Source organism: Bradyrhizobium sp. ARR65 (assembly GCF_000472385.1).
Classification (GTDB): Bacteria; Pseudomonadota; Alphaproteobacteria; order Rhizobiales; family Xanthobacteraceae; genus Bradyrhizobium.
Genome location: NZ_AWZU01000042.1, coordinates 1 through 55991, shown reverse-complemented (window position 1 = coordinate 55991; position 55991 = coordinate 1). Strand labels below are relative to the sequence as shown.

Sequence of the window (55991 nt, the reverse complement as noted above, 5' to 3'; positions counted from 1 at the left end):
GATCGGCATTGTCGGCCCGTAGCGTCAGCCGATACTCGGCGCGCGAGGTGAACATCCGGTATGGCTCGGTGATCCCCCGGGTCACGAGATCGTCGATCATCACTCCGAGATAGCCGTCCGCGCGGTCGAACACGATTGGCATCGCTCCGCTCGCCGCCAACGCGGCATTCAGGCCCGCGACGATCCCCTGAGCAGCAGCTTCTTCGTAGCCGGTGGTGCCGTTGATCTGCCCGGCCAGGAACAGTGCCGAAAGCCGCTTGGTCTCCAGCGTCGGATTGAGCTCCCGCGGATCGATATGGTCGTATTCGATCGCATAGCCCGGCCGGATCATGCGCGTCCGCTCCAGGCCCGGAATGCTCGCGATGATCGCGAGCTGAACTTCTTCCGGTAGCGAAGTCGAAATGCCATTAGGATAGACCGTCGTATCGTCCAGGCCTTCCGGCTCCAGAAAAATCTGGTGCCCATCGCGATCGCCAAAGCGCACGATCTTGTCTTCGACCGAGGGACAGTAGCGCGGGCCGGTGCTTTTGATCTGTCCCGAATACATCGGGGACCGATGCACATTGGCCCGGATCACCTCATGGGTCGCTGGCGTAGTCCGGGTGATGCCGCACTGGATCTGCGGCGTGGTGATGCGATCGGTCATCGCCGAAAACGGCTCGGGCGGATCATCGCCCGGCTGCATCTCGACCGCAGCCCAGTCAATTGTCGTGCCGTCGAGCCGCGGCGGCGTACCGGTTTTCAGACGGCCCAGCGTGAAGCCCGCTTGTTCGAATGATTTTGAAAGCCCCATCGCCGGCGCCTCGCCGACACGCCCGGCCGGCCAATTCTTCTCGCCGAGATGGATCAGGCCCCGCAAAAATGTACCTGTCGTGATCACCACCGCGCCGGCCGTCAGGACGCGCCCATCGGCGAGCCGAATGCCCGTCACGCGGTCACCCAAGAGGATCAGTTCATCCGCCTCCCCCTCGATCACCCTCAGATTGGACGTCTCCCGGATCGCGGCCTGCATGGCTGCGGCATAGAGCTTGCGATCAGCCTGCGCTCGGGGTCCGCGAACCGCCGGGCCCTTGCGACGGTTCAGGACGCGGAACTGAATCCCGGCGGCATCGGCGACCCGCCCCATCAGGCCGTCCAAGGCGTCGACCTCGCGGACCAGGTGTCCTTTGCCGAGCCCACCGATCGCGGGATTGCAGGACATGGCGCCGATGGTTGCGAAGCGGTGGGTCACAAGGGCGGACGCCGCGCCCATGCGCGCGGCAGCAGCCGCGGCTTCACAGCCGGCATGGCCGCCGCCGATAACGATGACGTCGAATGAGTCTGAGCTCGCAATCATGGCGGGGACTTCTACCGCGGGACGACAAAAGCCGGAAGATATTTCGCCTGCACGCCGGGGGACCGCTGCGCGAGGTGTTTCACGTGAAACGATCGCAGCGCGCTCCTGCGTTCCCGCCGCCGTTTCACGTGAAACAAAACGAGAGAAACCTTCCGTTAACCACTCTGCCGAAATTTCATTTGCCAATGCAGAATTCGCGAAAGATCACGTCCAGAATATCCTCGACGTCGACGCGACCGAGGAGCTTCCCCAAACAGTAAGAAGCCCGCCTCAGTTCCTCCGCTGCAAGCTCCTCACCTTCCCCGATCACAGCCAGACAGCGCTGCAACGAGGCCGCGGTCTCGCGAAGCAAAGCGCGCTGTCGCTCCCTGGTGATCAGAGCGGACTCCCCGCCGCCAAAGAAGCGCTCGGCAAACGTGATCAGCCCTACCATCAGCTCGGAAACCCCCTCGCCCGTGGTCGCGGAAATTCTGAAATTGGGCTCTCCGGCTGACTCCGAGACGTCGCTGCTGTCCCTATCCACGCCTTTGATATCCTCCGCTCGACCGAGGTCGATCTTGTTGCGCACCAGCCAAACCGGCGCCGAGCTTTCTCGCGTAGGCACCGCGTCGTGACTGTCCGTGAGCCACAGCACCAAGTTCGCTTCCGCAGCCCGCGCCTGCGCTCGTCTCACACCTTCCTGCTCCACCGGATCTTCGGTCTCGCGGATGCCGGCGGTGTCAATCACCGTGACCGGGTAGCCATCGAGATCGAGCTGAACCTCGATGACGTCCCGCGTGGTGCCGGCATGGGGAGAGACAATCGCGACCTCGCGCCGGGCGAGCAGGTTCATCAAGGTCGACTTGCCCACATTGGGAGGGCCGGCAATCGCGACCACCAGCCCTTCCCGCAGCCGCTCGCTCTTGCCCTGCGCTGCGAGTACGCTCTGAATCTCATCGAGCAGCGACTGCACTTTCGCAAGCGCCGGCGCGATCAGCTCCGCCGAAACATCGCCTTCGTCGGAAAAGTCGATCCCGGCTTCGATCAACGCCGAGGCTTCGATGATCCGCGCCCGCCAATCGCGCGCTTTGTCTCCGAGCAACCCGCGCAACTGGCGCAGTGCCTGACGACGCTGACGATCGGTGTCGGCGTGGATGAGATCGTCGAGACCTTCAGCCTCCGTCAGATCAAGCTTGCCATTCTCGAAGGCGCGCCGGGTGAATTCGCCAGGTTCGGCGGGACGCACATGCTCGATCGCCGAGAGCGCATCGAACAAAGCCGTGAGCACCGCCCGTCCACCATGAACGTGAAATTCGGCGACATCCTCGCCGGTCGCGCTTGCCGGCGCCGGAAACCAAAGCACCACGGCATCGTCCAGGGGACGCGACGCCGCACCTCGCAATAGCACTCTCGTCGCGACCCGCGGTCGCGGAATTTTGCCCGCAAGCCTTGCAAGAGCAGGTCCGGCTTGTCCGCCAGACACCCGGACGACCGCGATCGCGCTCGGCGGCCTGCCGGAGGATAGAGCAAAGATGGTCTGATCGTGCGGATGCATCGCTCCCCTGTTTGAGCCGCGATCCGTCCAAAGGCAACGTTATTGCATCAGCATGACCGCCACGATTCGCTGTGGACCGGCGATACTGCGGTTTCAAAGCGCAACGTAGCCGCAGCAAGTGCTGCAACTTTGCGGCAGTTCGATCTACTTGCTGCATTGCAGCATAAGATCCAACCAAATAAAATAAAGAAGGGCGCCCGTTTGCCCGAGCGCCCTCTCTCAACCCTAGTTGCGACTTCTCAGGTATTCATCGACTCAAAGAACTCGGCGTTGTTCTTGGTGTTGCGCAGCTTGTCGAGCAGGAAGTCGATCGCATCCATCGTGCCCATCGGGTTGAGGATCCGGCGCAGCACATACATCTTCTTCAGGACCTGCGAATCTGTGATCAGCTCCTCCTTGCGGGTGCCCGAGCGCGAAATATCGATCGCCGGGAAGGTCCGCTTGTCCGAAACCTTGCGGTCGAGGATCAGTTCCGAGTTACCGGTGCCCTTGAACTCTTCGAAGATCACTTCGTCCATACGGCTGCCGGTATCCACCAGGGCGGTCGCGATGATGGTGAGCGAACCACCCTCCTCAATATTGCGCGCCGCGCCGAAGAAACGCTTTGGCCGCTGCAGCGCGTTGGCGTCGACACCGCCGGTCAGCACCTTGCCGGATGACGGCACCACCGTGTTGTAGGCGCGACCCAAGCGGGTAATTGAGTCCAGGAGGATCACGACGTCGCGGCCATGTTCGACCAGCCGCTTGGCCTTCTCGATCACCATCTCGGCGACCTGGACGTGGCGGGCTGCCGGCTCGTCGAAAGTCGAGGAAACGACCTCTCCTTTCACCGAGCGCTGCATGTCGGTGACTTCCTCCGGCCGCTCGTCGATCAGAAGCACGATCAGATAGCACTCGGGGTGGTTATGCGTGATCGAGTGCGCGATGTTCTGCATCAGCACTGTCTTGCCGGTGCGCGGCGGTGCGACGATCAAGGCGCGCTGGCCCTTGCCGATCGGCGCGACGATATCGATCACCCGCGCGGAAAGATCTTTCCTGGTGGGGTCGTCAATCTCCATCCGGAACCGCTGGTTGGGGAACAGCGGCGTCAGATTGTCGAAATTGACCTTGTGCTTGGATTTTTCCGGGTCCTCGAAATTGAGGGTGTTGACCTTGAGCAGCGCGAAATAGCGCTCGCCTTCCTTCGGGCTGCGGATATGGCCTTCGATGGTGTCGCCTGTGCGCAGTCCGAAACGACGAATCTGGGACGGCGAAACATAGATGTCGTCCGGCCCCGGCAAATAATTGGCGTCGGGTGAGCGGAGGAACCCGAATCCGTCGGACAAGACCTCGACGACGCCCTCGCCGATGATGTCGATTTCCTGGATCGCGAGCTGCTTGAGAATGGCGAACATCAGCTCCTGCTTGCGCATGGTGCTGGCATTTTCGACCCCGTTTTCTTCCGCGAACGAGACCAGCTCGGCCGGCGATTTCGATTTGAGGTCCTGGAGTTTGATTTCCCGCATTGGGGTAGTCCTGTGGAGTATTTTTACGGAGGGGAGTGCAAGGGGCTTCGAGAAAAGCGGACGCCAAGAGCAAAGGTCCGCAGGTCTGTAGCTGAGGAAAGCGCCGGTTAGGCTTCAAACCTGATGCGGCGGCCGGCCTAGACCGGGACGCGACCGCATCCGCCTGCGTTGGGTGGGATAAGCACAATATAGAAAATCGGCCGGCGTTCCGCAAGCAGGCGAGATGATCGAATGATGCGCCGACCTGCCCATCAAAACGGCTTCACGACCACCAGGATGACGATGAAGATCATCAGCACGGTCGGCACTTCATTGATAATACGATAGAATTTTTGGCTGCGGGTATTCCGGTCGGCCTCGAAATCCCTGCGCCAGCGCGAGAAGAAGCCGTGCACAGACGACATGACCAAAACCAGCAGCAACTTTGCGTGAAACCAACCCGATAGATACCAATGTCCGGCCCAGACCAGATAAAGGCCAGCAAGCCAAGTGACGATCATGGCCGGATTGATGATCGCCCGCATCAACCGCCGTTCCATCACCTTGAAGGTTTCGGACTGCTTGGACCCCTTCTCGGCCTCACAATGATAGACGAACAGCCGCGGCAGATAGAGCATGCCCGCCATCCATGAGATGACGGCAATGACGTGGAGCGCCTTGATCCACTCATACATCGAACACCTCGCTCTTTCACCGCTGCATCAACTGGCCCGCGACCTTGCCGCAAGCGCCTGCCCGTCTGGGAGTGAGACATATCCGCAAGCACGGCGCCCCTAAACCAAAAAATTTTAGAATCTTAAGGTTTGAGTCTTAGGTGACGGTGGATTGGACTCACGCAACGCCATTCCGCAATTCCCGGAGGTTTGTTCACATCCCTCAACATTCTCGAGCCGACCGGCGCACGGCGGGATAATTGCACTGGCATCAGGCGTTTGCTGCCCCTTGTCGGCACCTTATGCAGAGACAAGTCCACATAACCCCACTATCATTGCGCCGATCAAGGCGACTTGTCCTTTGGCAAGGCGATGTGAAGAACAATTCGGGTTGTCCGCTGCTTGCGAAGGCGCAGCACTTGACTCGGATAACCTCCACAGCGATCCACAGAAGTTAAGAGAGCGCAGTGCCCACCACAGGCAACTACTTCCATCTTCATCTGGTGTCCGACTCGACCGGTGAAACCCTGATCACGGTGGCGCGCGCGGTCGCCGCGCAATACGCCAATGTGACGCCGGTGGAACACGTCTATCCGTTGGTGCGTAGTCAGAAGCAGCTCGATCGGGTGCTGGACGAGATCGAGGAATCGCCCGGCATCGTCCTCTTCACGCTTCTGGAGAAGGATCTGGTCAGCCGGCTGGAATCCAAGTGCAAGGAAATCAATGTTCCGAGCCTGTCGATCATCGGTCCTGTGATGCAGTTGTTCGAGGCCTATCTCGGCGCCGCGACCGCCGGCCGGGTCGGCGCCCAGCACGTGCTGAATGCCGAATATTTCAAGCGCATCGACGCCCTCAACTACACCATGATGCATGACGACGGCCAGCACGTCGAAGGATTGGAGGAGGCCGACGTTGTCCTCGTCGGCGTATCCCGCACGTCCAAAACGCCGACCTCGATCTATCTCGCCAATCGCGGCATCCGCACCGCCAATGTCCCGCTGGTTCCGGGCATCCCGATCCCGCACCAGCTCGAGACGCTGACAAAACCGTTGGTGGTGAGTTTGCATGCGACGCCTGAGCGGCTGATCCAGGTGCGGCAAAACCGTCTGCTCAGCATGGGCGCGGGTCCGAGCAGCGAGGACTATATCGATCGGCAGGCCGTGACCGACGAGGTAGCCTATGCCCGCAAGCTGAGCGCAAGGTTCAACTGGCCGCAGCTCGACGTGACGCGCCGATCGATCGAGGAAACGGCGGCCGCGGTGCTCAAGCTGTACTCTGATCGGCACCGGCAGCGGCTTGCGGAGTGAGGCCGGCGATGACAATTTGGCGTGGGACCACTCCCCTCATCCTTGCTTCGCAAAGCCACGCCCGGCAGGCGCTGCTCGGCAACACGGGAATCGAGTTCGAGGCGATTCCTGCCAATATCGACGAACGTGCGGTTCAGCAAAGCGCAGCACTTGCCGGGCCCGGCGAGATCGCTGCGTTTCTGGCGCGCGAGAAGGCGCTCGCGGTCTCGATGTTCGAAGTGGACAGATATGTGATCGGCGCCGATCAAACGCTAGCAGTCGGGGAGACGCTCTTCACCAAGCCCGCCGGTCGCCTTGAGGCCGCCGAGCAATTGCACGCGCTGGCCGGCCGCGTTCACGAACTGCACTCTGCCGTGGCCCTCGCGCGCGCGGGCAAGATATTGTTCGAGACCATAGCCGTGGCGCGGATGACGATGCGGCCGCTCAGTAAAGCTGAGATTGCCGCTTATCTCGATGAGGCTGGTGACGGAGTAACCTCAAGCGTCGGCGCCTATCAGCTCGAGGGCCTTGGCGTGCATCTGTTCGAGCGCATCGAAGGCGATCACTTCACCATTCTCGGCTTGCCGCTTCTGCCGCTGCTCAATTTTCTGCGCAGCCAGCATTTGCTCGCGCTATGAGAGCCCCCGATATCACGCGAAAGAGCGTTTGATGCTGATCCTGGGGTTGACCGGCTCGATCGGAATGGGGAAATCCACCACCGCAAAGCTATTCGCGGAGGCCGGTGTTCCCGTGTACGACGCCGATGCCACCGTGCACAAAGTCTATGAGGGCGAGGCGGCGCCGGCGATCGAGGCGGCTTTTCCGGGCACGACAGTCGATGGCAAGGTCGACCGCGCGCGGCTTTCCGCCAAGGTGGTGCATGATCCTGCGGCGATGAAGCGGCTGGAAGAGATCGTGCATCCGATGCTGCGTAGCCATCACCAGAAATTCCTTGATGACGCCGAGCGCGCCGGCGCACCGGTCGCCGTTGTGGATGTGCCGCTGCTGTTTGAGACGGGCGGCGAGAAGCGCGTCGATGCCGTGGTGGTGGTGACGACCTCGCCCGAAATCCAGCGTCGGCGGATTCTGGCGCGGGAGAATATGACCGAGGAGAAGCTGGACTCCATTCTGGCGCGGCAGATGCCCGACGCCGAGAAGCGCAGGCGCGCGGACTTCGTCGTGGATACCTCGCATGGACTTGATCCGGTCCGCGCGCAGATTCGGGACATTCTGGCCGAGGTTGTTAAAATGCCGCGACGGCGCTGCTGATTCGGCGCTATCCTCCGGTCCGATCCATGCGTGAAATCGTCCTCGATACCGAAACCACCGGACTTGATCCCCTGCGCGGCGACCGCCTGGTTGAAATTGGCTGCGTCGAGATTTTCAACCGTATGCCGACCGGCCAGACCTTCCACCGGCACATCAATCCGGAGCGTGTGGTCTCGGCCGAAGCGGTGGCGGTGCATGGCCTCACCAACGAGTTCCTGGCGGACAAGCCGCTGTTTGCCGAGGTAGTGGAGGAGTTCCTGGCGTTCATCGGTGATGCGCCGCTGGTCATCCACAACGCTTCTTTCGACATCGGCTTCATCAATGCCGAGCTCGACCGGCTGAAATTGCCGGCGATCCAGCGCGAACGCTTGGTGGACACGCTGCTTCTGGCGCGGCGCAAACATCCGGGCGTGTCGAACCGGTTGGACGACCTCTGCTCGCGCTATGCGATCGACAACTCCCACCGCACCAAGCACGGTGCGCTGCTGGATGCCGAGCTTCTGGCAGAAGTTTACGTCGATCTGATCGGGGCGCGGCAGTCATCGTTGATCCTGGCCACCGATACTCGCGAGATCCGCGTCAGCGGGACCGCCGATACGCAGCGGCGGCAACGCCTGGTGCCGCTCGCGCCGCGTGTCAGCGACGCCGATCGCGAAGCACACCGCGCCTTCATCGCGACGTTAGGCGACAAGGCGATCTGGAACGATTTCCTGCCGGCCATAGCAGAGACAGCGCCGGCTGCGGCCGCGAGTTAGAACAGCCTCGCGTGGATGGGATTGGATTGCGCTGTGGCCGCAATCAAGGTCCACCTCTCCCGCGGGGAGAGGTGACACTGGATCGACCGCGCCTTTAGCTCGGCTTGACCTGAGCCGCCTGGGCGGCCGCGGCCTGGCGTTCCATGTTCTGGCGGTACAGCCCGACGAAATCCACGGGATCGAGCATCAGCGGCGGGAAACCGCCATCGCGCACGGACGTGGCGATGATTTCGCGCGCGAACGGGAACAACAGCCGCGGACATTCGATCATGATCAGCGGATGCAGGTTTTCCGGCGGCACATTCACGATCCGGAACACGCCAGCATAGATCAGCTCGAAGGAGAACATCACCTTGCCGGCGGTCTCCGCCTTGCCCTCGACCGAAAGCGTCACCTCGTATTCGTTCTCGGCGAGGTTGTTGGCGCCGACGTTGATCTGGATGTTGATCTGCGGCGGGGTCGGCTGCGGCGTCAGCGACGACGGCGCATTCGGATTCTCGAAGGACAGGTCCTTGGTGTATTGCGCCAGCACGTTGAGCTGGGGCGGAGCGCCCGCTGCGGAAGGGGCACCGTTGCCGTTGGTCATGAAAGTCTCTCCTGGCGCAAAAAAGCCTTCTGTTGGAGCGAGTGGCTAACATAGCCGTGCCTCTCTCCACAAGGATGCCGCCCACAAAGGCCGCTCATTAGCCCTAAGTCGTGGCATGCGTCGGAAGAGCCGGACAGCCGCACAAACCTGTGTCCTAAATGATTGAAGATACGCGATTTCCGGCCAAGGATCGGGTTTCCCCTCGGCCGCAAAACGCGCTACAATTCGCCTCACCGAACGCGCATTGGCCGGGCAAGATTTCGTGCCTACATCGTCTGACTTGAAACAATGATGTAGTGTTAAGCCGTTCCATCAAAGGGAACGCTTCCATGGCCGGCCCCCCGCCGGCATGGGACCGAGGAAAGCGACGTGGATATTTATACCATCATCTTCCTGGCGTTGGCCGTGTTCATTTTCCTGCGGCTGCGCAACGTGCTGGGGCAGCGCACCGGCAGCGAACGGCCGCCGTTCGACCGCGCCGCGCGTAATCCCCTGCCGGGGACGCCCGATAGCGGCGTGGTTCCGATGCCGGGGAAGGTCATCGATCAACCCCCGCCGATTCCGACAGCGGAGGTCACGCCGCCGACCGATCGCTGGAAGGGGCTGACCGAACCGGGCACGACGCTCGCGCAGGGGCTGGATGCCATTGCCGCGCAGGACTCCTCGTTCGATCCCAAGCATTTCCTGTCGGGCGCCCGCAGCGCCTACGAGATGATCGTGCTCGCCTTCGCCAACGGCGATCGCCGCGCGCTGCGCGATCTCTTGTCGCCGGAGGTCTACGACAGCTTCGAGACGGTCATCAAGGACCGCGAGAAGCACGAGCAAAAGACCGAGACTCGCTTCGTTTCGATCGACAAGGCAGAGCTGGTCGGCGCCGAGCTGCGCGACCGGGTCGCGCAACTCACGGTCCGCTTTGTTTCGCAGATGATCTCGGTCACGCGCGACAAGGCCGGCACGATTGTCGACGGCAATCCGGACAAGGTCGCCGATATCACCGATATCTGGACCTTTGCCCGCGACACCACATCACGCGATCCAAACTGGAAGCTGGTTGGCACGGGAAGCGCTCACTGACCCGAACAGGTTCAAGCGATACGCCGCGGCGTTCTGCATCACCGCGGCGGCCTTGTCGCTGATACCGCTTGCCGCGTGGGCAGCCCGTAGCTGGCGGGCGCGTCACGCCCCCGCGCCCACCGTTCGCCACCTGCCCTATCCGCGGCTGGATTTTCCGTTGGAGATCGCCGGCAGCCAATATGTTCCCCTGAACTGGGCCGAGATAGCCGGCTGGAACGAGGACGATCATCTCGCCGCCTACAAGGCCTTTCGTAGGAGTTGCAAGCCGATTGCGGCTCTGCATTCGACTCTTGCGGATGATAAGGCTTTGGGGAGTTCGCTTCGGGATCCCTGCCGGCTTGCCCGCGAGACGGAGATTTCCGATCCTGCCACCGCACGGCTGTTCTTCGAGCGGCATTTCATCCCGCTGCAGATCTCCCGGCTCGGCGAGGACAATGGTTTCGTCACCGGTTATTACGAGCCGGTGCTCGAGGGCTCGCGGACGCAGAGCGATATCTACAACGTGCCGGTCTATCGCCGCCCCTCCAACCTGTTCGTCCGCGGTTATGCGCAGGACGCTCCCAACCTGCCCAACAAGGGTCCTGTCTACCGCAAGATCGGCCGCCGCAAGCTCGTGCCCTATTACGATCGCGCCCAGATCGAGGACGGGGCTATCGCCGGCCGCGGGCTGGAGATCTGCTGGCTCAAGAATCAGACCGATCTCCTGTTCGCGCAGATCCAGGGGTCGGCGCGGATTCATCTTGAGAACGGCTCGACCATCCGAATCAATTATGACGCCCATAACGGTTATCCCTACACGGCTGTCGGCCGTGTCCTGATCGACCGCGGCATCATTCCTAGGGAACAGATGTCGATGCAGAAGATCAGGGAATGGATGGAACAGAATCCTGAGGCGGCGAACGACGTGAGGCGGCAGAACCGGTCCTACGTTTTCTTCCGCGAAGTGCAGCTTTCCGACAAGGACGAGCCGGTCGGCGCGCAAGGCGTGCCGCTGACGCCGGGCCGGTCGATTGCGGTCGACAGCGCGCTGCATGTGTACGGCACGCCCTTCTTCATCGAGGGCGAGCTGCCGATCGAATCCGCGCAGGCCAAGACGCCGTTTCATCGGCTGATGATCGCGCAGGACACCGGCTCGGCGATCGTGGGTCCCGCCCGCGCCGATCTCTACTTCGGCGCCGGCGCCGAAGCCGGCAAGGTCTCTGGCCGCCTGCGGCACAACATGCACTTCGTGATGCTGGTGCCGAAGGGTCTCGATCCGGTCGCGCGCGGCCGCAAGATGCCGTTGCCCGACCCACGACCGTCCGAGCAGATCGCGAAATTGTTTCCGCAAAATAATGCGGCGAAGAATGAGCCGAACGGACCGGCAAAGGAGCAGGTCAAAGAACAAGCCAAGGATCAGATCAAGGAACAGACGCAGGATCAAAAGGCCATCGCGCCTGTGGCGCCTTCGACCGTCGCGCAGGCGACCGGCGCCGCTCCGCAAGTCGTGCCGCTGCCCGCGCCGCGGCCGCAAGAGGCTCCGGCTGCCGAGCGGCCGCATCAGTTCAGGCGTTCTCATCGCCAATGAAACGTCCGGGCTCTTTTTCCATTGCGGATCTATCCGCACCCCGCCGCAGGCGCGCCTTGAGCGAAGAGGAGCGCGCGCTATGGGAGAGCGTCGCAAGCCAGGTCAAGCCGTTGCGGAAGAAATCCCGCCCGGCGAAGCCCCAACCTGCCGAGCTTCCGCCGGCGCCCACCACCATTCGTCCGAAGGCACTGGCTAAAGCGCCGCCCTCTGTTGCCATCGCCAAACCCAGCAAGAGGCCGCCGGTGCCACCGCTGGCCCCGCTCGGCCGTCGCGAACGGTCGAGGCTGTCGCGGGGCATGAGTGAAATCGATGCTCGGCTCGACCTGCACGGGATGACGCAAAGCCGCGCCCATCGCGCGCTGCTGGGATTTCTCCAGCGCGCGCATCATGAGGGACTGACCTTTGTGCTGGTGATCACGGGCAAGGGCACCGCGGCCGGCGGCGAGTCCGAACGTGGCGTGCTACGCCGCCAGGTGCCGCATTGGCTGAGCCTGCCGGAATTTCGCGCGCTCGTGGTAGGATTCGAGCAGGCGCATATCGGCCATGGCGGCGAGGGCGCGCTTTACGTGCGCGTCAGGCGCGCACGGGCGTAAGATAGTCCCGTCGCCGGGACCATCGATACATCAGCAGACTACAGAATGAACCGGCTGAGATCGGCGTTCTTGGCGAGATCGCCGACATGCTTCTTCACGTAGTCGGCGTCGACCTGCACCGTCTCGCCATTGCGGTCCGGCGCGGTGAAGGAAATCTCGTCCAGTACGCGCTCCATCACCGTCTGCAGGCGGCGCGCGCCGATGTTTTCCACGGTGGAATTGACGGCGACCGCGACGTCGGCGAGCGCATCGATCGCGCCATCGGTGATGTCGAGCGTCACGCCTTCGGTCTTCATCAGCGCCACGTATTGCTTGATCAACGACGCTTCCGGCTCGGTCAGGATGCGCCGCATGTCGTCGCGCGTCAGCGCCTGCAGCTCGACCCGGATCGGCAGGCGGCCCTGCAACTCCGGCAACAGATCCGAGGGCTTTGCGATGTGGAACGCGCCGGAGGCAATGAACAAGATGTGGTCGGTTTTCACCGCGCCATGCTTGGTCGATACCGTGGTACCTTCGATCAGGGGCAACAGATCGCGCTGCACGCCTTCGCGCGAGACGTCGCCGCCGACGCGGTTGTCGCGCACGCAGATCTTGTCGATCTCGTCGAGGAAGACGATGCCGTTGTTCTCGACGGCGGTGATCGCCTCCTGCACGAGCTGATCGTTGTCGAGCAGCTTGTCGGATTCCTCGTTGACGAGAATATCGTGCGAGCCGGCGACCGTCAGCCGTCGCGTTTTGGTGCGGCCGCCGAGCTTGCCGAAGATATCGCCGATGGAGATCGCGCCCATCTGCGCGCCCGGCATGCCCGGAATTTCGAACATCGGAAACCCACCCGAGGATTGCGTCTCGATCTCGATTTCCTTGTCGTTGAGCTCGCCGGCGCGCAGCTTGCGGCGGAAGGAATCGCGTGTCGCGGCACTCGAATTGGCGCCGACCAGTGCATCGAGAACCCGCTCTTCGGCGGCGAGCTGGGCACGGGCGTGAACGTCCTTGCGCTTGCGCTCGCGCACCTGAGCAATTGCGACTTCGACGAGGTCTCGGACGATCTGCTCGACGTCGCGGCCGACATAGCCGACCTCGGTGAATTTGGTGGCCTCGACTTTGATGAAGGGTGCGCTCGCAAGCTTCGCCAGGCGGCGTGCGATCTCGGTCTTGCCGACGCCGGTCGGCCCGATCATCAGGATGTTCTTCGGCAGGACCTCTTCGCGCAGGCCGTTATCGAGCTGCTGCCTGCGCCAGCGGTTGCGGAGCGCGATGGAAACCGCGCGCTTGGCGTCGGCCTGGCCGACGATGAAACGATCCAGTTCGGAGACGATTTCACGAGGAGAGAAGTCTGTCATGGGGCTCTAGCTAGGATGGGAATGGGACCGGAACAAGCCGCTTCAATCGTGAACCATAGGTAATGCAGGGCCCATCCGGGATCTTGCAGTCTGGGAGCGTAGCATCGGCGCGGCTAGCCGCTTTGCAGCGTCTCGATGGTCACGTTGCGGTTGGTAAAGACGCAGATGTCCGCGGCGATATCCAGCGACCGGCGCACGATGGCCTCGGCATCCTTTTCCGAATCGACCAATGCCCGGGCCGCGGCCAGGGCATAGTTGCCGCCAGAGCCGATCGCCATCACGCCGGCCTCGGGCTCCAGCACGTCACCGGTGCCGGTCAGCACCAGGGAGACGTCCTTGTCGGCGACGATCATCATCGCCTCCAACCGCCGCAAGTAACGGTCGGTGCGCCAATCCTTGGCGAGCTCAACGGCGGCGCGGGTGAGCTGCCCCGGATATTGCTCGAGCTTGTTCTCCAGCCGCTCGAACAGGGTGAAAGCATCTGCGGTCGCGCCGGCAAAGCCGCCGATGACGTCGCCCTTGCCGAGCCTGCGGACCTTCTTGGCGTTGGACTTGATGACGGTCTGGCCGATCGAGACCTGGCCGTCGCCGCCGATCACGACCTTACCGCCCTTGCGTACGGTTACGATGGTCGTGCCGTGCCAGACCAGCGGCTCATTGGGTGATGATTGCATGGGATACCTCATTGGGCCCTGATTTAGGCGTTGGCGGGCTCCCTTACAATCAGGGGCCGGTCACCATAGGCGGAAGTTCAGCTCTGGTCGGCCCATCCCGAGAGTGGCGAAGGGGCCATCCGCCTGTTAAAAGGGCCGCGCTTTTGAACCCAGGAAATCCCCTTTTCATGCGCAGCGCCACCATCAAGCGTAAGACCAAGGAAACCGACATCGAGGTGAGTGTAAACCTCGACGGCACCGGCGCGTCCAGCGTCTCGACGGGCATCGGTTTCTTCGACCATATGCTGGATCTGCTGGCGCGCCATTCCCGCATCGATGTCAGCGTGAAGGCGGTGGGCGACCTTCATATCGACCACCACCACACGACCGAGGACGTCGGCATTGCGCTCGGCCAGGCCGTGAAGCAGGCGCTCGGCGGCATGGCCGGGATCACCCGCTATGCCTCGGTGCACATGCCGATGGACGAGACGCTGTCGCGCGTGGCGATCGACATTTCGGGGCGGCCGTTCCTGGTGTTCAAGGTGGCGTTTCCGCGCGACAAGATCGGCGCCTTCGATACCGAACTGGTGCGCGAGTGGTTCAACGCTTTTGCCATGAATGCGGGCGTGACTTTGCATGTCGAGACCCTATATGGCGAGAACAGCCATCATATCGCCGAATCCTGCTTCAAGGGTCTGGCGAGGGCGCTAAGGACGGCCGTTGCGATCGACCCGCGCGCTGCGGGCGAAGTGCCGTCCACCAAGGGTCAGCTCGGCGGCTGACCGCGTTTGGTCGGCTGATCGGAGAGATGCGATGCCGGTCTATACAGTTCATGCTCCCACGGCGAACGGAGCCGATCTCCGCGCCACCGATCAGTTCGTCTTCGTGCGCGACGGCTTCCATTTCTGGGCGGCGCTGTTCGCGCCGCTCTGGCTGATTTGGCATCGGCTGTGGCTGGCGCTTGTCGGCTGGGTGATCGTGGTCGTCGCGCTCGACCTGGCACTGCGACGATTGGGCGCGGGATCCGCGGCGATCTTCTTGGCCGATCTCATCCTGGCCATCTTGATGGGTTTCGAAGCCGGGAGTTTGCGGCGCTGGACTTTGTTGCGGCATCATTGGCGGCAGCTCGACGTCGTCGTGGCCGATGATGAAGAAGCGGCCGAACGGCGCTTTTTCGACCGCTGGGCCGCCAAGCAGCGCGGCATCGTCAACGACCAGCAGGCGGTTGATCGCGGCGCGCCGCCGCCGACGCGCGACGTTCCCGGTCAATCATTCTCAAAGTCGCCCTCGCTGCCGGGGAGCGGCATTATCGGATTGTTCCCGGAGCCGGGAGGACAACGATGAGCGTTGTCGCCATCATCGATTACGGCTCAGGCAATCTGCACTCGGCCGCCAAGGCTTTTGAGCGCGCCGCCAGAAGCGCCGAACACCCCGATCGAATCGTGGTCACCCGCGATCCCGACACTGTGTATCGGGCCGACCGCATCGTGCTGCCCGGCGTCGGTGCATTCGCTGATTGCCGCCGCGGGCTGGATGCGCTGGACGGCATGCTTGAAGCGCTGACCGAAGCGGTGCGCCAGAAAGCGCGGCCGTTCTTCGGTATCTGCGTCGGCATGCAATTGATGGCGACGCGCGGCAAGGAACATGTCGTCACCGACGGTTTCAACTGGATCGACGGCGACGTAGAAAAGATTTCGCCGCGCGACGAAGCCTTAAAGATTCCCCACATGGGCTGGAACACGCTCGATCTGGCGCATGAGCATCCGGTGCTGGAGCGCCTGCCGCTGGGGCCGAAGGGCCGCCATGCCTATTTCGTGCACTCCTATCACCTCAACGCCGCCAATGAGGCGGACGTGCTGGCGCGCGCCGATTACGGCGGGCCGGTCACGGCGATCGTGGCCAAGGACACCGCGATCGGCACCCAGTTTCATCCGGAGAAGAGCCAGCGCTTTGGCCTCGCTCTGATCTCCAATTTCCTGAAGTGGAAGCCGTGATCCTCTTCCCCGCGATAGACCTGAAGAACGGCCAGTGCGTGCGGCTCGAGCAGGGCGACATGGCCCGCGCCACGGTCTTCAACCTCGATCCCGAGGCGCAGGCGCGCAGCTTTGGCACGCAGGGGTTCGAATATCTGCACGTCGTCGATCTCGATGGTGCGTTTGCCGGCAAGCCGATGAACGCCCATGCGGTCGAGGCGATGCTGAAGGCGATCACGATCCCGGTGCAGCTCGGTGGCGGCATCCGCGATCTCGCGACGGTCGAGGCCTGGCTCGGTAAGGGGATTTCGCGGGTGATCATCGGGACCGCGGCGGTGCGCGATCCCGAACTGGTCAAGAGCGCTGCGAAAAAACATCCCGGCCGGGTCGCGGTCGGGCTCGATGCGCGCGACGGCAAGGTCGCCGTCGAAGGCTGGGCGGAGACTTCACAGGTCACCGCATTGGAGATCGCGCAACGCTTCGAGGACGCCGGCGTCGCCGCCATCATCTTCACCGATATCTCCCGCGACGGGCTGCTGAAAGGTCTCAATCTCGATGCGACCATTGCGCTCGCCGAGCGTATCTCGATCCCCGTCATCGCCTCGGGTGGTCTCGCCTCGATCGAGGATGTGAAGGCCCTGCTGTCGCCGCGCGCGAAGAAACTGGCCGGGGCGATCGCGGGCCGCGCGCTCTACGATGGGCGTCTTGATCCTGCCACGGCGCTGGCGCTGATTCGCGATGCGCGCGGCAGGGCTTGAGGGGGTTTTCGATGTTCAAGGTGCGCGTCATTCCCTGCCTCGATGTCAAGGATGGACGAGTGGTCAAGGGCGTCAACTTTGTCGACCTGCGCGATGCCGGCGATCCCGTGGAAGCGGCCATCGCCTACGACGCCGCCGGCGCCGACGAGCTTTGCTTCCTCGACATCACGGCGACTCACGAGAACCGCGGCATCATGCTGGACGTGGTCCGGCGCACTGCGGAGGCCTGCTTCATGCCGCTGACGGTTGGCGGCGGGGTTCGCACCATCGAGGATATCAAGACCCTGCTGCGCTCAGGGGCGGACAAGGTCTCGATCAACTCGGCCGCGGTGGCCAGGCGCGAATTCGTGAGGGAAGGCGCGGAAAAGTTCGGCGAGCAGTGCATCGTGGTGGCGATCGACGCCAAGCGCGTCAAGCGTCCGGGCGGTTCGGAACGCTGGGAGATCTTTACCCATGGCGGGCGCAATTCGACCGGGATCGACGCGATCGAATACGCCCAGGAGGTGGTTTCGCTGGGTGCCGGCGAAATCCTCTTAACCTCGATGGACCGCGACGGTACCCGACAGGGCTTTGACATCCCGCTGACGCGGGCGATCGCCGACAGCGTTCCCGTGCCTGTGATCGCCTCTGGCGGGGTGGGCAACCTGGATCACCTGGTGGAGGGTATCCGCGAAGGACACGCGACGGCTGTGCTGGCGGCTTCGATCTTCCATTTCGGGGAATTTACCATCCGAGAGGCGAAGGACCACATGGTCCGCGCCGGGCTGCCGATGCGGCTGGATCCCTGACGACTCCACGTCACAAAAGTGCTACATCAGCGCGCGGAGAACGGCGCTTGCCGGGTGAGGCGCGCCTTTGAGTTACGGTGATGTCGCGTTTTACCATTCATGACCTGGCCGCCACCATCGATGCCCGCGCCGCATCGGGGGGAGAGGCGTCCTATACCAAGAAGCTGCTCGACAAGGGCGCCGAGCACTGCGCCAAGAAGCTCGGCGAGGAGGCGGTCGAGACTGTGATCGCCGCGATCGAAAACAACCGCGCGCACCTCATCGCCGAAAGCGCCGATCTTATTTACCACCTGCTGGTGCTGTTGAAATCGCGTGGCCTCAAGCTTGAGGACGTCGAAGCCGCACTCGCGCAGCGAACGTCAATGTCCGGATTGGAAGAGAAAGCGTCGCGCAAGCGCGACTAGGAACGAGAGGCGGCCTCATGGACATACGCGCCCCCGACCAGAGATATAATCCATATCGCATTTTCACGCGCGAACAGTGGGCGGAGCTGCGCAACGACACGCCGATGACGCTGGAGCCCGGCGAGTTCGACAAGCTGCGTTCGATGCACGACCGCCTCGACGTCAAGGAGGTCGAGGAGATCTATCTTCCGCTATCGCGCCTGCTCTCGATCTATGTCGACGCCACCCAGAGGCTCTATTACGCGCAGCGGCAATTCTTGGGGATTCGGGACCGCAAGGTGCCCTACATCATCGGCGTGGCCGGATCGGTCGCAGTCGGTAAGTCCACCACCGCGCGCGTGCTGCAGGCGATGCTGGCGCGCTGGTCGCCGCGGCCGAAGGTCGAAATGGTGACGACGGACGGATTTCTCTATCCCAAGGCTGTGCTCGAGCAGCAGGGCTTGATGCAGAAGAAGGGTTTTCCCGAGAGCTACGATCTGCCGCTCTTGCTGTCATTCCTAAGCGACATCAAGTCCGGGCGAGCCAAGGTGCGCGCGCCCGTCTATTCGCATTTGACCTACGACATCGTGCCGAACGAATGGACCGAGGTCGACCGGCCGGACATCCTCATCGTCGAGGGCGTCAATGTGCTGCAGACCGGTCCCTTGCCGCGCGACGGCAAGGCCGTGCCCGTCGTCTCGGACTTCTTCGATTTCTCGGTTTATATCGACGCCGACGAGCCTGTGCTGCGGCAATGGTTTGTGAGGCGTTTCCTGGCGCTGCGCGATACCGCTTTCCACGATCCCAGGTCCTATTTCCATCGCTACGCGCTGCTCTCGGACGAGGAAGCCACCGCCACCGCCATAGCGATCTGGGAGCGCACCAACCTTGCCAATCTCGAAGACAACATCCTGCCGACGCGGCCGCGCGCGACCTTGATCCTGAAGAAGGGCGCCGACCACGTCGTGGAGACGGTGGCCTTGCGGCGGCTGTAACCGTCATTACGAGGAGCGGAGCGAGGAAGCAATCCAGACTGCATCCGCGGAGAGCGTCTGGATTGTTTCGGGCGAGCGTTCGCGCGGCCCGGTGGCTCGCACTGACGGGAGAGAACAGCCTCTACGCCACCACATGCCGTGCCGCTACCAATCCGCTCAAAGCTTCCTCCAGCTTTTCGCGATCGAGCGGCTTGATCAAGAAACCATCCATTCCCGACTCGAAACAGGCATAGCGATCTTCCACCAGCGTATTGGCGGTGAGCGCCAGGATCGCCGTGCGCGGCCCCGCCTGCCCGGCTTCATGGGTGCGGATGCGCTTGGCTGCGCCGATGCCATCGAGCTTCGGCATCTGGATGTCCATCAGCACGAGGTCGTAAGGCGTGCCGGCTGATTTCGCAGCCAGCCAGGATTCCAGTGCCGCTTCGCCGTCGGTGGCGATCACAGCCCGATGTCCAAGCTTCGCGAGCAGCGACCGCATCAGAAGCGCGTTGATCTCGTTGTCTTCGGCAACCAGAATCGACAGACTTTTGGTCGCATTCTCCTGGGTCGGTGTTACCCCGTCGGCGACTTCGGCCAGACCGTCGGCGCCGAGCGCGGGTGCCGTAACCTCGGGCGGCAGCATCAGACGCGCGGCAAGGGAGGCAGCCCGCAGCGGTTTGACAAGATAACCCGTGAAGGCGCTGGACATGCTTTCGTGCCGCGTTGCCGGGGTGACCATCAGCAGCCGGAGCATGGCGTGACGCCGCGCGGCCTCGCCCAGTGCTTCGATCGCGTCGGTGCCGAGCGCGTGGTCGATCAACACCGCGTGCCAGGAGCGTTCGGGCAACAATGCCTGCGCCACGTCCGGATCTGAAACCAGGCAAGTCCGGCCGCCCCAACGCTGCAGCCGCCGCGATACCAGCGAGGCCTCGATGCCTTGCGCAGTGACCAGCATGATCGACCGCCCCGCAAGCTCAGGCGCGGCGAAGGCCGGCTGCGCGGCGGCCTCGGCGGCCGGCAGCGGCAGCGAGACCTCGAAGGTCGAGCCAGCCCCCAGCTGGCTCTGAAGCGTGACTCGACCGCCCATGCGTTTGACGATGCGTTCGGAAATGCTCAATCCGAGTCCGGTGCCGCCGAAATGTCTGGCGATCTGGTCATCGGCCTGCTCGAACTCGCGGAAGATCCGCTCCCGCGCTTCCGGCGCGATGCCGATGCCGGTGTCGCGCACGATGAAGCTGATTTCATTCGACCAGGTCCCCGGCTCTGCGACCAAGGTCACCCCGCCGTTTGCGGTGAACTTGATGGCGTTGCCGGCGAGGTTGAGCAGCACCTGCCGCAAGCGCGCCGCGTCGCCAACCACTTGCGTCGGCAAGCGCTCGTCGACGTAAGCTGCGATCTCGAGCTGCTTTGCCTGCGCACGCGGCGCCAACAGTTCGGTGATCTCTTCGACCAGGGCGGTCAGGGCGAAGGGGCGTTGTTCGAGATCGATCTTGCCGGCCTCGATCTTGGAGAAATCGAGCAGCTCCTCGATCAGCAACAGCAGCGCCTCGCCCGACGTCTTCACCGCCTTCGCATAGGTCATCTGTTCCGGGGTCAGCGGCGTGTCGAGCAGCAGGCCGCTCATGCCGATGATGCCATTGAGCGGCGTGCGGATCTCGTGACTGGCCATCGCGAGAAAACGCGACTTGGCGCGGTTGGCCGCGTCCGCCTGGTCGCGGGCCTCGGCGAGCGCGCGTTCGGTCTCGGTGCGGTCGGTGACGTCACGGCCGACGCATTGCAGCTCCGCCGGCCGGCCGGCATCGGCGCGGACGAGGCCTTCGCGCCAGGCGATCCATTTCGGACCCAAGGGCGTTGCGATCTTCTGATCATGAGTTCGCGTGCCGTTCGGCTCAAGTGCGCTGTCGCCCTGTTCGAGAACCGGGAGCGCAAAACGGCTGCCGATCAGCTCCTCGCGCAGTCGGCTCGCAAGTTCGCAGAAGGCGTCATTGGCGAAGGTGATGCATCCGCCCGCATCGCGCATCACGATCAGGTCGCCCTGCTGTTCGAACAGATTGCGGGCGCGCTCCTCGGCTTCCTGCAATTCCCAATTGCGGTCGGCCAGTCCTTCATTGTGCAGAGCGATCTTGCGGAGCTTCTTGCGCAGCCAGCGCAACCTGATGCTCAGCGTCGCGAGTGCAACGCAGGCGATCGCAAACAGAAAGCTCGCGCCGATCGCAAAGGCGTGCGCGTCATAATATTTCGATCGGCTGCCGTCGATGAATCCGTAAGCGCCGCCGAAGACGGCGGAAAAGATCATGAAGGAGCGAACGGAAGAGATGAGCCAACGATGCCGCCGCGCGAAACGGCGCAAGCGCAATTTGATCCGGAAAGGTCTTTCCATCGCCGACCACCTTCAGCTCGTGCTGCGCGCACGCACGCTGCCCCGCGCACGAACGATGCCGGGCCGACGCTTGCAAAGTCTTTGAAGCGCGCCCACTTGGCGCAAGCACGATGCGAACAGGGTTGATGAAGGGTTAAGGACGACTTCAGAGCGCGGCGGCAAGGCGCGGGCGTTCCCCGTGCGCGCCGACGATCAGCGCGGCGGCCTCGCGAAGCGAGAAGTGCCTGGATCTGACGAAGATGCGATAATCGGCCGCGCCGCCATGCGAAATGTAGATCACGGGAGCGGAGGCCGAGGGCTGCGCGGACAGCGCGACAAATTGCGTCGCGTTTGCTTTGCAGGTGTTCTCCTCGGCGTCATCGATATCGTCGATCACGGCGAAGTCCGCGTTGGCCGCGCTGTCGGTGACGCCGACCCGCACGGTTGCAAGCGAGGGATCGTCGGTGAAGCTGACATGGAGGTCGGCGTGCCAGGGAGCGGATCCGATCTCGAGCGTCGTCGCACCGACCGCGATGCAGGGACGCGGACGCTCGAATGCTTGAACGCCGGCCAGGATTGCACCCGCGACCAAAGGAACCGCCGAGACCAGAATCGTGAAACGCAACTTGAAACGCAACATCAGGGCACTCACTCGACCAAGGCCGCAAAAGGCGCGCGGCTTATGGTTGGCGGAGCGTAAAGAAAACTCGTTACCGGCTGGTTGATGCGCAACGTGATCCCTGAACGTCGCTCACGCGGCGTGCCTGACGTCCTCGGCCAATGCCCGATAGGACAGGGCTTCGGCGAGATGCAGCCGGCCGATCTTGTCAGCGCCGTCGAGATCGGCGAGCGTTCGCGCAACCCGGAGCACGCGGTGATAGCCGCGCGCGGACAGGCGCATGGTTTCGGCGGCATCGCGCAGCAGTTTTTGTCCTTGCGCGTCGGTCTGCGCGACCTCTTCCAGTAACGAGGCCGGCGCCTCCGCATTGGTGCGGACCTGCGGCAGTCCGGCCGCCGCATAGCGGGCGCGCTGGATGTCGCGCGCGGCCGCGACGCGGGCGGCGACTTCGGCCGAGCCTTCCGCCGGCGGCGGAAGAATCAGGTCGGCCGCGGTCACCGCCGGCACCTCGATGCGCAGGTCGATGCGGTCCATCAACGGCCCCGAAATGCGCATCTGATAATCGGCGGTGCAGTGGTCGATCTGCGCGCGCTTGCAGGAATAGCCGGGCTCGAAGGCACGGCCGCAGCGGCACGGGTTCATCGCGGCAACGAGCATGAAACGCGCAGGATAGGTCACGCGGTGATTGGCGCGGGAGACCGAGACCTCGCCGTTTTCCAGCGGCTGGCGCAGCGAATCCAATACGCGCGGGTCGAACTCCGGCAGCTCATCCAGGAACAGCACGCCCTGATGGGCGAGCGAGATCTCGCCGGGCCTCGCGCGCACTCCGCCGCCGGTCAGCGCGGCCATGCTGGCGGAATGATGGGGGCTGCGGAAGGGCCGTCGCGAGGTCAGCGCCCCGCCCTGGATTTCGCCGGCGACCGAGGCGATCATCGACACTTCCAAGAGTTCAGAGGGCGTCAGCGGCGGCAGGATCGAGGGAAGCCGCGCCGCCAGCATCGATTTGCCGGCGCCGGGCGCGCCGATCATCAGGAGGTGGTGGCCTCCGGCCGCCGCGATCTCGAGCGCACGCTTGGCGCTTTCTTGTCCCTTGATGTCCCGAAGATCGAGCGAGGAGGCCTGCTCTTCATGGATTTTGGGCTGCGGGCGCGACAGGACCTGGGTGCCCTTGAAGTGGTTGGCGATTTGAATCAGGGAATTCGCGGCGATGATCTGGATGTCCGGGCTGGCCCAGGCCGCCTCCGCGCCGCAAGCGGCGGGACAAATCAGCCCTTCCTCGCGCGCGTTGGCGCCGATTGCAGCCGGCAGCACGCCCGCGACCGCGGCGATCGACCCGTCCAACCCGAGCTCGCCAAGCACGGTGAAGCCGTTCAAGGCATCCGGCGGGATCGCCCCGATTGCCGCCATCAGGCCGAGCGCGATCGGCAGGTCGTAATGGCTGCCTTCCTTCGGCAGATCGGCAGGCGCGAGATTGACGGTGATTCGCCGCGCCGGCAGCGCGAGGCCCGAAGCGATCAGGGCCGAGCGCACCCGCTCGCGCGCCTCCGAGACCGCCTTGTCGGGCAGGCCAACGATCGTGAACGCCGGAAGGCCCGGCGCGACCTGCACCTGCACATCGACCGCACGGGCCTCAATGCCCTCAAAGGCAACCGTTGAAACGCGCTGGACCATGCCGCCCCGCCCCGCCGCGACTCTTCTTCGCAATTCAAGGTAGCGGAAAACCGCTCCCCTGGCAAGAACATTACGGGAACGATGAGGCCCTGCGCCGGGGAAGAAGCCCCGCCCAGGCGAAGCCGGGCGGACGGGACGGCGGCGTACGCCGCCCCGTATAGCATCCCGTTCAAAGCAGCATCTGCATCGGCTGCGGGAGGTAGTGGAAGCCCTCGCCGCTTTTCACGACATGACCGAGGCCCGGCCATGGGTAATGGTAGGACATGACCATGATCTTGTTGGCCGCCAGCATGTCCAGCATCCTCACCCGGCTTTCCGCCGCCTGCTTCGGGTCCGTGTCATAGGAAAATTCCATGCGCGGCCTTTCCATCAGCAGGATCTGGTGGTGGGTGAGATCGCCGAGGAACGCGAACGACTTGTCGCCCGACGAGATCATGAAAATGTGGTGGCCGACAGTGTGTCCCGGTGCGGCGAGTGCCTGGATGCCCGGCAAGAATTCCTGGCCGTCCCTATAGAACACCAGGCGGTCGCGCACGGGCAGCAGGTTCTTGCGCGCATGCACGACGAACTCCTTGAGCGGCCCGCTCATCCGGCCTTCGTCGGTCCAGTAGTCGAAATCGCTTTGCGCGATGTAGTACTGGGCGTTCGGGAACAGCACCTTGCCGCTCCCATCGACCACGCCGCCGATGTGATCGATATGGGCGTGCGTGAACACGACAGCGTCGATGTCCTCCGGCTTGATGCCGGCCTCCGCCATGCTCTTCTGCTGCCGCCCCGTGGTCGGACCAAAGGTCCTGGCCGTTCCCATGCCGGTGTCGAACAGCACGAGCTTGTCGCCCGTGTTCACGACCGGCGAGTTCTGCTCGAGCACGATGTTGTCGGGGTTGAGGAAATTGTCCGTGAGCATCTTCTTGATTTCATCGTCGGACGCGCCGGTGAAGGTGCCTTTGGGATTACCGAGTGGCAGCGGCCCATCCGACACCACCGTCACCTCGGCATCGCCAAGCATGAAGCGATGGAAATAGGGCGACTGGGTGCCGAGTTTGGGTTCGCGCGCCAATGCATTGCCGGAGAACAGGGTCGTTGCGCCAAGGCCGGCGGTGAGTGCGAACAAGGATCGCCGTGAAACAGGATATGTCATGCGTCTTCCTCCACATTCCTATTTGTGACGTCATCGAGCGACGACGTCGTATCCGGACGGGCCTACCCGTCCAGATTGTGGAGGCTGAGACCGCTTTGGGGCCTTTGGAGGGCGCTCGCTTTGAAAGCGGCAAGATCAGGTTTTTGTGCTTGCGCGCTTTGCCTCGATGACGTCCCAGATCTTGGCGGCGATATCCGGACCACCAAGCCGCGAGATGGCGCGAATGCCCGTCGGCGATGTCACGTTGATCTCGGTGAGATAGCCGTCGATCACGTCGATGCCGACGAAGATGAGGCCGCGCTCCCGGAGCGCCGGTCCAATGGTCGCGCAGATTTCCCGTTCGCGCTTGGTGAGATCGGTCGCCGTTGCCGCCCCGCCGCGCACCATGTTGGAGCGCAAATCATCCGCGGCCGGAACCCGGTTGACGGCGCCTGCAAATTCGCCGTCGACCAGAATGATGCGCTTGTCGCCTTTCTTCACCTCGGGCAGGAAACGCTGGATCACCCAGGGCTCCTTGAACGTCACCGAGAACATGTCGTAGAGCGAGCCGAAATTCATGTCCTGCGGCATGACGCGGAACACCGCGGCTCCGCCATAGCCGTGCAACGGTTTCATGACGACCGGGCCATGGGTGTCGCGGAACGCGTTGATCTCGTCGAGGTCGCGCGAGATCAGCGTCGGCGGCATCAATTGCGGGAAATCCATCACGAACAGCTTTTCCGGCGCATTGCGCACGGCCACGGGATCGTTGACCACCAGTGTCCTGGGCTGCAGTCGCTCGAGGAAATGCGTTGAGGTGATATAGGCGAGATCGAACGGCGGGTCCTGCCTGAGGAGGATCACGTCAAACGCGTTAAGCGGCTCGCGCCGGGGCTCGCCAAGGGTGAAGTGATTGCCGGGCTCGTCACGTACGGTGAGGACCTGGACGGGGGCGACCAGCTCATCGCCCAACAGCGACAGCTTGTCGGGGGTGTAATACGAAAGCCCATGACCGCGCTTTTGCGCCTCCAGCAGCAATGCGAAGGTCGAATCGCCACGGATATTGATGCGCGCGATGGGATCCATCTGGACGGCGACGTTCAATTTCATTGGCGGGGTCCGTGAGCTCGAGAGGAGGATGTCTTTTAGGGGCTGGCGTCGAATGCTGCTAGCACATGGCGCGGCAAATGCCGCGGCGCAATCAGCATGGCATCAAAGCGCAGCTCCAATTCCGCATGCTCGGGATGCGCCACTAGCCAGGCTTGCGCGGCATCGATGATACGGGCCTGTTGACGTGGCGTCACCGCGAACGCCGCGTCATCGAGCGTGGCGCGGGCCTTGACCTCGACAAAGGCGAGCAGATTGCGTCGCTTCGCGACGATGTCGATCTCGCCATGGGGCGTGCGAAAGCGCTTGGCGAGGATGCGATAGCCCTTGGCCATCAGATACGCTGCCGCACGGCTTTCCGCCGACAGCCCAGTGCGAAACGCGGCCACGCGCGCGGGCGAGGCCGGTCTGGCGGCTATGTCCGCCGGTGGCGGGCCGTCACGTTTGGTCATGGTCCGTCTTCACGCTTTTGGCGAGCTCCAGCGCGCGGGCATAGACCTCGCGGCGCGGCCGGCCCGATACTTCCACCGCTTGCGCCACCGCATCTTTCAAACTGGAATGGGCAAGCGCGTCGCGGAGGAGCTCGTCCACCGCTTCGGCGCTCATGGCTTGCGCAGCCACATCCGGCGGCCCGATCACCAGCACGAACTCGCCGCGCGTCTCGAGCTGGTCCGCTCCCGCTGCCAGCTCCGCAAGCGGCGCGCGGGTCACCTGTTCGTGCAGCTTGGTCAGTTCGCGGCAGATCGCCGCTTCGCGTGCACCCATGATCCCGGCGAGATCGGCAATCGTCTCCTGCACGCGATGACCTGATTCGAACACCACAAGCGTCGCGTCGATGCGGGCGAGTTCCGCCAGCCGCGCGCGGCGCGCGGCCTGCTTCGGCGGCAAAAAGCCGGTAAAGAAAAACCGGTCGGTAGGCAGCGCCGCCAGCGAGAGCGCCGTCAGGATTGAGGAGGGCCCTGGTATCGCGGTGACGGCATAGCCGGCCGCGCAGACCTCCCGAACCAGCTTGAAGCCCGGATCGGAGATCAGGGGCGTGCCGGCATCCGAGACCAGCGCGACCGCTTCGCCCTCGCGAAGTCGTTCCAGGAGTTTCGGCCGGGCGCTTGCCGCGTTGTGCTCATGGTAGGGCGTGAGCTCCGCCGAAATAGAGTAACGTTCCAGGAGCCTGTGGGTGATGCGGGTATCCTCGCAGGCGATCAGGTCCACGCCGGCCAGGGTTTCCAAGGCGCGCAGGGTAATGTCGCCGAGATTGCCGATCGGGGTTGCCACGAGATAAAGGCCGGCGGGCGGCTTGGGCGCCGACAAAACATGCCCCCCGATGGAAAACTCGCGATGTCCCCCGCCAGCTTGCGTATTTATCGGAGCCGTTTTTGCGCGCATAATGCCGAGCTTAAAGGGGAGATGGTCTTGGCGCCACACTCGTGAGTGCTGCCCCATGCACGATGTAAAGCGGTGACAAGAGGCTGCAAACGGCAAGTTGCGGCGGCGCGGCAGTGCCATAATCCTTTGGTTCTGGTAAACCATTCGCTGACAATATGCCTTACTCCATGCCCTACTCCGTCCTCCTGATCCTTTTGGAGGAAGGTCTGGCCGCCCCCGGGCTCGGCCAAGCTAAGAGATCTAATGGTGGACCCGCTTAATCCCTGGTCTTTGTTTTCGGGTCCGCACGTCCCGCGGGTCACCCGGCGGGCGGCGCTAGGCCTCGTCCTCGGCGCTCCCGTGCTCAGCGCCTGCACCGGCGCGCAGCAAAGCCTGAATCAGTTTTCCAATTCCTTCGGTTCCCAGCCCGCACCTGCCCCTGGCGGGCCGCCCCAGCAGCCGATGACGGCCGGCAACGGTCAGGTCAAGGTCGGCCTGATCCTGCCGCTCTCGGCGGCGGGCAACGCCGGGGTGGCGGCGCAATCGATGAAGAATGCCGCCGAAATGGCGCTGGCCGAGTTCCAGAATCCCAATATCCAGCTTCTGATCAAGGATGATGCCGGTACTGCGCAAGGAGCGGCCCAAGGTGCGCAACAGGCGCTGGACGAGGGCGCCGAGATCGTTCTCGGGCCGCTCTTTGCCGCTTCGGTTCCCGCGACGGCGCAGGTGACGCGCGCGCGCAACATCCCGGTGATCGCGTTCTCCACGGACTCCAGCATCGCCGGCCGCGGCGTTTATCTCCTGAGTTTTCTGCCGGAGTCCGACGTCAATCGCATCGTCGAATATGCCTCCTCGATTGGAAAGAGCTCCTTTGCCGCACTTCTGCCGGACAACGCCTACGGCAATGTGGTGGAAGCCGCATTCAAGCAGGCGGTCGGTAAACGCGGGGCCCGGGTGGCCGTGTTCGAAAGATATGGCGCCGACCGTGCAACGCCCGCACGCACGGTGGCGCAAGCGCTCGGCCAGGCCGACGCGCTTTTGCTCGCCGATGACGGTGATTCGGTGGTCGCGACGGCCGATGCGCTGACCGCGGCGGGCGCGAATTTGCGCAACATTCAGTTGCTCGGCACCGGGTTGTGGGACAATCCGCGCGTTTACGCCAGCGCTTCGCTGCAAGGAGGCCTGTTCGCGGCGCCCGATCCGTCCGGTTTCCGCGCCTTCTCCGGGCGCTACCGCACCCGATTCGGCTCCGAGCCCGTGCGGACCGCGACGCTAGCCTATGATTCGGTGGCACTCGTCGCGGCGCTGGCCAGGACGCAAGGGGGGCCGCGCTTCTCGTCGGAGGTGTTGACCAATCCCTCCGGCTTTGCCGGCATTGACGGTCTATTCCGCTTCCGCGCCGACGGTACCAATGAACGCGGCCTGGCCGTGATGCGCGTGGGCTCCGGCAGCAGCGTACCGGTCGCAGGATCGCCGAAGAGCTTTGGCGCTTAGGAAAAGATTACGCCGCGAGATCCGCCACCACGGCATCAAGCACGGGAAAGCCGGCCTGCGTGACGCGCAGCCGCCCATCGATTCCGACCGCGATCGCCCCCTCTTCGCGCAGCAGCGCGATGCGGCGCGGATCAAGCGGCCGGCCGGCCAGCGCGGCGTAGCGCCTGGGATCGATGCCTTCCGCAAGCCGCAGTCCCATCAGCAAGAACTCGTCGGCGCGTTCCTCGCTGTTCAGGCAATCGTCGATCACGACGCCATGGCCGTTTGCTTCGACGCGCATCAGCCAGGCCTCGGGGCGCTTTTCCGTCGCGGTCGCGTGCCTCGTGCCGTTGATATCGAGCCTGCCATGCGCGCCGGGGCCGATGCCGGCATATTCCTGGCCGCGCCAGTAAACCAGGTTGTGGCGGCATTCCGCGCCTTTGCGCGCGTGATTGGAAATTTCATACGCCGGCAGGTCGTGCCGCGCGCAGACCTCCTGCGTCACATCATAAAGCGCGCGTGCCGTCGATTCGCCCGGCGTCTTCAGTTTGCCGGCGGCGTGCAGGCCAAAGAAGGGCGTGCCCTCCTCGATCGTCAGTTGATAGAGCGACAGATGTTCCGCGGCCTCCGTGATCGCAAGCTGCAATTCCTCGGCCCACATCGCAGGTGTCTGTTCCGGCCGCGCGTAGATCAGGTCGAAGGAGTAACGCTCGAACGACTTGCGTGCGATGGCGACGGCATCCAGCGCCTCCCGCGCATTATGCAGCCGTCCGAGCGCTTTCAATGAGGTGTCGTCGAGGGCCTGCACGCCGAGCGAGACGCGATTGACGCCGGCACTTCGATAACCGGCAAAGCGCGTCGCTTCCACGCTGGTGGGATTGGCTTCCAGCGTCACCTCGACGTCGCGCGCGAGGTGCCAGGATTTACCGATCGCGTCCAGGATTGCGCCGACCGTCTGCGGCTGCATCAGCGAGGGCGTGCCGCCGCCGAGAAAGATCGAGGTGACGGTGCGGCCGGGGATGCGCTGAGCCGTGGTTTCCAATTCGCGCACAAAGGCGCGCGCAAAGCGCGCTTCATCGATCGCCGCGTGCCGCACATGGCTGTTGAAGTCGCAATAGGGACATTTGGAAAGGCAGAACGGCCAATGCACATACACGCCGAAGGCGGTCGGCGTCTGCGTGCCCTGCCCTACCCTAGCGCGCATCAAGGCAAATCTCCGCAAGCTTGACGAAGGCACGGGCGCGGTGCGACAGGCCCAGTCCCAACGGCGGCAGCCCGTGCTTTTCGACGCTGGTCATCTCGCCGAAGGTGCGATCGAAACCATCGGGCATGAACATCGGATCATAGCCGAAGCCGGCCGTGCCGCGCGGCGGCCAGACCAAGGTGCCGTCGGCGCGCGCCTCGACTTCCTCAATATGGCCGTCAGGCCAGGCAACGCAAAGCGCTGAGACGAAATGTGCGCGCCGCGTGTCGGGCGTGGTGGCGCCGCGCTCCTGCAACAGCCGTTCGATCTGCGCCATCGCCGTGTTGAAATCCTTATTCGGCCCGGCCCAGCGCGCGGAGAAGATGCCGGGCGCGCCGCCGAGCGCATCCACCGCAAGTCCGGAGTCGTCGGCGAAAGCGGGTAATTGCGCGGCCTTCGCCGCGGCGACTGCCTTGATCCGGGCATTGGCCGAGAACGTATCGCCGGTTTCGTCCGGCTCGGACAGCCCAAGCTCACCCGCCGAGACCGCCTCGACCCCATGCGGCGCCAAGAGCTCACGCATCTCGGCGAGCTTGCCGGGATTGTGGGTTGCGATGACGAGCTTGCCTTTGATCTGCCGATGCATGAGTTCTTTAAGCCACCGCCATCTTCTGCAGATCGACCAGCCGTGCCACGCCTTTGCGCGCGAGCGCCATCAGCGCGAGAAACTCGCTTTCCGAAAACGGCGTCTTTTCCGCGGTGCCCTGCACCTCGATGATGCGGCCGTCCCCGGTCATGACGAAATTGGCGTCGGTCTCCGCTTCGGAGTCCTCGGCGTAGTCGAGATCGAGCACGGGCGTGCCGTTATAGATGCCGCAGGAAATCGCCGCGACATTGTCGCGCAGCACGCCTGATTTCACCATGTTGCGCGCCTTCATCCAGTTGATGCAATCGGCGAGCGCGACCCAGGCGCCGGTGATCGATGCTGTCCGGGTGCCGCCGTCGGCCTGCAGCACGTCGCAATCGACCGTAATCTGACGTTCGCCCAAGGCTTCCAGATCGACGGTGGCGCGGAGCGAGCGGCCGATCAGGCGCTGGATCTCGACGGTGCGGCCGTTCTGTTTCCCGGCGGATGCCTCGCGGCGGGTCCGCTCCAGCGTCGCGCGCGGCAGCATGCCATATTCGGCGGTGACCCAGCCGCGGCCCTGGCCTTTCAGCCAGGGCGGCAGACGGTCTTCCAGGGTTGCCGTCACCAGCACGTGGGTGTCGCCGAATTTCACGAGGCATGAGCCCTCGGCATATTTGACAACGCCGCGTTCCAGGGTCACGGCGCGTAGTTCATCCGGGGCACGGCGGCTCGGCCGCATGGGAATCCTCCAAAGTCCGGCAAAGAAGGGTGACTCGCGGGAGCTTGTAGGAGGGGGACGGCAGGGCGGCAAGCCCTTAACTCGCCCGATCTCCCGCTTGTCAGAGGGCCCACAGACGAACAAATTATGGGCATGATCCGGAAACCGGACAGATCCTGCTCACGCAGAGACCGGAGCGCGGCCCTGCTCCAGGCCGCTTGATGGAGTGACGATTGGCCCAACACGATCCCATCCACCTGATGATGCCGCCTGCGGGGCTTGCGCAGCTCAATGAGCGGTCGCGGGAGATTTTTCGCCAAATTGTCGAAAGCTATCTCGCGACCGGGGAACCCGTCGGTTCGCGCAATGTCTCGCGGCTCATCGCCGTGCCGCTGTCGCCGGCCTCGGTGCGCAACGTCATGGCGGACCTGGAACAGCTCGGCCTGATCTACGCGCCGCATACCTCGGCCGGGCGCTTGCCGACGGAGCTCGGCTTGCGGTTCTTCGTCGACGCCTTGATGCAGATCGGCGATCTCACCGAGGACGAGCGGCAATCGATCCAGAGCCAGCTCGCGGCGGTCGGGCGCGCCCAATCCGTGGAGGCCGCGCTTGGCGAAGCCCTGACGCGTCTGTCAGGGCTGACGCGGGCCGCTGCCGTGGTGTTGACGCCGAAATCCAATGCGCGGCTGAAGCACATCGAGTTCGTGCGGCTCGAGCCGGAGCGCGCATTGGTCATTCTGGTCGGTGAGGATGGCCAGGTCGAGAACCGCGTGCTGACGCTGCCGCCGGGCGTGCCCTCTTCCGCGCTGACCGAAGCCTCCAACTTTCTCAATGCGCGGATCCGCGGCCGCACGCTCGCCGAAGCCCGGCTCGAGCTTGAGACCGCGCTGGCGCAAGCCCGTGCCGAGCTCGATCAGCTCACGCAGAAAGTGATTGCCGCGGGCCTTGCGAGCTGGTCCGGCGGCGAGAGCGACGATCGCCATTTGATCGTGCGCGGGCATGCCAACCTGCTCGACGATCTGCATGCGCTGGAAGACCTCGAGCGGGTCCGCCTCCTGTTCGACGATCTTGAGACCAAGCGCGGCGTGATCGATCTGCTCGGGCGCGCGGAGAGCGCCGAGGGCGTGCGCATCTTCATCGGATCGGAGAACAAGTTGTTCTCGCTGTCGGGCTCCTCCACCATCGTCGCGCCCTATCGCGATGCTGCCGGTCATATCGTCGGCGTGCTCGGCGTGATCGGGCCGACCCGGCTCAATTACGCGCGCGTGATTCCGACCGTGGACTATGCGGCGCGCATTGTCAGCCGGATCCTGGGCGGCTGACGCGAAGGGATCACGAGCGCTTGATTTTCGTCCCCCAAAGCACGATATCCCGCGCGGACCCCAAAGCCCTCAAGTCAACCCGAGCGATTTCTCGAAAAGGCCGTCTATGTCCGATTCCGAGTTTAAGAACGATCCGGCAAACCCGGCGCAGCCCAACGAGCCCGTGGTCTCGAAGCCCTACGTCATGCCCGACGATCCTGAACCGGCCTCGGCCGAGGCCCTGGCCAAAGAGGCTGCGGACGCGCGCGACAAGATGTTGCGCACGCTGGCCGAAATGGAGAACCTGCGCAAGCGGACGGCCCGGGAAGTCGCCGATGCGCGGATGTACGGCATCACGGGTTTCGCACGCGATGTTCTCGATATCGCCGATAATCTGCAGCGCGCACTTGACGCGGTCCCGGCCGAAGCACGCGCCAATGCCGATCCCGGGCTCAAGGCGTTGATCGAAGGCGTCGAGCTGACCGAACGGTCGCTGCACAACACGCTGGAAAAATACGGCGTGAAGCGGCTGGATCCGGCAGGCAGCAAGTTCGATCCGAACTTCCACCAGGCCATGTACGAGGTTCCCGATCCCTCGGTTCCCGCAGGTACCGTGGTGCAGGTGGTACAGTCCGGCTACACGATCGGCGAGCGCGTGCTGCGGCCGGCGCTGGTCGGTGTGTCCAAGGGCGGTGCCAAGCAGCCGGCGGCAACGGCCGCCAACGGCAACGAGCCGAGCAGCGCAGCCTGATCGGCGGTTTGAGTAAGTATTGGGGCGTGAGCACTGCCTCACGCTGAAGCGAACGGTCATCTATGCACCGTCACCCTTGAGGCGCCTTCGCGTAGCGGAGGCATCGAAGGGCGACGGCCCGGTTTTCGCAGCAGCGGGGCCCTTCATCCTTCGAGGATCGCCCTGTTTCGCACGGCGAGCGCCTTCAGGATGACGGTGATGGATAGGTACTCGCTTCGATCTGCCTGGCGCAGATCTCCTAGCTCTTCGGCTGGATGCCGTCGCGCACGGCACGGAAGCGCGGAAAGGCCGCCGACCATTGATCACGCGGCGCGCTGCCGACGATGCGCAGCGAGGTCGGCCCGCCAAAGCGCAGCCATTGCACAACGGTAACCGGGGTATTGTCCTTGCCGCTGGTCGCATCGATCCGCGTTTCATAGGCCGGCATGCCGTCGATCCGTATCGGTTCGGCAACCGTGACCTTCGCGTCGCGGACGCCGGGGATTTGGGTCGCCGCCTGCTGCGCGAAGCGGGCACGGTCATCCGGCTCCTGCGGAGTCGCGCCGATGACGCCGATGATCATGAACGGCGCGGGCTCAAAGCCGGTGGCTTCGTCGCCATCTGCAAGGACAATGGCGGCGCCCGGCGCCAGCGTTCTGACGTTCTTGAAACTGGCGAGATCGTTGAGCTTGAACGGCAGCAAGCCGAGTTGCTCTTCGACGGGCACCTCCTTGCGGATGGTCGCTGAAGCGAACATCTGGCGAACAGCATCGTCGGAATAGATCTTGGCGGCATTCTCCGGGACCTGGACGGCGACATAGCCGGAGAAGGTGCCGCCCGGCAGGATCATCGAATAGCGCCGCACGGTCGTCGCACCGTCCCTGGCGGTTTCGGCCGTATAGTAAGCCGTGCCGACCGTTGTCTCGATGCTTTCGGGCTTGATGCTGCCTGTGCCCGCCGGGTTGGCGGTGAACGCGTTCTTGACCTCGCCATAAGCTGCTGCCGGCAGCTCAGCCACCAGCACCTTGACGCTGTGGTCTTCCGATTCAAATCCGGAAAAGGTCTTTGAGGGAGCGAGACCGACCAGCGGCGTCAATCCGACCCGCAGGCCCTTGGGGAAGGTGGCGTCGGCAGCGAGAGCGGGCCGCATCGCCGCCACAAGCAAGGCGAGAGCGGTCAGGAGTCGAAGAGGCTTCATGAAGGACCTTTTTGGGTTGCATTGAGGCCGTTCGATGGTCGGCCCGCGCGGCCCCTCGCGGCGTCAGGGGCCTCTCAATCCAATTTGGGGGCTTTTAGCGGTTTTGACCCGCCGGCAACAGGGTGCGTGATGTCGCCCGCCCGGTCGCGCCTCCCCGCGCCAGTCGTTTTGTTAACGAGAAGGTCGGGGGCGCGGGCCGATATTATCTTTCAATTGGAAGGGCTTTTCATGGGCCAAGGTTGCGGTCCGGTCCTTGCGGGCCTATGGGCCCCTCCTATATGAGGCTCACCGTCGCAATATCGCGAGTATTTGATCTAGAGGGGGTTCGGATCAGGGCGCCGTCAGGGCTCAGCCAACCTGCCGCAAACGGAAGGATAAGAGACCATGGGAAAGGTCATTGGGATCGATCTCGGCACCACCAATTCCTGTGTTGCCGTAATGGATGGCAAAAACGCCAGGGTCATCGAGAACGCAGAGGGCATGCGGACGACACCGTCGATCGTCGCCTTTACCGATGACGGCGAGCGCCTCGTCGGTCAGCCGGCCAAGCGCCAGGCGGTGACCAATCCCGAGCGCACGTTCTTCGCAGTCAAGCGGCTGATCGGCCGCCGCTATGACGACCCGATGGTCGAGAAGGACAAGAAGCTCGTCCCCTACAAGATCGTCAAGGCATCCAACGGCGACGCCTGGGTCGAAGCCGATGGCAAGACCTATTCGCCCTCGCAGATCTCTGCCTTCATCCTGCAGAAGATGAAGGAGACCGCGGAGGCCCATCTCGGCCAGAAAGTCGATCAGGCCGTCATTACCGTTCCCGCTTACTTCAATGACGCCCAGCGTCAAGCGACCAAGGACGCCGGCAAGATCGCAGGGCTCGAGGTGCTGCGCATCATCAACGAGCCGACCGCGGCTGCGCTCGCCTACGGCCTCGACAAATCGAAATCGGGCACCATCGCCGTGTATGACCTCGGCGGCGGCACCTTCGATATTTCGATTCTGGAGATCGGCGACGGCGTGTTCGAGGTGAAGTCGACCAACGGCGACACCTTCCTGGGCGGCGAAGATTTCGACATGCGGCTGGTCAACTACCTGGCCGACGAGTTCCAGAAGGAGCAGGGCATCAACCTGCGCAACGACAAGCTCGCGCTGCAGCGCCTGAAAGAGGCTGCTGAGAAGGCGAAGATCGAGCTGTCCTCGACCACCCAGACTGAAATCAACCTGCCCTTCATCACCGCGGATCAATCCGGTCCGAAGCATCTGACCATGAAGCTGACCCGCGCCAAGTTCGAGGCGTTGGTCGACGATCTCATCCAGAAGACCATCGAGCCCTGCCGCAAGGCGCTGAAGGATGCCGGCGTGACCGCCGGTGAAATCGGCGAGGTGGTGCTGGTCGGCGGCATGACCCGCATGCCGAAGGTTCAGGAAGTCGTTAAGCAGCTCTTCGGCAAGGAGCCGCACAAGGGCGTCAACCCCGACGAGGTCGTCGCCGTTGGTGCCGCGATCCAGGCCGGCGTGCTGCAGGGCGACGTCAAGGACGTGCTGTTGCTCGATGTGACCCCGCTGTCGCTCGGCATCGAGACGCTGGGCGGCGTGTTCACCCGGATCATCGACCGCAACACCACGATCCCGACCAAGAAGAGCCAGGTGTTCTCGACCGCCGAGGATAATCAGAACGCGGTGACCATCCGCGTCTTCCAGGGCGAGCGCGAGATGGCGGCCGACAACAAGATGCTCGGCCAGTTCGACTTGATGGGCATTCCGCCGGCCCCGCGCGGCATGCCGCAGATCGAGGTGACGTTCGACATCGACGCCAACGGCATCGTCAACGTCTCGGCCAAGGATAAGGCGACCGGCAAGGAGCAGCAGATCCGCATCCAGGCCTCCGGCGGCCTGTCGGAAGCCGACATCGAGAAGATGGTCAAGGAAGCCGAGGTCAATGCGGCCGCGGACAAGAAGCGCCGCGAGGCGGTCGACGCCAAGAACCATGCCGATGCGCTGGTGCATTCCACCGAGAAGGCGCTGGCCGAGCACGGCTCGAAAATCGCAGAAGGCGAGCGGCGCGCGATCGAGGATGCGGTCAGCGACCTGAAGGAAGCCCTGAAGGGCGACGACGCCGAGGCGATCAAGGCCAAGACCAACACGCTGGCCCAGGTCTCGATGAAGCTTGGCGAGGCCATGTACAAGCAGCAGGCCGAAGGCGATGCCGCCAAGGCTGCGGCGAAGGACGACGTCGTCGACGCGGAGTTTACCGAGGTTGACGACGACAAGAAGAAGTCCGCTTAAAGCCCGCGAGGGTTGTCATGCGGGCGCGTGGAATCCTCCACTCCGCAAGCGCCTCCCCCGACGAGGGGGAGGCCGCCCTCGGGCGACTCGCCTTCGAAAGGTTTGGCGGGTACGCAAGCCCCGCCTGTTACCATCGGTCAACGTCAGTCAATTATGTTGAACCCGTCACCTTCCCTGTGAGGGGCAAGGGTATGGGTGCCGTTGCGCGGCGATTTCGCGCGCTACGATAACCGCGATTGGCTCAGCAGAGTTCAGCAATGTCTACCAAGCGCTGCTACTATGAAACCCTCGGGGTCGAACGTGACGCCGACGATTCCAAGTTGAAGGCGGCGTTTCGCAAGCTTGCCATGAAATGGCATCCCGACCGCAATCCGGGCGATGCCACCAGCGAGATCCGCTTCAAGGAAATCAACGAGGCCTACGAGGTCCTCAAGGACAGCGACAAACGCGCGGCCTATGACCGCTACGGTCACGCCGCATTTGAGAATGGTGGCGGGTTCAATGGCGCCGGTGCGGGCTTCGGCGCGGGCTTTGCGTCGTCCTTCTCCGATATTTTCGAGGACCTGTTCGGCATGGCCGGACAGCGCAGGAGCGGCGGCCGCGAGCGCGGCGCGGATCTGCGCTACAACATGGAAATCACGCTCGAGGAAGCTTTTCAGGGCAAGACGGCGCAGATCGAGATTCCGGTCTCCGTCACCTGCGAGGCCTGCTCGGGCACCGGTGCCAAGGCCGGCACCAAGCCGAAGACCTGCGGCATGTGCGGCGGGGCGGGGCGAGTGCGTCAGGCACAGGGCTTCTTCACCTTGGAGCGGACCTGTCCGGGCTGTCAGGGCCGTGGCCAGATGATCGAAGACGCCTGCCCTTCCTGTTCGGGCTCGGGCCGGGTCGCGCGCGAGCGAACGCTCTCGGTCAACATCCCGCAGGGCGTCGAAGACGGTACGCGGATCAGGCTTGCGGGCGAAGGCGAGGCCGGTGTTCGCGGCGGCCCGCCCGGCGACCTCTACATTTTCCTCTCCCTGGCCTCGCACCCGTTCTTCCAGCGCGATGGCGCCGATCTGCATTGTCGCGTGCCGATCTCGATGGTGACTGCGGCATTGGGCGGTGAGTTCGAGGTGCCGACCATCGACAAGGGCAAGACCAAGGTGAAGATCCCTGCGGGGACTCAATCCGGCCGACGTTTCCGCATTGCGTCAAAGGGCATGCCGGTGCTGCGCTCGCGCCAGATGGGCGACATGTACGTCCAGGTCATGGTCGAGACGCCGCAGAACCTCACCAAGAAGCAGCAGGAGTTGCTGGCCGAGTTCGAAAAGCTGTCGTCCGGTGCGACGCAGCCGGAAGCCGCGGGCTTCTTCGCCAAGGTCAAGGATTTCTTCGGCAATCGGGCAACCGGCTAGCTGCCATGCGTCGGGCCGTTTGGTTTTCGCACGCGGCGCGCCGCAAAAACATCAGCGAACGCATGCTGTTATCGCCAAATCGCGCTGGGCGCCGAGGGCCGGCCCGGCGGCGGTTCGGCTTGACCGCCTCGTCGGCTACCTATACGTCTTTGTGACTGTTTTCTGACATCCGCCGCGATGCCGCGGTCCCGTCTGGTTAGTGGATATGCCCTCGCAATCATCCGTGCGTACGTTGAAAAAGCCTCGTCTCGACGACGAGGTTCGTTTTCTGCGTTCGTGGATTGAGAAGCCGCTCCATGTCGGTGCCGTGATGCCATCGGGTCGGCCGCTTGCCCGCACCATGGCACAATATGTCGATCGCAATTCCAACGGCCCGGTGATCGAGCTTGGACCGGGTACGGGCGCGATCACCAGCGCGCTGATCGACCATGGCATCGATCCGAGGCGTCTGGTGCTGGTCGAATATAATCCGGGCTTCTGTGCGCTTTTGCGCGACCGCTATCCGCAGGCCAAAGTGGTGCAGGGCGACGCTTACCGGCTGCGCGACACGCTCTGGAACGTACTGAGCCAGCCAGCGACGGCGATCGTCTCCAGCCTGCCGCTGGTGACCAAACCGATGCTGACGCGGCTCCGCCTCATTCGCGACGCGTTCACGGCGCTGGCGCCGGGCGCGCCCTTCGTCCAGTACACCTATTCGGTGGTGCCGCCGATCCCCAAATCGCTGCCTGGCGTGTCAACCGAAGCCTCCGAGCGGATCTGGATGAATCTTCCGCCGGCGCGCGTGTGGGTGTATCGCAAGCGTTAAATCGGCCCGGCGCATTCGTCGGGTGCAACGACGGCGAATGCATTATCGGTCATGGCCGCACTGAAAATCCTGGTGATCCCCGCTTCGCTGCGCACCGGCTCGCATAATGCGAAGCTCGCTGCGCAGGCGGCCTACGAGTTCGCGCAAGCGGGGGTCGATGTCACGCGGCTGTCGCTGGCCGATTATCCGCTGCCGATCTATGACGGCGACCTGCAGGCGAAATCCGGCGTGCCGAAGAATGCGGTCAATCTCAAGCGCATGGTGGCCGCCCATCACGGCATTCTGCTCGTCACCCCCGAATATAACTCCTCGGTGCCGCCGCTATTGAAGAACACGATCGACTGGGTAAGCCGGGTGCAGGATCCCCATGAGGCGCGCGGTCAGGTGTTTCGGATGCGTCCGTTTGCGGTCGCTGCCGCTTCGGAGGGCCGACTCGGCGGAACGCGGGCGCTGGCAGCCTTGCGGCTGATTCTCTCGGCATTGCAGGCCACCGTGATTCCAAACCAGCTCGCGCTTTCGTTCGCGGATCAGGCCTATGACGATATGGACAGATTGAAGAATCCGGCCGATATCGAGGGGCTGAAAGCGTTGGTGAGGCAGTTGATCGATGTTTCCCAGCGCATGATGTGAGGTGAGAATGCCGTCCCAGATTGCTCCGCGCGACCGGTTGATCGTGGCACTCGACCTGCCCGGCCTGGAGCCGGCGGAAGCGATGGTGGCGCGGCTCGGCGATAGCGTCACCTTCTACAAGGTCGGCTATCAGCTTGCCTTCGCCGGCGGCCTGCCGCTGGTGCGCAAGCTCGCGGACAAGGGCAAGAAGGTTTTCATCGATCTCAAGCTGCACGACATCGGCAACACGGTTGCGCGCGGCGTCGAAAGCATCGCGAAGCTCGGCGCAACCTTTCTCACGGTGCACGCCTATCCGCAAACCATGAAAGCGGCACTCGAAGGTCGCGCCGACTCCAGCCTGAAGATTTTGGCAGTCACCGTTCTCACCTCTTATGACGATAACGATCTCAATGCTGCCGGCTACCGGCTCGGCGTCGCCGATCTCGTGGCCACGCGTGCGCGGCAGGCGCAGGAGATCGGCATCGACGGGCTGGTCTGCTCGCCCGAGGAGGCGGCGTCCTTGCGCAACGTTGTCGGCGATCGGCTGAACCTGGTTACACCGGGGATCAGGCCAGCGGGTGCGGCCAGCGGCGATCAGAAGCGCATCATGACGCCGGCGCGTGCGATTGCCGCGGGCGCCGATTATCTCGTGGTGGGGCGTCCCGTTCTCGAAGCGGCCGATCCCAAAGCGGCGGCCGAGGCCATCGTGGCCGAGATCGCGCCTGTTGTAGCTGGGTAAAGGAAGGAACAACGAACATGGCGAAGGGCTATTGGATTGGACGCGTCGACGTTCACAACGAAGAGGGCTACAAGGCTTACGCGGCAGCCAACCCGGCCATCTTCAATAAATTCGGCGGCCGTTACGTAGTGCGCGGCGGCAAATTTACAGGCGTCGAAGGTCAAAGCCGCTCACGCAACGTGGTGATCGAATTTCCGGACTACGAGACGGCGCTCGCCTGCTATCGCTCGCCGGAATATCAGGACAACATCAAGGTGCGGCAGCCGCACTCGATCGCCGATCTCATCATCATCGAGGGCTACGACGGTCCGCAGCCATAAAGCGCTGTGTGAGATTCGCCGGGCACCGGCGGCGGCTTATTTCGTTGTCCCTGGCACGGGCTGGCAGGGTTCAGTCCGGTCAGCTTGGCGCACGCGGCGTGCGCGCCGGTCGGTTGCTGGAACGGTCCGGCCCGGCTACAAGGGGCGGCGAAGAGGAAGAACCATGGCCGACATGCGATTGATTGTTGCAGGCGCCGGCGGCCGCATGGGCCGCGCGCTGACGCGGGTGATTTCGGAAACACCGGGCGCGGTGCTGACCGGTGCGCTGGAGGCGCCCGGCTCGGAACTCCTGGGCAAGGATGCCGGCGTTCTCGCCGGCCTGCCCGCCAACGGCGTCCAACTGTCGGCCGATCTCTGGACGTTGTCGGCCAATGCCGACGGCATTCTCGATTTCACCGTGCCAAGGGCAACCATCGCCAATGTCGCGATCGCCGCCGAGCGCGGCCTGGTGCATGTCATCGGCACGACCGGCCTGTCGTCGTCCGACGAAGCCGTGATCAACAGCGTCACTTCGCGCGCCGTCGTGGTCAAGTCGGGCAACATGAGCCTTGGCGTCAACCTGCTCGCCGCGCTGGTCAAGCGCGTGGCGCAGTCGCTGGACGAAAGCTACGACATCGAGATCCTGGAAATGCACCACAAGGGCAAGATCGACGCGCCCTCGGGTACCGCGCTGATGCTGGGCGAAGCCGCAGCCGCCGGCCGCGGCATCAAGCTGGAAGATCATTCGGCGCGGGGCCGCGACGGCGTCACAGGCTCAAGGCGCAGCGGTGATATCGGGTTTGCGTCCCTGCGCGGCGGCACCGCCGCCGGCGATCACAGCGTGATCTTTGCCGGTCCATTTGAGCGTCTGATCCTCTCGCACCACGCCGAAGACCGCGTTCTCTTTGCTCATGGTGCGCTGAAGGCGGCGCTTTGGGCGCACGGCAAGAAGCCCGGGCTCTACAGCATGGCCGACGTGCTTGGCTTGGGCGACATCTAGATCTCGAACAACTCCGGAAATCAGAACAATGAGCGAGCGACTTCTTGTGCTGGTGCGCCACGGCCAGAGCGAATGGAATTTGAAGAATCTGTTCACGGGTTGGAAGGATCCGGGCCTGACGCCGCAAGGCATCGAGGAGGCAAAGGATGCCGGCCGCAAGCTGAAGGCGCAGGGCCTGCAATTCGACATCGCTTTCACCTCGGTGTTGAAGCGCGCGCAGCACACGCTGGATATCCTTCTCGACGAGCTCGGGCAGACGGGGCTTCCGACCAAGACAAATCTCGCGCTTAACGAGCGCGACTATGGCGACCTCGCCGGTCTCAACAAGGACGACGCCCGCAAGCGTTGGGGCGAAGAGCAGGTCCACATCTGGCGGCGTTCCTACGATGTGTCGCCGCCCGGCGGCGAAAGCCTGAAAGATACGCTGGCGCGCGCCCTGCCCTATTATGTGCAGGAGATCCTGCCCTGCGTGCTGCGCGGTGAACGCACCCTGGTGTCCGCGCACGGCAACTCGCTGCGTGCGTTGATCATGGTGCTGGAACGATTGACGCCGGAAAGCATTTTAAAGCGCGAACTCGCGACCGGCGTGCCGATCATCTATCGCCTGAATGCGGACGCAACGGTGGCGTCAAAGCTTGATCTGGCGGCGTGAGCGGCGAGCTCGCGATCTCCATTCTCGATGCGCCGATCGCGGAGAGCGCGATCGATCAGCTCGCCACCGTGCTCGTCGATTGCGTCACTGGCGGTGCCAGCGTCAGCTTCATGGCGCCGTTCTCGCAAGAGCACGGGCTTGGATTCTTCCGCAAGGTCGCGGCGTCCGTCGCTGCGGGCGATACGGTGCTGCTTGCGGCAAGACTCGACGGCCGCATCGTCGGCACGGTCCAGCTCGGGCTGGATACGCCGCCGAACCAGCCGCACCGCGCCGACGTAAAGAAAATGCTGGTGCATCGCTCCGTGCGCGGCCGCGGCATCGGCGCGGCCTTGATGGCGGAGGTCGAACAGGAGGCAAGGCGGCGGGGACGCTGGCTGCTCGTGCTCGACACCGTCCCCGGCGAAAGCGGTTACCGGCTCTACAAACGCGCCGGCTGGACCGAGAGCGGCGTCATCCCGAACTACGCGCTGTTTCCAGATGGACGCCTCTGCGACACCGCGGTGTTCTGGAAGCGGCTGGAGCGTTGATTGTCTCGCACGTCGTTCCGGGGCGATGCGACGCACCGAACCCGGAACCTCGAGATTCCGGGTTCGCGCTAGCGCCCACCCCGGAATGACGGCAACGCTTTACTGCATCCCAACTTTCCCCGCCTCCCAGCCGAGCATCGCCTGCTTGCGAGTGATGCCCCAGTGATAGCCGGTGAGCTTGCCGTCCTTGCCCAGCGCCCGGTGGCACGGCACCACGAAGGACACAGGGTTCTTGCCGACGGCAGCGCCGACCGCGCGCGAGGCGGTGGGTGCTTTGATCTTGCAGGCGATATCCGAATAGGACACCGCGCGGCCCATCGGGATCTTGAGCAGCGTCTCCCAGACCCGCACCTCGAAATCGGTGCCGATCAGCACCACGCGCAGCGGCTGGTCAGCTCGCCACAATTTGGGGTCGAAGATGCGCTGCGCCACCGGCGCGGTGGACAGATAATCCTCGACATAAGTCGCCTTCGGCCAGCGGCTCTGCATGTCGGCAAGCGCCGCCTGCTCCTCGCCGGGATCGGCAAAGGCCAGACCCGCAAGCCCGCGCGCCGTGGTCATCACGATTGCGGTGCCGAAGGGCGAGGGATGAAAGCCGTAGCGCAGCATCAGTCCCGCGCCCCCAATCTTCCATTCGCCTGGTGACATCGCTTCATGAGTGACGAACAGGTCGTGCAGCCGACCCGGCCCCGAGAGGCCGGAGTCGAGCGCGGCATCGAGGATGCTGGCGGAACCGCGCAGCAGATTCTTGGCGTGATCGAGCGTCAGCGCCTGCATGAAGGCCTTGGGCGTCAGCCCGGCCCAGCGGCGAAACAGATGATGCAGCTCATCAGGCGTCACGCCGGCTGCATCCGCCATCGCCTCGATGGTCGGCTGGCTGCGCCAATGTTCCGAGATGAAGGCGATCGCCCTGCGCACGGAATCATAGTCGCGGAGCGCCGCGCTCTGTGGGCCTGGCTTGGCCAGGCGATGGTCGTGTATGGCAAGGGTCATCATGGCCCAGATGTAGGGCAGGCGGGCCTTCGAAACCACCCGATTTCCGATCCGCCTCAGGCTACCGGATTGTAGGTCGGTCCCCGCCGGGCTGCGTTCAATGCCGCGATCAGGGCCTTGGAAAAGCTGGCCTTTTCGTCGGGGCCCAGAAAGCTCCCGATCGCCACCCGGTGGCCTTTCGAAGCGAGGTAGAGGTGCTCGATGCCAAATTCCTCGTGGGTTTCGCGGTCGAGCCGCACCCACAGCGGATTGAACACCCATTCGGACACATGGCCGCGATGGCTCACCCGGCGCAACCGCAGCTCGGACGAGGTGATTGAAATGTGCTCGCAGGCCTGGGCGCGGCGGAAATTGATCCGGAATGCCCAATAGATCGCGAGCACGTCGAGCCCGAAAAACCCGAATACCGGCCAGGCGCCCATCAACAAAAAGACCATGCCGGCCGCGAAACTGATCGCGCTCACAAGCAACATCACCAGCAAAAAGCCGGTGCGGTTGAGCGACCGATGCGGCGTCAACAGCGCCCTGAACAACTCCGGGTCGGCCGTATCGGGATCAAAATCATTGCCTGTGGTCATGACCTGTCAGTATATCCCGATCATGGCGAAAATCACCCGCGCTCAACGCGCCAAACCCGCGCGCGTTCAATCGCTGCCCAAAGAATCGGCAAAGAAGGCCAAAGCCAAAAGGGTCAAGAAGGCCAAGCCGGGCCGCGCGCGCGTCGCCAAAAAGGCCCTTAAGGCTAAGCCGTCTGAAGCCGAATCACTTAAAGCATCAAGGCCTTGGACGCCTGCTGAGATCCGCGAGGCCTTCGAGCGGTTTCGCAAAGCCAACCCGGAGCCCAAGGGCGAATTGGAGCATCTCAATCCCTATACGCTGCTTGTTGCGGTCGTGCTCTCGGCGCAAGCCACCGATGCCGGCGTCAACAAGGCAACGCGCGAACTGTTTGAGGTCGCCGATACCCCGCAGAAAATGCTCGCACTCGGCGAAGAGCGCCTGCGCGATTACATCAAGACCATCGGGCTGTATCGCACCAAGGCGAAGAACGTGATCGCGCTCTCGCGAAAGCTGATCGAGGAGTTCGGCGGCGAGGTGCCGCGCACCCGCGCCGAAATCGAATCCTTGCCCGGCGCGGGACGCAAGACCGCCAATGTGGTGCTCAACATGGCCTATGGCGAGCATACGCTCGCCGTCGATACCCACGTCTTCCGCGTCGCCAATCGCACCGGGCTCGCACCGGGCAAGACGCCGCTCGACGTCGAGCTTGGGCTCGAGAAGGTGATCCCTCCCGAGTTCATGCTGCACGCGCATCATTGGCTCATTCTGCACGGCCGCTACACCTGCCTTGCCCGCAAGCCGCGTTGCGAAGTGTGCCTGATCAACGATCTCTGCCGCTGGCCGGAAAAGACGGTCTAGCCGGGCAGGCGCCCACCCAAATCGGCTTGACCGCGCAGCGCCGCGATCTTGTACGGGATCGTCGCAAGACATAGGCTTGCGTCCAAGGTCCAGCTCAAGGACCATCAAGACATATTGCCGGGGAGGCACGCCGTGCGATCGCAAGCTGTACTGGCTTCGGCAGTCGCGATTGCTTGTCTTTGGGCAGGCAATGCTCGCGCGCAAATCTCCGACGATGTCGTGAAGATCGGCGTGCTCAACGATCAGTCCGGCCTCTATGCCGATCTCGGCGGCTCGGGTTCGGTCGCCGCCGCGCGAATGGCGGTCGAGGATGCCGGCGGCGCGGTTCTCGGCAAGCCGATCGAAGTCGTCTTTGCCGATCATCAGAACAAGGCCGATGTCGGCGTTGCCGTGGCACGCCGCTGGTTCGAAGACGAGCAGGTCGATATGGCGATCGGTTTTGACAACTCCGCCGTGGCGCTTGCGGTCGAGCAGCTCGCGGCGAGCCACAACAGAATCGCGATTGCAGGTGCGGTGGGAAGCACCGCCTTCACGGGCAAGAACTGCACTCCCAACGAAGCGTCCTGGATCTATGACAGCTACGCGCTGACGACGAGCCTTGCGAAATCGATCGTCGCCGAGGGACGCGATACCTGGTTCTTCATCACGGTCGACTACGCCTTCGGCCATTCCATGGAAGCGGATGCGACGGCCGCCGTGAAGGCCGCCGGAGGCAAGGTGCTCGGCAGCGTCCGTCATCCGCTGAATACCTCGGATTTCAGCTCGTATCTGCTGCAGGCGCAGGCCTCAGGCGCCAAGGTCGTCGCCTTCGCCAATGGCGGCGGAGACATGGTCAATTCCGTCAAGCAGGCCAACGAATTCGGGCTGACGAAAAATCAAAGCATCGTCACGCTGCTGATTTTCATTTCCGACGTCCACAGCATGGAGTTGCAGGCCGCCCAAGGCTTGAAATTCGTCACCGCTTTCTACTGGGACCGTGAGGATGAAAGTCGCGCCTGGTCGAAGCGTTTCTTCGACAAGCAAGGACGAATGCCGACGATGGCGCAGGCGGCCGTCTATTCGGCGATTCGTCACTACATTGCGGCCATCGCTGCGGCCGGCACGGACGAAGCGAAAGCGGTCATGGCCAAGATGCGCGCACTGCCGGTCAACGACTTCTACGTCAGGGGCGGTCATTTGCGCGATGACGGCCGCCTGGTTCATGACATGTATTTCGCGCAGGTGAAAAAACCGTCGGAATCCATTGGGCCCTGGGACTATTACAAGATCCTTGGCGTCATTCCAGGCGGTCAGGCGTTCCGCCCGCTCGCCGAAGCCGGCTGCCCACTGGTCGCGCACTGAGCCGTCCCAGCGTTGCTGGCGGCCGACGGCTCGGTTCAATTTATATTGAACATTTGTGTCGCGCCGTCCCCGGCGGCGGCCGAAATAACGGCACCGGCGTGCTGTTGATATTTGCGGGGTTATCGCAGAGGCAGGGACAATCACATGGACCATACGGCCGCGCTTGTGTCGCTGGCGACCTCGGTACCGCCGCACCAATTTCACCAGAAGCAGATTCTTGAAGCGGCGCGCAGCATCCTTTCCGCTCGCTACGAGCAATTCGAGACACTGGCGAGCCTGTTCGCCAACACCGGCATCCGCAATCGTTACGGCGTCAAGCCGATCGAATGGTATCTCGAGCCGCGCGGCTGGCCGGAGCGGACCAACGCTTTTCTGGAAGGTGCGGAAGCTCTGTTCATCAATGTAGCGCAAGCGGCGCTTGCGCGCGCCGATCTTGCGGCCTGCGACATCGACACTGTCGTGACCGTCTGCTCGACGGGCATCGCCACGCCGACGCTGGAGGCGCGGCTCGCTGGCAAAATGGGCTTTCGCGCCGACGTCTCGCGCGTACCGGTGTTCGGACTCGGCTGCGCCGGCGGCGTCTCGGGACTGTCGATTGCCGGGCGCCTGGCGCAGGCGCGGCCGGGGACCAACGTGCTGTTGGTCGTGCTCGAGCTGTGCACACTGGCGGTCCGCCATGATGAACTGACCAAGGCCAATATCGTTGCGGCGAGCCTGTTTGGCGATGGCGCCGCCGCACTCGTGCTGCGCGCCGGCGACGGCGGAGCGACGCGGATCGAGGCCGTGGGCGAGAAATTGTGGGCTGAGACGCTCGACATCATGGGCTGGAGCGTCGATCCGGAAGGGTTTGGCGTCATCTTCCAGCGCACCATTCCCGACTTCGTCGCCGGACATTTGGGTCCCGCTGTTGCCGAAATCCTCGCGCGAATGGAGCTGGCTGCCAGCGATATCGATCGCTTTGTCTGCCATCCCGGCGGCAGCAAGGTCATAACCGCCCTGGAGCGGGCGCTATCGCTCGATCAGGGCACGCTTGCCCACGAGCGTGAGATCATCGCCGACTACGGCAACATGTCGGCACCGACGGTACTCTTCGTGTTGGAGCGCGCAGTTGCGCAGGGCCTGCCGCGACGATCGTTGCTAACCGCGCTCGGCCCCGGTTTCACCGCAAGCTGCGTCGCGCTGCGGCACGCGGCGTGAGCGCTGCGGCGATCATTCTCGCCTTGGTCACGCTACAGCGGCTCGGCGAGCTCATACTGTCGCGCCGCAATACCAAGCGGCTGTTGGCGCGCGGTGCGATCGAGGTCGGCGCCCGCCATTATCCGTTCATTGTCGCCGTGCACGTGGCCTGGCTGATCGCGCTGTGGATGCTCGGCCGCAACCAGCGGGTCGATTGGCTTCTGCTTGCGGCATTCGTGATGCTGCAGGGCCTTCGCCTCTGGATTCTCTCAAGCCTCGGTTCACGCTGGACCACGCGCATCATTGTGTTGCCTGGCGAGCCGCTGATCGCGTCCGGGCCGTATCGTTATGTCGCGCATCCCAATTACGCCGTTGTCGCCGGCGAGCTCGCCCTGCTGCCGCTCGCCCTGCACTTGCCGTACGCGGCCCTGCTCTTCTCGGTGATGAACGGCATTGCCCTCCTCGTCCGCATTCGCATCGAGGCCCGCGCGCTTGCGACGTTCAGCAGGCCATTCGCGCGCGCTGTCTCATGACGGAGCCGCCGAAGATCTGTCAGGAGACGCCGCCCATCGCGATCTGGGGCGGCTTCCTGCTGATGTGCCTCGGCATGTTCATGGCGATCCTCGACATCCAGGTGGTCGCGACCTCGCTGCCGACCATTCAGGGCGCTCTGCATATTTCACCTGAAGCGATGAGCTGGATTCAGACCGCTTATCTGATCGCGGAAGTGATCGCCATTCCCCTCACCGGCCTGTTCACGCGGGTCTTAGGCTTGCGCTGGCTGTTTGCCGCAGCGGTCAGCCTGTTCACGCTGGCCTCGATCGGCTGCGCCTTCAGCGGCAGTCTTTCCACGCTGCTCGTGTTCCGCGTCGTGCAAGGCTTTTCCGGCGGCGTTGTGATTCCCGCGGTGTTTTCGGCCGTGTTCCTGCTGTTTCCGCCGCGGCTTCACGCGATCGCCACCACAATCGGCGGTGCGGTCGCGGTGCTGGCGCCAACGATCGGACCCGTGGTCGGGGGCTTTATCACCGAGACCTGGTCCTGGCCGTGGCTGTTTCTGATCAATGTCATTCCGGGATTGATCGTCGCTGTGCTGACGCCGCGGCTTGTGCCGCGCCAACCGACGGATCTTGCCGAACTCATCAAGCTGGACTCACTCGCGCTTCTGCTCATGGTGCTTGCGCTCGCAGGTCTCGAGATCGGGCTCAAGCAAGCTCCGCATCAGGGTTGGTTGTCGCCAGCCTGTGCGGGGCAGTTGCTGGCGAGCGGTCTCGGCATCGGCATCTTCGTGCTCCGGACGCTGCGCAGCGCGCATCCGATCGTGCGGCTGGCGGCCTTGCAGCAGCGTTCATTTGCCGTCGGTTGCGCTCTGAGCTTTTGCCTCGGCGTCGGATTGTACGGCTCGGTTTATCTGATGCCGGTGTTTCTCTCGTTTGTACGCAGACATGATGCGTTCGAGATCGGTACGATCATGCTGGTGACCGGGACGGCCCAGCTTCTCGCCGCGCCGTTTGCGGCCATCCTGGAAAGCCGGTTTGGCGCGCGGGCGCTGACGGCGGCCGGCTTTGCGCTGTTCGCGCTGGGCCTCGGCCTCAGCAGCTTTCAGCCCCGGACGGCCGACTCTGCCGAGATGTTCTGGCCGCAAGTGTTGCGCGGGGTTGCGATCATGTTCTGTCTGCTGCCGCCGACCCGCATCGCGCTCGGTGCGCTGCCGGAGAAGGAGATCGCCGATGCCAGCGCCCTGTTCAATCTGATGCGGAACTTCGGCGGCGCGATCGGCATCGCGTTGATCGATACGATTCTCTATGGCCGGGTCGCGATCCACGCCGATGATTTTCGCGCGCGACTCCTCGCTGGCGATCTCAACGCGGCGCAGGCGATCGGGCTTGATCCATCACTGCTCGCGAACCGGCCAGCAGGCCCACCAACAGCGGAGGAAATCGCCTTCGTTCGTCCTATGGTCGAAAAGGCCTCGCTCGCGCTCTGCGTCAATGAGGCCTGGGCGATGCTCGCCGGCGTGGCCATCCTGGGTCTGTTGCTGGCGCTGCTCGCGCGGGAACAGCGAAACTGACGTTCGGTCCCCCGTCCTTGGCTATACCTGAGGACGATTGACGATCCGCGCCCCTCGCCGTAGCGGACGCTTTGCCGTAGGGTCATCATTGAAACCTGAGGTCAGGCTGATCTGCTCGGCGGCGGATCGATCGATGGGAGAGTGGATTTGAGCCAGCAGGACCAGACCATGCGGGTGGCGCTACCAGATCAGCCGACGCCGGCCGCGCCGCCTGCGTCTTCACCCGAACCATTCACGGCTGCGCCACTGCCGGTACGCAGCACTTTGGCCCGGCTCGCGATCCCGCTGTTTGCCGTGATCGTTGCGCTCGCCTTTGTCGCGGTGGCCACGTTGCGCTGGGACTCATGGGTCGGCAGCAGAGCCATCCAGACCACTAACGATGCCTATGTTCGCGCCGATTTGACGAGGCTCAGCAGCCGGGTCGCGGGCGAGGTCCTCACCATCGCCGTCAGCGATTTCCAGCGCGTCAAGACCGGCGATCTTCTCATCCAGATCGATCCCGCCGATTACCAGGCGCAGGTGGCGCAGGCCGACGCGAACGTGGCCGCCGCACAGGCGGCGCTCGACAACCTCGCCAGCCAGATCGAACTGCAATATGCGACCATCGCGCAGGCCGAAGCCCAGCAGGTCTCGGCCAACGCGCTGGAGGTCGAGGCGCAGCAGGAACAGCAGCGGCAGCAATCGCTGGCGCAGACCGACGCGGGAACCCGGCAGCGGCTGGAGCAGGCCACCGCGGCTTACGCCAAGGCGCAGGCCGATGTCCGTGCGAGCCGCGCGGTGGTCGCCGCACAACGCCATCAGCTTGAAGTCCTGCAGGGAACAAGGAAGCAGCGTGCCGCCGACGTCGAAGCCGCCAAGGCGGCGCTGGTCGCGGCCAAGCTCAAGCTCGGCTACACCCGGATCACGGCGCCGTTCGACGGCGTCGTCAGCGAGCGGCAGGTGCAGCCGGGCGATTACGTCAACATCGGCAGCAATCTCATCAACATCGTGCCGCTGCCCAATGTCTACGTGATCGCCAACTACAAGGAAACGCAGCTCACCAATGTGAGGCCCGGCCAGCCCGTCGATATCACCGTCGACACCTTCTCCAAACAGAAGCTGCGTGGCCGTGTCGAGCGGATCGCGCCGGCCAGCGGCTCGCAATTCGCGCTGCTGCCGCCGGATAATGCGACCGGCAATTTCACCAAGGTGGTGCAGCGGATTCCGGTCCGCATCGCTTTCGAGCCGAACCAGCCGCTGCTCGAACATCTGCTGCCGGGCATGTCGGTCGAGACCCGGATTCACACCGATGAAGCCGGCGCAAATGGCGCAAAATGAGGACGTCAATCGCGGACCCGTTTCGCGCGGTGAGGTCGGCCGCCGGCCACTGTTCGCGGTCGGTGCCGTTCTGCTCGGCGCATTCCTGGCGAATTTCGACAGTCGGCTGACCTCGATCGGATTGCCGGATCTGCGCGGCGCGTTCTCGCTCGGCTTCGACGAAGGTGCCTGGCTTTCCACCGCCGCGATCGGCTCGCAGATCTTCATCGCGCCCGCCGTGGCGTGGCTTGCGACGGTGTTCGGCCTACGCCGCGTGCTGGGCGTTCCGAGCCTGGTCTACGCGGTGATCTCGCTGGTGATCCCCCTCGTTCACCACTATCCGACCCTGATCGCGCTCAGTATCGCCCATGGCATGCTGCTCGGCACCTTCGTGCCCGCGACGCTGATGATCATCTTCCGCAATCTTCCGATCCGATGGTGGCTGCCGGCGATTTCCATTTACGCCATCCGGGTCGGCTTCGCCCTCGACACCAGCCCGTCTGCGGTCGGCTTCTATGTCGAGCATCTCGGCTGGCAATGGATTTACTGGCAGGGCGCGTTGATTGCGCCGCTGATGGCGCTGATGGTTTATCTCGGCACGCCGCACGAGGCGGTGAACAGGGCGCTGCTCAAGGATGCCGATTGGGGCGGCATGCTGCTGCTCGGAACGTCCGTGTCGATGATCTACGCCGGGCTCGACCAGGGCAATCGCCTCGACTGGCTGGAAGCGGGTACGGTGATGGCCCTGTTGATCGGCGGCGGCGTGCTGTTCGTCGTCTTTCTCGTTAACGAGACGTTGGTTCGCCAGCCTTGGGCCCATGTCAACGTGCTGTTTTCGCGCAATGTCGGGCTCTCGCTGGTCGTCATCCTGCTTTACACTCTCACCAGCCTGTCGAACTCATCGCTGGTGCCGAACTTTCTCTCTGTTGTCACCGGGCTGCGGCCGGAACAAAGCGGCGTGCTGCTGCTGACCTACGGCGCGCTGCCGATGGTCGTGCTGGTGCCGCTGTCGATCTATGCGCTGCGCCACTTCGACCCACGCACCGTGGTTGTGCTGGGCTTTTCGATTTTTGCCGCGGCAAATCTAGTGGGAACACAATTGACCCATGATTGGGTACGCGAGGATTTTGTGCCGGTCGTGCTCCTGCAATCGGTGGGGCAGGCGTTCACACTTCTGCCCATCATCATCATGGTGGTGTCCAATTCCGATCCGACACGCGCCACCGCGTTTGCGGCCTATATCCAGATCATGCGGCTTGGCGGCGCCGAGATCGGCGTCGCGCTGATGGGCACGTGGCTGCGTGTGCGCGAGCAGATCCATTCCAATTATCTCGGACTGCATGTCGAGAACGGCAGCATCGAGGTGACGCGGATGCTGAAGAGCTTCTCGGACTATTTTGCCAGCCATGGCGCCGGTACCGCATCGGCCCGCGCAGTGGAAATGCTCGCCGTCGAGGTTCAGCGGGAGGCCAACGTGCTCGCCTATATCGACGGCTTCTGGCTGTGCTTCTGGCTTGCGATTGCCGCCTTGATCGTGGTGGCCTTCATCACCCCACCGCCGCCCGGTCCATTTACGCCGGAGCCATTTGGCTTCGCAAAGACGGTGATGCGCCGCTGCGGTGTGTCCGTTAAGGCGTAGAGCATCCGCCGCTCGAGATGGCGTGGCGGACGAGCGTCTTCCAAACCAAGGCCGTCATTGCGGGGAGCGAAAGCGACGAAGTAATCCAGACTGCATCCGCGAGGAAAGCCTGGATTGCTTCGCTTTCGCTCGCAATGACAGCGCGCGTCCCCTCTTTCGGCTGAGCTCAGCGCAATGAGGCTTGCGGCCGGCGCGTCGGCTCGATCAGTTCAGGCCGCGAACCCGACAGCCGTTTGTGCATGTGGACCATGAAAGCCATGCCGAACAAGGGTGTCGCCAGATTGACGATCGGGATCGACACGAAGGCGGCGATGATCAGGCCGGCGGTAAAGATGACCGCCGCGTTATCCCGTCGCATCGCCTTGGCCTCTTCCGGGGGGCGGAAGCGCATGGCGGCAAGCTCGAAATATTCCCGTCCGAGCAGCCAGGCGGTCGCGATGAAGAAGGCGATAAACCCGACGCCGGCCACGAACACGAAAGGCAGCGCGATCAGATAGACCAGGATGCTCAAGAGCGCGGCCTTGATGCCTTCCTGCATCGCGAGGCCGAAGGGCAGCGCCGTGCCCGGGCGCTCGGCCGGATAATATTCGCGTTCGACATGATCGGCGATCTCATCGACAAACAGGCTTGCGACCAGCGAGGTAATCGCCGGCATCAACAGGATCGCCCCGAACACGATGCCGAGCCCGGCGGCGACGGAAACGACCCAGGCGAGCACGTAGAGCGGCGTGTGGGCGCCGGGACCGAGCGCCGCTTCCGCCCAGCTCTCGCCTGATGTCGCAAGCCAGCTCAGGAGCCGCTGCAACCCGATCGCCAGCACGCTGATCAGCACCAAGGCAAGCCCGATCGATCGCCACAGGATGGAGCGCATCGGCGGCGACAGCATTTGCGCAAGCGCCTTGACGGCGGCGTCGATCATATCGGTATTACCTCTTCCGAAGGGTCGTGCGAGAGGTAGACATGGTTTGCGCACACCGCAAGGCTTGTTCCGGAGCATGATCCGGACCCGGAGGCCCGCGAAGCGCAAAGTGGAAACCGGTTTTCCGAAAAGATCATGCGATCTCGCCCCAGCCGGAGAAGGTCGAAATCGCCCGCATGTCCGTGGTCATGTGCAGAGCGGACCTCTCTTTCGCGGGCATCCCTCGCCGCTTTTGACCCAGAGCTGACATTCACTGGAAGGTGTCCATTTGATATGAAACGATACAACTCCAAATGAGGCCATTTCAGCCGTGCTGGATCGTCGCCAGATACTTTCAGGAATAGGAGCAGCAGTCATGGCTTCGCCGTCTCTCGGGATGGAACGGCCTGCGCCCCCTTCCGACAAATTCGCCATCGACGTGATCCGAAGGCTCGATCAAGCAGTCGCTGAGCGGCGCGTGTGGAATATTCATGGTCTTCTTGTTCTCCAGAACGGGGAACCGATCGTCGAGCGCTATTTCGAGGGTCAAGATAGGGCGAGAGGAGTTGGCGATCTCGGGACGATCAAGTTTACCGCGGAGACGCTCCATGATCTCCGATCGTGCTCGAAGAGCATCGTGGCCTTGCTCTATGGGATCGCCCTTCAGCAGGGAAGGGTCCCGGCCCCAGAGGCGAGCCTGCTTTCTGGATTTCCTGAGTATCGCGATCTTGTTGACGAGGAACGTTCCCGCGTAACAGTCCATCATGCGCTCTCGATGACCATGGGAACGGATTGGGACGAGAGTAGCTTGCCCTATGCCGATCCTCGCAACAGCGAAACCGCAATGGATGACGCTCCGGACCGCTATCGCTATATATTGGAGCGACCAGTCATCGAGAGGCCTGGTGCGCGTTGGACTTATTGCGGCGGAGCGACCGCGTTGCTCGCCCGTCTGATCGCAAGAGGGTCAGGCAAGTCACTGCATGAGTTCGCACGCGAGTCTCTTTTCGGTCCGCTCGGTATGGGACGAACGCAATGGGCCGCTGGGCCTGATGGTGAGCCATTCGCTGCGTCTGGCGCCCGGATGTCCGTTCGTGACCTCTCACGGATAGGGACGCTCATGCTCTCGGGTGGGCAACTCGACGGCAAGCAGATCGTGCCCGCCGAGTGGATCACGCGTTGCACGACGCCGGTGGTCAGTTGTGACGAGCTTCGCCGTTATGGCTATCAATGGTTTCTTCTTGATGTGGCCTTCGGCAGGCCGAAGGGATGGGCGCCGGGGCGGCTGGAGCGCATGTGGATGGCGCAGGGAGAAGGCGGCCAACGACTGTTCATCATTCCTGCGTTGCAGCTCGTTATCGCGTTAACGGCTGGAAACTATGGGACCGACGATCAATGGATTCCGCCGACGCGCGTGTTGCGGGAAGTTGTTTTGGCGAGCCTATCCTAACCTCCTACATGTCAGCTTCTGGCCCAAGGCCGAGGAGCCGGAGGCGATTGCTCATGCCCGGTGTCCGGGGTGAACCGGACAAAATAGGCTCGTTTTAAGCATTACCGCCCCTGACCCAATGCGGAAGTTGTGGACGCACGCAACACGCCCCACAGCCACACGGGCTGGTAACTGCGGTCTCGCCGCATCGTCGATAACACTCGCTCCGGGCAAGCATCTCGGGGCATCAACGCTCAGTCGAAGGTAGCGCTCACTCCACGTCAACTTCGATGTCAGTTCCCATCACGCGGACGCTGTAGCAGGCGACATCATCGTAGGCCGGCGGACCAAGAACGCCTCCGGTCCGAACGTCGAATTTCGCGCCATGCAAAGGGCAGGTCACCTCGTGGCCCAAGATTTCTCCCTCGGCCAAGGAGCCCTGTTCGTGGGTGCACATGTTGTCGATCGCGAAGAACTCGCCGTTGATGTTGAACAGGGCGATCTGTCTGCCCCTGGCATCGACCAGGCGAGCTTGACCAGGTTTGATCTCGTCAGTTCTTGCGACCTTCACAAAGTGGGTCATTTTGCTTGCCTCTTGCCTGCTTCTCCCTGCCTTCAGGGTACGGCCGGAGAAAAGCAGACTGATCTAGACACCAAGCGTGCCTGCCTTCGCGGCGGCGTAGCGCTCCGCAATCTTGTCCCAGTTCACAGTATTCCACCAGGCTTTGAGGTAATCAGGGCGGCGGTTCTGGTAGCTGAGATAATAAGCGTGCTCCCAGACATCGTTGCCAANCAACACCCGCTTGCCGTCCATGAGCGGAGTGTCCTGGTTCGGGCGGGTCTCGATCGCGAGATTGCCATCCTTTGTGACGGTTACAAACACCCAGCCCGAGCCGAATAGGCGTCCGCCCGCAGCATTGAAGTCGGTCTGGAA

58 protein-coding genes (1 of these 58 running past the window's edge) are annotated in these 55991 nt (G+C 63.5%); 35 read left to right on the top strand and 23 right to left on the bottom strand.

The genetic code is table 11. The annotated features are described in order from the left end of the window. The 4 genes from mnmG to hemJ all read right to left on the bottom strand — a co-directional run. On the bottom strand, nucleotides 1-1336 hold the 5' portion of the coding sequence (gene mnmG, locus F758_RS0132690) for a tRNA uridine-5-carboxymethylaminomethyl(34) synthesis enzyme MnmG (RefSeq protein ID WP_024511835.1). It extends 548 nt beyond the left edge of the window; 1336 of the gene's 1884 nt are visible here — the first part of the coding sequence; its start codon is at nucleotides 1334-1336; the stop codon falls past the left edge of the window. Nucleotides 1337-1511: 175 nt separating this feature from the next. Next, nucleotides 1512-2870 carry a tRNA uridine-5-carboxymethylaminomethyl(34) synthesis GTPase MnmE gene (gene mnmE / locus F758_RS0132685; protein ID WP_024511834.1) on the bottom strand — a complete coding sequence of 453 codons (1359 nt, stop codon included), beginning with the start codon at nucleotides 2868-2870 and terminating at the stop codon, nucleotides 1512-1514. Between the two features lie 239 nt (nucleotides 2871-3109). Further along, nucleotides 3110-4375, bottom strand: a complete 1266-nt coding sequence (gene rho, locus F758_RS0132680) for a transcription termination factor Rho (protein WP_024511833.1) — start codon at nucleotides 4373-4375, stop codon at nucleotides 3110-3112. A 251-nt stretch (nucleotides 4376-4626) separates the two neighbouring features. Then, nucleotides 4627-5049, bottom strand: coding sequence for a protoporphyrinogen oxidase HemJ (gene hemJ / locus F758_RS0132675; RefSeq protein WP_024511832.1), 423 nt, complete (start codon nucleotides 5047-5049; stop codon nucleotides 4627-4629). 446 nt (nucleotides 5050-5495) lie between these two features. On the opposite strand from hemJ, the gene F758_RS0132670 reads away from it, so the two are divergent. From F758_RS0132670 to dnaQ, 4 genes are read left to right on the top strand one after another with little or no spacing between them, the layout of a single operon-like run. Continuing rightward, nucleotides 5496-6335 (top strand): pyruvate, water dikinase regulatory protein, encoded by an 840-nt coding sequence (locus F758_RS0132670; protein ID WP_024511831.1) that lies wholly within the window; start codon nucleotides 5496-5498, stop codon nucleotides 6333-6335. Between the two features lie 8 nt (nucleotides 6336-6343). Next, on the top strand, nucleotides 6344-6952 hold the full coding sequence (locus F758_RS0132665) for a Maf family protein (protein ID WP_024511830.1): 609 nt from the start codon (nucleotides 6344-6346) through the stop codon (nucleotides 6950-6952). Nucleotides 6953-6983: 31 nt separating this feature from the next. Continuing rightward, nucleotides 6984-7583 (top strand): dephospho-CoA kinase, encoded by a 600-nt coding sequence (gene coaE, locus F758_RS0132660; RefSeq protein WP_024511829.1) that lies wholly within the window; start codon nucleotides 6984-6986, stop codon nucleotides 7581-7583. Nucleotides 7584-7609: 26 nt separating this feature from the next. After that, a complete protein-coding gene (dnaQ, locus tag F758_RS0132655) occupies nucleotides 7610-8338 on the top strand; it encodes a DNA polymerase III subunit epsilon (protein ID WP_024511828.1) in 729 nt (242 codons plus the stop codon). 94 nt (nucleotides 8339-8432) lie between these two features. Here dnaQ and secB read toward each other — a convergent pair whose 3' ends face one another. Continuing rightward, nucleotides 8433-8924 (bottom strand): protein-export chaperone SecB, encoded by a 492-nt coding sequence (gene secB / locus F758_RS0132650; RefSeq protein WP_024511827.1) that lies wholly within the window; start codon nucleotides 8922-8924, stop codon nucleotides 8433-8435. Between the two features lie 369 nt (nucleotides 8925-9293). Between secB and F758_RS0132645 the strand changes: the two genes are divergently transcribed. The 3 genes from F758_RS0132645 to F758_RS0132635 are packed head-to-tail and all read left to right on the top strand — an operon-like array spanning nucleotide 9294 to nucleotide 12158. After that, nucleotides 9294-9998, top strand: a complete 705-nt coding sequence (locus tag F758_RS0132645) for a Tim44/TimA family putative adaptor protein (protein ID WP_024511826.1) — start codon at nucleotides 9294-9296, stop codon at nucleotides 9996-9998. Then, nucleotides 9976-11565 carry an MltA domain-containing protein gene (gene mltA / locus F758_RS0132640; protein ID WP_024511825.1) on the top strand — a complete coding sequence of 530 codons (1590 nt, stop codon included), beginning with the start codon at nucleotides 9976-9978 and terminating at the stop codon, nucleotides 11563-11565. Before F758_RS0132645 ends, mltA begins: the two co-directional genes overlap by 23 nt. Then, entirely contained in the window at nucleotides 11562-12158 is a 597-nt protein-coding gene (locus tag F758_RS0132635) for a Smr/MutS family protein (protein WP_024511824.1), read from the top strand. The genes mltA and F758_RS0132635 overlap by 4 nt, the downstream gene beginning before the upstream one ends. A gap of 38 nt (nucleotides 12159-12196) precedes the next feature. Here F758_RS0132635 and hslU read toward each other — a convergent pair whose 3' ends face one another. After that, nucleotides 12197-13498: an ATP-dependent protease ATPase subunit HslU gene (hslU, locus tag F758_RS0132630; RefSeq protein WP_024511823.1), complete on the bottom strand. Its 1302-nt coding sequence runs from the start codon at nucleotides 13496-13498 to the stop codon at nucleotides 12197-12199. 113 nt (nucleotides 13499-13611) lie between these two features. Next, nucleotides 13612-14172 (bottom strand): ATP-dependent protease subunit HslV, encoded by a 561-nt coding sequence (gene hslV / locus F758_RS0132625; RefSeq protein WP_024511822.1) that lies wholly within the window; start codon nucleotides 14170-14172, stop codon nucleotides 13612-13614. Nucleotides 14173-14339: 167 nt separating this feature from the next. On the opposite strand from hslV, the gene hisB reads away from it, so the two are divergent. The 7 genes from hisB to coaA all read left to right on the top strand — a co-directional run bounded on the left by hisB (nucleotide 14340) and on the right by coaA (nucleotide 19048). After that, nucleotides 14340-14933 carry an imidazoleglycerol-phosphate dehydratase HisB gene (gene hisB / locus F758_RS0132620; RefSeq protein ID WP_024511821.1) on the top strand — a complete coding sequence of 198 codons (594 nt, stop codon included), beginning with the start codon at nucleotides 14340-14342 and terminating at the stop codon, nucleotides 14931-14933. A 31-nt stretch (nucleotides 14934-14964) separates the two neighbouring features. Then, nucleotides 14965-15495, top strand: coding sequence for a DUF2628 domain-containing protein (locus F758_RS0132615; protein ID WP_024511820.1), 531 nt, complete (start codon nucleotides 14965-14967; stop codon nucleotides 15493-15495). Further along, the gene (hisH, locus tag F758_RS0132610; protein ID WP_024511819.1) at nucleotides 15492-16145 is read left to right on the top strand and encodes an imidazole glycerol phosphate synthase subunit HisH; all 654 of its coding nucleotides are present in this window, start codon (nucleotides 15492-15494) and stop codon (nucleotides 16143-16145) included. The genes F758_RS0132615 and hisH overlap by 4 nt, the downstream gene beginning before the upstream one ends. Continuing rightward, the gene (gene hisA, locus F758_RS0132605) at nucleotides 16133-16882 is read left to right on the top strand and encodes a 1-(5-phosphoribosyl)-5-[(5-phosphoribosylamino)methylideneamino]imidazole-4-carboxamide isomerase (protein WP_024511818.1); all 750 of its coding nucleotides are present in this window, start codon (nucleotides 16133-16135) and stop codon (nucleotides 16880-16882) included. Before hisH ends, hisA begins: the two co-directional genes overlap by 13 nt. 11 nt (nucleotides 16883-16893) lie before the next feature. Continuing rightward, on the top strand, nucleotides 16894-17670 hold the full coding sequence (hisF, locus tag F758_RS0132600; protein ID WP_024511817.1) for an imidazole glycerol phosphate synthase subunit HisF: 777 nt from the start codon (nucleotides 16894-16896) through the stop codon (nucleotides 17668-17670). An 80-nt stretch (nucleotides 17671-17750) separates the two neighbouring features. Then, entirely contained in the window at nucleotides 17751-18074 is a 324-nt protein-coding gene (locus F758_RS0132595) for a phosphoribosyl-ATP diphosphatase (protein ID WP_024511816.1), read from the top strand. Between the two features lie 17 nt (nucleotides 18075-18091). Beyond that, nucleotides 18092-19048 (top strand): type I pantothenate kinase, encoded by a 957-nt coding sequence (gene coaA, locus F758_RS0132590; protein WP_024511815.1) that lies wholly within the window; start codon nucleotides 18092-18094, stop codon nucleotides 19046-19048. Nucleotides 19049-19169: 121 nt separating this feature from the next. Here coaA and F758_RS0132585 read toward each other — a convergent pair whose 3' ends face one another. Next, nucleotides 19170-21323, bottom strand: coding sequence for a PAS domain-containing hybrid sensor histidine kinase/response regulator (locus tag F758_RS0132585; RefSeq protein ID WP_245286656.1), 2154 nt, complete (start codon nucleotides 21321-21323; stop codon nucleotides 19170-19172). Here F758_RS0132585 and F758_RS52200 point away from each other — a divergent pair. Further along, a complete protein-coding gene (locus F758_RS52200; protein WP_245286655.1) occupies nucleotides 21322-21492 on the top strand; it encodes a hypothetical protein in 171 nt (56 codons plus the stop codon). The two genes, F758_RS0132585 and F758_RS52200, sit on opposite strands and share 2 nt — an antisense overlap. 60 nt (nucleotides 21493-21552) lie before the next feature. On the opposite strand, the gene F758_RS0132580 is transcribed toward F758_RS52200, so the two are convergent. The 6 genes from F758_RS0132580 to rsmI form a co-directional block, all read right to left on the bottom strand. Further along, complete coding sequence (locus F758_RS0132580; protein ID WP_035723884.1) at nucleotides 21553-22026, bottom strand: hypothetical protein; 474 nt, start codon at nucleotides 22024-22026, stop codon at nucleotides 21553-21555. Between the two features lie 111 nt (nucleotides 22027-22137). Further along, complete coding sequence (locus F758_RS0132575) at nucleotides 22138-23676, bottom strand: YifB family Mg chelatase-like AAA ATPase (RefSeq protein WP_024511812.1); 1539 nt, start codon at nucleotides 23674-23676, stop codon at nucleotides 22138-22140. A 169-nt stretch (nucleotides 23677-23845) separates the two neighbouring features. After that, complete coding sequence (locus F758_RS0132570; protein ID WP_024511811.1) at nucleotides 23846-24817, bottom strand: MBL fold metallo-hydrolase; 972 nt, start codon at nucleotides 24815-24817, stop codon at nucleotides 23846-23848. A gap of 135 nt (nucleotides 24818-24952) precedes the next feature. Further along, nucleotides 24953-25906: a glutathione synthase gene (gshB, locus tag F758_RS0132565; RefSeq protein ID WP_024511810.1), complete on the bottom strand. Its 954-nt coding sequence runs from the start codon at nucleotides 25904-25906 to the stop codon at nucleotides 24953-24955. A 35-nt stretch (nucleotides 25907-25941) separates the two neighbouring features. Beyond that, nucleotides 25942-26355 carry a YraN family protein gene (locus F758_RS0132560; RefSeq protein ID WP_024511809.1) on the bottom strand — a complete coding sequence of 138 codons (414 nt, stop codon included), beginning with the start codon at nucleotides 26353-26355 and terminating at the stop codon, nucleotides 25942-25944. Further along, nucleotides 26342-27286 (bottom strand): 16S rRNA (cytidine(1402)-2'-O)-methyltransferase, encoded by a 945-nt coding sequence (gene rsmI / locus F758_RS0132555; RefSeq protein WP_024511808.1) that lies wholly within the window; start codon nucleotides 27284-27286, stop codon nucleotides 26342-26344. The genes F758_RS0132560 and rsmI overlap by 14 nt, the downstream gene beginning before the upstream one ends. Nucleotides 27287-27529: 243 nt before the next feature. Here rsmI and F758_RS0132550 point away from each other — a divergent pair, with 243 nt between their 5' ends. Continuing rightward, nucleotides 27530-28759: a penicillin-binding protein activator gene (locus tag F758_RS0132550; RefSeq protein ID WP_024511807.1), complete on the top strand. Its 1230-nt coding sequence runs from the start codon at nucleotides 27530-27532 to the stop codon at nucleotides 28757-28759. 7 nt (nucleotides 28760-28766) lie between these two features. On the opposite strand, the gene hemW is transcribed toward F758_RS0132550, so the two are convergent. Genes hemW through rph form a run of 3 tightly spaced genes read right to left on the bottom strand, consistent with a single transcriptional unit; the run spans nucleotide 28767 to nucleotide 31288 of the window. Next, entirely contained in the window at nucleotides 28767-29942 is a 1176-nt protein-coding gene (gene hemW / locus F758_RS0132545) for a radical SAM family heme chaperone HemW (RefSeq protein ID WP_024511806.1), read from the bottom strand. After that, nucleotides 29932-30567: an RdgB/HAM1 family non-canonical purine NTP pyrophosphatase gene (gene rdgB / locus F758_RS0132540; protein ID WP_024511805.1), complete on the bottom strand. Its 636-nt coding sequence runs from the start codon at nucleotides 30565-30567 to the stop codon at nucleotides 29932-29934. Before rdgB ends, hemW begins: the two co-directional genes overlap by 11 nt. 7 nt (nucleotides 30568-30574) lie before the next feature. Continuing rightward, nucleotides 30575-31288: a ribonuclease PH gene (gene rph, locus F758_RS0132535; protein ID WP_024511804.1), complete on the bottom strand. Its 714-nt coding sequence runs from the start codon at nucleotides 31286-31288 to the stop codon at nucleotides 30575-30577. A 212-nt stretch (nucleotides 31289-31500) separates the two neighbouring features. Between rph and hrcA the strand changes: the two genes are divergently transcribed. After that, nucleotides 31501-32589, top strand: a complete 1089-nt coding sequence (gene hrcA, locus F758_RS0132530) for a heat-inducible transcriptional repressor HrcA (protein ID WP_024511803.1) — start codon at nucleotides 31501-31503, stop codon at nucleotides 32587-32589. Between the two features lie 106 nt (nucleotides 32590-32695). After that, a complete protein-coding gene (gene grpE, locus F758_RS0132525; RefSeq protein WP_024511802.1) occupies nucleotides 32696-33319 on the top strand; it encodes a nucleotide exchange factor GrpE in 624 nt (207 codons plus the stop codon). Nucleotides 33320-33557: 238 nt separating this feature from the next. On the opposite strand, the gene F758_RS0132520 is transcribed toward grpE, so the two are convergent. Further along, the gene (locus F758_RS0132520; protein ID WP_024511801.1) at nucleotides 33558-34496 is read right to left on the bottom strand and encodes a hypothetical protein; all 939 of its coding nucleotides are present in this window, start codon (nucleotides 34494-34496) and stop codon (nucleotides 33558-33560) included. A gap of 384 nt (nucleotides 34497-34880) precedes the next feature. Here F758_RS0132520 and dnaK point away from each other — a divergent pair, with 384 nt between their 5' ends. From dnaK to F758_RS0132475, 9 genes are all read left to right on the top strand, one after another. Further along, on the top strand, nucleotides 34881-36776 hold the full coding sequence (gene dnaK / locus F758_RS0132515; protein ID WP_024511800.1) for a molecular chaperone DnaK: 1896 nt from the start codon (nucleotides 34881-34883) through the stop codon (nucleotides 36774-36776). A gap of 257 nt (nucleotides 36777-37033) precedes the next feature. Further along, a complete protein-coding gene (dnaJ, locus tag F758_RS0132510; protein WP_024511799.1) occupies nucleotides 37034-38170 on the top strand; it encodes a molecular chaperone DnaJ in 1137 nt (378 codons plus the stop codon). A 205-nt stretch (nucleotides 38171-38375) separates the two neighbouring features. Further along, nucleotides 38376-38975 (top strand): class I SAM-dependent methyltransferase, encoded by a 600-nt coding sequence (locus tag F758_RS0132505; RefSeq protein WP_024511798.1) that lies wholly within the window; start codon nucleotides 38376-38378, stop codon nucleotides 38973-38975. 51 nt (nucleotides 38976-39026) lie between these two features. Continuing rightward, nucleotides 39027-39605, top strand: a complete 579-nt coding sequence (locus F758_RS0132500) for an NADPH-dependent FMN reductase (RefSeq protein WP_024511797.1) — start codon at nucleotides 39027-39029, stop codon at nucleotides 39603-39605. Nucleotides 39606-39612: 7 nt separating this feature from the next. After that, nucleotides 39613-40323, top strand: coding sequence for an orotidine-5'-phosphate decarboxylase (gene pyrF / locus F758_RS0132495; protein WP_024511796.1), 711 nt, complete (start codon nucleotides 39613-39615; stop codon nucleotides 40321-40323). Between the two features lie 17 nt (nucleotides 40324-40340). After that, on the top strand, nucleotides 40341-40643 hold the full coding sequence (locus F758_RS0132490) for a DUF1330 domain-containing protein (protein WP_024511795.1): 303 nt from the start codon (nucleotides 40341-40343) through the stop codon (nucleotides 40641-40643). Nucleotides 40644-40806: 163 nt separating this feature from the next. Then, on the top strand, nucleotides 40807-41622 hold the full coding sequence (dapB, locus tag F758_RS0132485; RefSeq protein ID WP_024511794.1) for a 4-hydroxy-tetrahydrodipicolinate reductase: 816 nt from the start codon (nucleotides 40807-40809) through the stop codon (nucleotides 41620-41622). A gap of 28 nt (nucleotides 41623-41650) precedes the next feature. Further along, nucleotides 41651-42274 (top strand): 2,3-bisphosphoglycerate-dependent phosphoglycerate mutase, encoded by a 624-nt coding sequence (locus tag F758_RS0132480; RefSeq protein ID WP_024511793.1) that lies wholly within the window; start codon nucleotides 41651-41653, stop codon nucleotides 42272-42274. Then, entirely contained in the window at nucleotides 42271-42801 is a 531-nt protein-coding gene (locus F758_RS0132475) for a GNAT family N-acetyltransferase (protein WP_024511792.1), read from the top strand. The genes F758_RS0132480 and F758_RS0132475 overlap by 4 nt, the downstream gene beginning before the upstream one ends. Before the next feature lie 99 nt (nucleotides 42802-42900). Here F758_RS0132475 and F758_RS0132470 read toward each other — a convergent pair whose 3' ends face one another. Together F758_RS0132470 and F758_RS0132465 are read right to left on the bottom strand one after the other, a co-directional pair. Further along, nucleotides 42901-43797: a methylated-DNA--[protein]-cysteine S-methyltransferase gene (locus F758_RS0132470; RefSeq protein ID WP_024511791.1), complete on the bottom strand. Its 897-nt coding sequence runs from the start codon at nucleotides 43795-43797 to the stop codon at nucleotides 42901-42903. 53 nt (nucleotides 43798-43850) lie between these two features. Next, a complete protein-coding gene (locus tag F758_RS0132465; RefSeq protein ID WP_024511790.1) occupies nucleotides 43851-44372 on the bottom strand; it encodes a DUF2244 domain-containing protein in 522 nt (173 codons plus the stop codon). Nucleotides 44373-44394: 22 nt separating this feature from the next. Between F758_RS0132465 and nth the strand changes: the two genes are divergently transcribed. The 7 genes from nth to F758_RS0132430 all read left to right on the top strand — a co-directional run bounded on the left by nth (nucleotide 44395) and on the right by F758_RS0132430 (nucleotide 52730). Continuing rightward, the gene (nth, locus tag F758_RS0132460) at nucleotides 44395-45210 is read left to right on the top strand and encodes an endonuclease III (protein WP_024511789.1); all 816 of its coding nucleotides are present in this window, start codon (nucleotides 44395-44397) and stop codon (nucleotides 45208-45210) included. A 132-nt stretch (nucleotides 45211-45342) separates the two neighbouring features. Then, a complete protein-coding gene (locus tag F758_RS0132455) occupies nucleotides 45343-46551 on the top strand; it encodes an ABC transporter substrate-binding protein (protein ID WP_024511788.1) in 1209 nt (402 codons plus the stop codon). Between the two features lie 144 nt (nucleotides 46552-46695). After that, complete coding sequence (locus F758_RS0132450) at nucleotides 46696-47748, top strand: type III polyketide synthase (protein WP_024511787.1); 1053 nt, start codon at nucleotides 46696-46698, stop codon at nucleotides 47746-47748. Next, nucleotides 47745-48260 (top strand): isoprenylcysteine carboxyl methyltransferase family protein, encoded by a 516-nt coding sequence (locus F758_RS0132445; RefSeq protein ID WP_024511786.1) that lies wholly within the window; start codon nucleotides 47745-47747, stop codon nucleotides 48258-48260. Before F758_RS0132450 ends, F758_RS0132445 begins: the two co-directional genes overlap by 4 nt. Next, on the top strand, nucleotides 48257-49795 hold the full coding sequence (locus F758_RS0132440; RefSeq protein ID WP_024511785.1) for a DHA2 family efflux MFS transporter permease subunit: 1539 nt from the start codon (nucleotides 48257-48259) through the stop codon (nucleotides 49793-49795). The genes F758_RS0132445 and F758_RS0132440 overlap by 4 nt, the downstream gene beginning before the upstream one ends. A gap of 147 nt (nucleotides 49796-49942) precedes the next feature. Further along, entirely contained in the window at nucleotides 49943-51112 is a 1170-nt protein-coding gene (locus F758_RS0132435) for an HlyD family secretion protein (RefSeq protein ID WP_024511784.1), read from the top strand. Further along, a complete protein-coding gene (locus F758_RS0132430) occupies nucleotides 51099-52730 on the top strand; it encodes an MFS transporter (RefSeq protein WP_024511783.1) in 1632 nt (543 codons plus the stop codon). Before F758_RS0132435 ends, F758_RS0132430 begins: the two co-directional genes overlap by 14 nt. Before the next feature lie 166 nt (nucleotides 52731-52896). Here F758_RS0132430 and F758_RS0132425 read toward each other — a convergent pair whose 3' ends face one another. Then, nucleotides 52897-53649 (bottom strand): sulfate transporter family protein, encoded by a 753-nt coding sequence (locus tag F758_RS0132425; protein WP_024511782.1) that lies wholly within the window; start codon nucleotides 53647-53649, stop codon nucleotides 52897-52899. A 310-nt stretch (nucleotides 53650-53959) separates the two neighbouring features. Here F758_RS0132425 and F758_RS0132420 point away from each other — a divergent pair, with 310 nt between their 5' ends. Next, on the top strand, nucleotides 53960-55078 hold the full coding sequence (locus tag F758_RS0132420; protein ID WP_245286654.1) for a serine hydrolase domain-containing protein: 1119 nt from the start codon (nucleotides 53960-53962) through the stop codon (nucleotides 55076-55078). Nucleotides 55079-55328: 250 nt separating this feature from the next. Here the strand turns inward: F758_RS0132420 and F758_RS0132415 are convergent, their stop codons facing one another. Both F758_RS0132415 and F758_RS0132410 read right to left on the bottom strand, forming a co-directional pair. Next, entirely contained in the window at nucleotides 55329-55640 is a 312-nt protein-coding gene (locus F758_RS0132415; RefSeq protein WP_024511780.1) for a Rieske (2Fe-2S) protein, read from the bottom strand. 63 nt (nucleotides 55641-55703) lie between these two features. Further along, nucleotides 55704-55991, bottom strand: a 288-nt coding sequence (locus F758_RS0132410) for a superoxide dismutase (RefSeq protein ID WP_024511779.1), incomplete at its 5' end; no start/stop codon positions are given.

Coding starts and splice junctions, on each gene's coding strand:
- mnmE (WP_024511834.1), bottom strand. CDS start 2,870: ATGCATCCGCACGATCAGACCATCTTTGCTCTATCCTCCGGCAGGCCG.
- rho (WP_024511833.1), bottom strand. CDS start 4,375: ATGCGGGAAATCAAACTCCAGGACCTCAAATCGAAATCGCCGGCCGAG.
- hemJ (WP_024511832.1), bottom strand. CDS start 5,049: ATGTATGAGTGGATCAAGGCGCTCCACGTCATTGCCGTCATCTCATGG.
- F758_RS0132665 (WP_024511830.1), top strand. CDS start 6,344: ATGACAATTTGGCGTGGGACCACTCCCCTCATCCTTGCTTCGCAAAGC.
- coaE (WP_024511829.1), top strand. CDS start 6,984: ATGCTGATCCTGGGGTTGACCGGCTCGATCGGAATGGGGAAATCCACC.
- dnaQ (WP_024511828.1), top strand. CDS start 7,610: ATGCGTGAAATCGTCCTCGATACCGAAACCACCGGACTTGATCCCCTG.
- secB (WP_024511827.1), bottom strand. CDS start 8,924: ATGACCAACGGCAACGGTGCCCCTTCCGCAGCGGGCGCTCCGCCCCAG.
- F758_RS0132635 (WP_024511824.1), top strand. CDS start 11,562: ATGAAACGTCCGGGCTCTTTTTCCATTGCGGATCTATCCGCACCCCGC.
- hslU (WP_024511823.1), bottom strand. CDS start 13,498: ATGACAGACTTCTCTCCTCGTGAAATCGTCTCCGAACTGGATCGTTTC.
- hslV (WP_024511822.1), bottom strand. CDS start 14,172: ATGCAATCATCACCCAATGAGCCGCTGGTCTGGCACGGCACGACCATC.
- hisB (WP_024511821.1), top strand. CDS start 14,340: ATGCGCAGCGCCACCATCAAGCGTAAGACCAAGGAAACCGACATCGAG.
- F758_RS0132615 (WP_024511820.1), top strand. CDS start 14,965: ATGCCGGTCTATACAGTTCATGCTCCCACGGCGAACGGAGCCGATCTC.
- hisH (WP_024511819.1), top strand. CDS start 15,492: ATGAGCGTTGTCGCCATCATCGATTACGGCTCAGGCAATCTGCACTCG.
- hisF (WP_024511817.1), top strand. CDS start 16,894: ATGTTCAAGGTGCGCGTCATTCCCTGCCTCGATGTCAAGGATGGACGA.
- F758_RS0132595 (WP_024511816.1), top strand. CDS start 17,751: ATGTCGCGTTTTACCATTCATGACCTGGCCGCCACCATCGATGCCCGC.
- coaA (WP_024511815.1), top strand. CDS start 18,092: ATGGACATACGCGCCCCCGACCAGAGATATAATCCATATCGCATTTTC.
- F758_RS52200 (WP_245286655.1), top strand. CDS start 21,322: ATGAAGGAGCGAACGGAAGAGATGAGCCAACGATGCCGCCGCGCGAAA.
- F758_RS0132585 (WP_245286656.1), bottom strand. CDS start 21,323: ATGATCTTTTCCGCCGTCTTCGGCGGCGCTTACGGATTCATCGACGGC.
- F758_RS0132580 (WP_035723884.1), bottom strand. CDS start 22,026: ATGTTGCGTTTCAAGTTGCGTTTCACGATTCTGGTCTCGGCGGTTCCT.
- F758_RS0132575 (WP_024511812.1), bottom strand. CDS start 23,676: ATGGTCCAGCGCGTTTCAACGGTTGCCTTTGAGGGCATTGAGGCCCGT.
- F758_RS0132570 (WP_024511811.1), bottom strand. CDS start 24,817: ATGACATATCCTGTTTCACGGCGATCCTTGTTCGCACTCACCGCCGGC.
- gshB (WP_024511810.1), bottom strand. CDS start 25,906: ATGAAATTGAACGTCGCCGTCCAGATGGATCCCATCGCGCGCATCAAT.
- F758_RS0132560 (WP_024511809.1), bottom strand. CDS start 26,355: ATGACCAAACGTGACGGCCCGCCACCGGCGGACATAGCCGCCAGACCG.
- rsmI (WP_024511808.1), bottom strand. CDS start 27,286: ATGCGCGCAAAAACGGCTCCGATAAATACGCAAGCTGGCGGGGGACAT.
- F758_RS0132550 (WP_024511807.1), top strand. CDS start 27,530: ATGGTGGACCCGCTTAATCCCTGGTCTTTGTTTTCGGGTCCGCACGTC.
- hemW (WP_024511806.1), bottom strand. CDS start 29,942: ATGCGCGCTAGGGTAGGGCAGGGCACGCAGACGCCGACCGCCTTCGGC.
- rdgB (WP_024511805.1), bottom strand. CDS start 30,567: ATGCATCGGCAGATCAAAGGCAAGCTCGTCATCGCAACCCACAATCCC.
- rph (WP_024511804.1), bottom strand. CDS start 31,288: ATGCGGCCGAGCCGCCGTGCCCCGGATGAACTACGCGCCGTGACCCTG.
- grpE (WP_024511802.1), top strand. CDS start 32,696: ATGTCCGATTCCGAGTTTAAGAACGATCCGGCAAACCCGGCGCAGCCC.
- F758_RS0132520 (WP_024511801.1), bottom strand. CDS start 34,496: ATGAAGCCTCTTCGACTCCTGACCGCTCTCGCCTTGCTTGTGGCGGCG.
- dnaK (WP_024511800.1), top strand. CDS start 34,881: ATGGGAAAGGTCATTGGGATCGATCTCGGCACCACCAATTCCTGTGTT.
- dnaJ (WP_024511799.1), top strand. CDS start 37,034: ATGTCTACCAAGCGCTGCTACTATGAAACCCTCGGGGTCGAACGTGAC.
- F758_RS0132505 (WP_024511798.1), top strand. CDS start 38,376: ATGCCCTCGCAATCATCCGTGCGTACGTTGAAAAAGCCTCGTCTCGAC.
- F758_RS0132500 (WP_024511797.1), top strand. CDS start 39,027: ATGGCCGCACTGAAAATCCTGGTGATCCCCGCTTCGCTGCGCACCGGC.
- pyrF (WP_024511796.1), top strand. CDS start 39,613: ATGCCGTCCCAGATTGCTCCGCGCGACCGGTTGATCGTGGCACTCGAC.
- F758_RS0132490 (WP_024511795.1), top strand. CDS start 40,341: ATGGCGAAGGGCTATTGGATTGGACGCGTCGACGTTCACAACGAAGAG.
- dapB (WP_024511794.1), top strand. CDS start 40,807: ATGGCCGACATGCGATTGATTGTTGCAGGCGCCGGCGGCCGCATGGGC.
- F758_RS0132480 (WP_024511793.1), top strand. CDS start 41,651: ATGAGCGAGCGACTTCTTGTGCTGGTGCGCCACGGCCAGAGCGAATGG.
- F758_RS0132470 (WP_024511791.1), bottom strand. CDS start 43,797: ATGATGACCCTTGCCATACACGACCATCGCCTGGCCAAGCCAGGCCCA.
- F758_RS0132465 (WP_024511790.1), bottom strand. CDS start 44,372: ATGACCACAGGCAATGATTTTGATCCCGATACGGCCGACCCGGAGTTG.
- nth (WP_024511789.1), top strand. CDS start 44,395: ATGGCGAAAATCACCCGCGCTCAACGCGCCAAACCCGCGCGCGTTCAA.
- F758_RS0132450 (WP_024511787.1), top strand. CDS start 46,696: ATGGACCATACGGCCGCGCTTGTGTCGCTGGCGACCTCGGTACCGCCG.
- F758_RS0132440 (WP_024511785.1), top strand. CDS start 48,257: ATGACGGAGCCGCCGAAGATCTGTCAGGAGACGCCGCCCATCGCGATC.
- F758_RS0132430 (WP_024511783.1), top strand. CDS start 51,099: ATGGCGCAAAATGAGGACGTCAATCGCGGACCCGTTTCGCGCGGTGAG.
- F758_RS0132425 (WP_024511782.1), bottom strand. CDS start 53,649: ATGATCGACGCCGCCGTCAAGGCGCTTGCGCAAATGCTGTCGCCGCCG.
- F758_RS0132415 (WP_024511780.1), bottom strand. CDS start 55,640: ATGACCCACTTTGTGAAGGTCGCAAGAACTGACGAGATCAAACCTGGT.